48 protein-coding genes, 3 tRNA genes and 1 pseudogene (2 of these 52 running past the window's edge) are annotated in these 56,783 nt (G+C 70.1%); 24 read left to right on the top strand and 28 right to left on the bottom strand.

Going from position 1 to position 56,783, the window contains the following annotated elements; genetic code table 11:
• Positions 1-88, top strand: the 3' portion of a protein-coding gene (locus F6A08_RS15935) for a WXG100 family type VII secretion target (RefSeq protein WP_017204355.1). Its footprint begins 209 nt before the window's first position; 88 of the gene's 297 nt are visible here — the last part of the coding sequence; its start codon lies off the left edge, out of view; the stop codon is at positions 86-88.
• Positions 89-148: 60 nt separating this feature from the next.
• On the opposite strand, the gene F6A08_RS15930 is transcribed toward F6A08_RS15935, so the two are convergent.
• The 5 genes from F6A08_RS15930 to F6A08_RS15910 all read right to left on the bottom strand — a co-directional run bounded on the left by F6A08_RS15930 (position 149) and on the right by F6A08_RS15910 (position 5,098).
• Positions 149-625, bottom strand: coding sequence for a recombinase family protein (locus F6A08_RS15930; RefSeq protein ID WP_151459992.1), 477 nt, complete (start codon positions 623-625; stop codon positions 149-151).
• A gap of 224 nt (positions 626-849) precedes the next feature.
• On the bottom strand, positions 850-1,131 hold the full coding sequence (locus F6A08_RS15925) for a hypothetical protein (protein WP_017204357.1): 282 nt from the start codon (positions 1,129-1,131) through the stop codon (positions 850-852).
• Positions 1,128-1,721, bottom strand: a complete 594-nt coding sequence (locus F6A08_RS15920; protein ID WP_151459991.1) for a hypothetical protein — start codon at positions 1,719-1,721, stop codon at positions 1,128-1,130. The genes F6A08_RS15925 and F6A08_RS15920 overlap by 4 nt, the downstream gene beginning before the upstream one ends.
• Positions 1,718-4,009 carry a hypothetical protein gene (locus F6A08_RS15915; protein ID WP_151459990.1) on the bottom strand — a complete coding sequence of 764 codons (2,292 nt, stop codon included), beginning with the start codon at positions 4,007-4,009 and terminating at the stop codon, positions 1,718-1,720. The genes F6A08_RS15920 and F6A08_RS15915 overlap by 4 nt, the downstream gene beginning before the upstream one ends.
• Positions 4,010-4,108: 99 nt before the next feature.
• The gene (locus F6A08_RS15910; RefSeq protein ID WP_151459989.1) at positions 4,109-5,098 is read right to left on the bottom strand and encodes a malate dehydrogenase; all 990 of its coding nucleotides are present in this window, start codon (positions 5,096-5,098) and stop codon (positions 4,109-4,111) included.
• A gap of 43 nt (positions 5,099-5,141) precedes the next feature.
• Between F6A08_RS15910 and ypfJ the strand changes: the two genes are divergently transcribed.
• Together ypfJ and pip are read left to right on the top strand one after the other, a co-directional pair.
• Complete coding sequence (gene ypfJ / locus F6A08_RS15905) at positions 5,142-6,020, top strand: KPN_02809 family neutral zinc metallopeptidase (protein WP_124894785.1); 879 nt, start codon at positions 5,142-5,144, stop codon at positions 6,018-6,020.
• 66 nt (positions 6,021-6,086) lie between these two features.
• A complete protein-coding gene (gene pip / locus F6A08_RS15900) occupies positions 6,087-7,061 on the top strand; it encodes a prolyl aminopeptidase (RefSeq protein ID WP_017204362.1) in 975 nt (324 codons plus the stop codon).
• A 6-nt stretch (positions 7,062-7,067) separates the two neighbouring features.
• Here the strand turns inward: pip and F6A08_RS15895 are convergent, their stop codons facing one another.
• The 6 genes from F6A08_RS15895 to F6A08_RS15870 form a co-directional block, all read right to left on the bottom strand.
• The gene (locus tag F6A08_RS15895; protein ID WP_151459988.1) at positions 7,068-8,861 is read right to left on the bottom strand and encodes an aldehyde dehydrogenase family protein; all 1,794 of its coding nucleotides are present in this window, start codon (positions 8,859-8,861) and stop codon (positions 7,068-7,070) included.
• 28 nt (positions 8,862-8,889) lie between these two features.
• Entirely contained in the window at positions 8,890-10,284 is a 1,395-nt protein-coding gene (locus F6A08_RS15890) for an MFS transporter (RefSeq protein WP_151459987.1), read from the bottom strand.
• Positions 10,285-10,313: 29 nt separating this feature from the next.
• Complete coding sequence (locus F6A08_RS15885) at positions 10,314-10,577, bottom strand: glutaredoxin family protein (RefSeq protein WP_124894789.1); 264 nt, start codon at positions 10,575-10,577, stop codon at positions 10,314-10,316.
• Positions 10,578-10,638: 61 nt separating this feature from the next.
• A complete protein-coding gene (locus F6A08_RS15880) occupies positions 10,639-11,520 on the bottom strand; it encodes an alpha/beta fold hydrolase (protein ID WP_151459986.1) in 882 nt (293 codons plus the stop codon).
• A complete protein-coding gene (locus F6A08_RS15875) occupies positions 11,517-12,494 on the bottom strand; it encodes a cation efflux transmembrane domain-containing protein (protein WP_124894791.1) in 978 nt (325 codons plus the stop codon). The genes F6A08_RS15880 and F6A08_RS15875 overlap by 4 nt, the downstream gene beginning before the upstream one ends.
• Positions 12,491-12,991, bottom strand: a complete 501-nt coding sequence (locus F6A08_RS15870; protein ID WP_225855868.1) for a transporter substrate-binding domain-containing protein — start codon at positions 12,989-12,991, stop codon at positions 12,491-12,493. Before F6A08_RS15870 ends, F6A08_RS15875 begins: the two co-directional genes overlap by 4 nt.
• Positions 12,992-13,105: 114 nt before the next feature.
• Between F6A08_RS15870 and F6A08_RS15865 the strand changes: the two genes are divergently transcribed.
• Positions 13,106-13,498, top strand: a complete 393-nt coding sequence (locus tag F6A08_RS15865) for an SIP domain-containing protein (protein ID WP_151459985.1) — start codon at positions 13,106-13,108, stop codon at positions 13,496-13,498.
• A gap of 7 nt (positions 13,499-13,505) precedes the next feature.
• Here the strand turns inward: F6A08_RS15865 and F6A08_RS15860 are convergent, their stop codons facing one another.
• Complete coding sequence (locus F6A08_RS15860) at positions 13,506-13,958, bottom strand: FAD synthase family protein (RefSeq protein ID WP_151459984.1); 453 nt, start codon at positions 13,956-13,958, stop codon at positions 13,506-13,508.
• 119 nt (positions 13,959-14,077) lie between these two features.
• Here F6A08_RS15860 and F6A08_RS15855 point away from each other — a divergent pair, with 119 nt between their 5' ends.
• Positions 14,078-15,298, top strand: a complete 1,221-nt coding sequence (locus F6A08_RS15855) for a glycosyltransferase (protein ID WP_151459983.1) — start codon at positions 14,078-14,080, stop codon at positions 15,296-15,298.
• A gap of 21 nt (positions 15,299-15,319) precedes the next feature.
• Here F6A08_RS15855 and F6A08_RS15850 read toward each other — a convergent pair whose 3' ends face one another.
• The 3 genes from F6A08_RS15850 to F6A08_RS15840 are packed head-to-tail and all read right to left on the bottom strand — an operon-like array spanning position 15,320 to position 18,236.
• A complete protein-coding gene (locus tag F6A08_RS15850) occupies positions 15,320-16,582 on the bottom strand; it encodes a hypothetical protein (protein ID WP_151459982.1) in 1,263 nt (420 codons plus the stop codon).
• A 13-nt stretch (positions 16,583-16,595) separates the two neighbouring features.
• On the bottom strand, positions 16,596-17,252 hold the full coding sequence (locus tag F6A08_RS15845) for a hypothetical protein (RefSeq protein ID WP_151459981.1): 657 nt from the start codon (positions 17,250-17,252) through the stop codon (positions 16,596-16,598).
• Between the two features lie 54 nt (positions 17,253-17,306).
• Positions 17,307-18,236 carry a glycosyltransferase family 2 protein gene (locus F6A08_RS15840; RefSeq protein ID WP_151459980.1) on the bottom strand — a complete coding sequence of 310 codons (930 nt, stop codon included), beginning with the start codon at positions 18,234-18,236 and terminating at the stop codon, positions 17,307-17,309.
• Between the two features lie 114 nt (positions 18,237-18,350).
• Here F6A08_RS15840 and F6A08_RS15835 point away from each other — a divergent pair, with 114 nt between their 5' ends.
• The 5 genes from F6A08_RS15835 (at position 18,351) to F6A08_RS15815 (ending at position 25,402) form a co-directional block, all read left to right on the top strand.
• Positions 18,351-19,073, top strand: a complete 723-nt coding sequence (locus tag F6A08_RS15835) for a CDP-alcohol phosphatidyltransferase family protein (protein ID WP_051000939.1) — start codon at positions 18,351-18,353, stop codon at positions 19,071-19,073.
• Positions 19,066-20,121 (top strand): glycosyltransferase family protein, encoded by a 1,056-nt coding sequence (locus tag F6A08_RS15830; protein ID WP_151459979.1) that lies wholly within the window; start codon positions 19,066-19,068, stop codon positions 20,119-20,121. Before F6A08_RS15835 ends, F6A08_RS15830 begins: the two co-directional genes overlap by 8 nt.
• Positions 20,121-21,464, top strand: a complete 1,344-nt coding sequence (locus tag F6A08_RS15825; protein WP_151459978.1) for a phenylacetate--CoA ligase family protein — start codon at positions 20,121-20,123, stop codon at positions 21,462-21,464. The genes F6A08_RS15830 and F6A08_RS15825 overlap by 1 nt, the downstream gene beginning before the upstream one ends.
• Before the next feature lie 164 nt (positions 21,465-21,628).
• Positions 21,629-24,175: a right-handed parallel beta-helix repeat-containing protein gene (locus F6A08_RS15820; protein ID WP_151459977.1), complete on the top strand. Its 2,547-nt coding sequence runs from the start codon at positions 21,629-21,631 to the stop codon at positions 24,173-24,175.
• Positions 24,176-24,253: 78 nt separating this feature from the next.
• A complete protein-coding gene (locus tag F6A08_RS15815) occupies positions 24,254-25,402 on the top strand; it encodes a glycosyltransferase (RefSeq protein WP_151459976.1) in 1,149 nt (382 codons plus the stop codon).
• A gap of 12 nt (positions 25,403-25,414) precedes the next feature.
• Here F6A08_RS15815 and F6A08_RS15810 read toward each other — a convergent pair whose 3' ends face one another.
• The gene (locus F6A08_RS15810) at positions 25,415-26,062 is read right to left on the bottom strand and encodes an arsenate reductase/protein-tyrosine-phosphatase family protein (protein WP_192576797.1); all 648 of its coding nucleotides are present in this window, start codon (positions 26,060-26,062) and stop codon (positions 25,415-25,417) included.
• 117 nt (positions 26,063-26,179) lie between these two features.
• Here F6A08_RS15810 and F6A08_RS15805 point away from each other — a divergent pair, with 117 nt between their 5' ends.
• Both F6A08_RS15805 and F6A08_RS15800 read left to right on the top strand, forming a co-directional pair.
• Positions 26,180-27,565, top strand: a complete 1,386-nt coding sequence (locus F6A08_RS15805; RefSeq protein WP_017204647.1) for a tyrosine-protein kinase domain-containing protein — start codon at positions 26,180-26,182, stop codon at positions 27,563-27,565.
• A gap of 5 nt (positions 27,566-27,570) precedes the next feature.
• The gene (locus tag F6A08_RS15800) at positions 27,571-28,905 is read left to right on the top strand and encodes a lipopolysaccharide biosynthesis protein (protein WP_151459974.1); all 1,335 of its coding nucleotides are present in this window, start codon (positions 27,571-27,573) and stop codon (positions 28,903-28,905) included.
• Here F6A08_RS15800 and F6A08_RS15795 read toward each other — a convergent pair.
• Positions 28,902-30,088 (bottom strand): annotated as a pseudogene (locus F6A08_RS15795) (DUF1972 domain-containing protein). The gene F6A08_RS15800 and the pseudogene F6A08_RS15795 sit on opposite strands and share 4 nt — an antisense overlap.
• Before the next feature lie 52 nt (positions 30,089-30,140).
• Here F6A08_RS15795 and F6A08_RS15790 point away from each other — a divergent pair.
• Together F6A08_RS15790 and F6A08_RS17890 are read left to right on the top strand one after the other, a co-directional pair.
• Complete coding sequence (locus tag F6A08_RS15790) at positions 30,141-31,160, top strand: glycosyltransferase family 4 protein (RefSeq protein ID WP_151459973.1); 1,020 nt, start codon at positions 30,141-30,143, stop codon at positions 31,158-31,160.
• Positions 31,161-31,371: 211 nt separating this feature from the next.
• Positions 31,372-36,750, top strand: a complete 5,379-nt coding sequence (locus F6A08_RS17890; RefSeq protein WP_192576796.1) for a PKD domain-containing protein — start codon at positions 31,372-31,374, stop codon at positions 36,748-36,750.
• Between the two features lie 67 nt (positions 36,751-36,817).
• On the opposite strand, the gene F6A08_RS15780 is transcribed toward F6A08_RS17890, so the two are convergent.
• On the bottom strand, positions 36,818-37,753 hold the full coding sequence (locus F6A08_RS15780) for a glycosyltransferase family 2 protein (protein WP_151459971.1): 936 nt from the start codon (positions 37,751-37,753) through the stop codon (positions 36,818-36,820).
• Between the two features lie 4 nt (positions 37,754-37,757).
• The gene (locus F6A08_RS15775) at positions 37,758-39,284 is read right to left on the bottom strand and encodes a sugar transferase (RefSeq protein ID WP_151459970.1); all 1,527 of its coding nucleotides are present in this window, start codon (positions 39,282-39,284) and stop codon (positions 37,758-37,760) included.
• A 354-nt stretch (positions 39,285-39,638) separates the two neighbouring features.
• Between F6A08_RS15775 and F6A08_RS15770 the strand changes: the two genes are divergently transcribed.
• From F6A08_RS15770 to F6A08_RS15755, 4 genes are all read left to right on the top strand, one after another.
• On the top strand, positions 39,639-40,781 hold the full coding sequence (locus F6A08_RS15770; protein ID WP_151460140.1) for a low temperature requirement protein A: 1,143 nt from the start codon (positions 39,639-39,641) through the stop codon (positions 40,779-40,781).
• A 77-nt stretch (positions 40,782-40,858) separates the two neighbouring features.
• A complete protein-coding gene (locus F6A08_RS15765; RefSeq protein ID WP_151459969.1) occupies positions 40,859-41,818 on the top strand; it encodes an intradiol ring-cleavage dioxygenase in 960 nt (319 codons plus the stop codon).
• Between the two features lie 201 nt (positions 41,819-42,019).
• Positions 42,020-42,304 carry a hypothetical protein gene (locus F6A08_RS15760; protein ID WP_124894806.1) on the top strand — a complete coding sequence of 95 codons (285 nt, stop codon included), beginning with the start codon at positions 42,020-42,022 and terminating at the stop codon, positions 42,302-42,304.
• A gap of 168 nt (positions 42,305-42,472) precedes the next feature.
• Entirely contained in the window at positions 42,473-43,591 is a 1,119-nt protein-coding gene (locus F6A08_RS15755) for a fatty acid desaturase family protein (RefSeq protein ID WP_225855882.1), read from the top strand.
• A gap of 77 nt (positions 43,592-43,668) precedes the next feature.
• Here F6A08_RS15755 and F6A08_RS15750 read toward each other — a convergent pair whose 3' ends face one another.
• From F6A08_RS15750 to F6A08_RS15740, 3 genes are all read right to left on the bottom strand, one after another.
• The gene (locus F6A08_RS15750; protein ID WP_151459968.1) at positions 43,669-45,066 is read right to left on the bottom strand and encodes a cell division initiation protein; all 1,398 of its coding nucleotides are present in this window, start codon (positions 45,064-45,066) and stop codon (positions 43,669-43,671) included.
• 195 nt (positions 45,067-45,261) lie between these two features.
• Positions 45,262-45,822, bottom strand: coding sequence for a hypothetical protein (locus tag F6A08_RS15745; protein ID WP_151459967.1), 561 nt, complete (start codon positions 45,820-45,822; stop codon positions 45,262-45,264).
• Positions 45,823-45,861: 39 nt separating this feature from the next.
• A complete protein-coding gene (locus F6A08_RS15740) occupies positions 45,862-46,167 on the bottom strand; it encodes a DUF7882 family protein (protein WP_026050019.1) in 306 nt (101 codons plus the stop codon).
• A 124-nt stretch (positions 46,168-46,291) separates the two neighbouring features.
• Between F6A08_RS15740 and F6A08_RS15735 the strand changes: the two genes are divergently transcribed.
• The 3 genes from F6A08_RS15735 to F6A08_RS15725 all read left to right on the top strand — a co-directional run bounded on the left by F6A08_RS15735 (position 46,292) and on the right by F6A08_RS15725 (position 48,912).
• On the top strand, positions 46,292-46,567 hold the full coding sequence (locus F6A08_RS15735; RefSeq protein ID WP_017204659.1) for a hypothetical protein: 276 nt from the start codon (positions 46,292-46,294) through the stop codon (positions 46,565-46,567).
• 129 nt (positions 46,568-46,696) lie between these two features.
• A complete protein-coding gene (locus F6A08_RS15730; protein WP_124894812.1) occupies positions 46,697-48,031 on the top strand; it encodes a VCBS repeat domain-containing M23 family metallopeptidase in 1,335 nt (444 codons plus the stop codon).
• Between the two features lie 38 nt (positions 48,032-48,069).
• Positions 48,070-48,912, top strand: a complete 843-nt coding sequence (locus tag F6A08_RS15725) for a transposase (RefSeq protein WP_151459966.1) — start codon at positions 48,070-48,072, stop codon at positions 48,910-48,912.
• A 37-nt stretch (positions 48,913-48,949) separates the two neighbouring features.
• Here the strand turns inward: F6A08_RS15725 and F6A08_RS15720 are convergent, their stop codons facing one another.
• Complete coding sequence (locus tag F6A08_RS15720) at positions 48,950-51,337, bottom strand: glycoside hydrolase family 65 protein (RefSeq protein WP_151459965.1); 2,388 nt, start codon at positions 51,335-51,337, stop codon at positions 48,950-48,952.
• Positions 51,338-51,561: 224 nt separating this feature from the next.
• On the opposite strand from F6A08_RS15720, the gene F6A08_RS15715 reads away from it, so the two are divergent.
• Positions 51,562-52,779, top strand: a complete 1,218-nt coding sequence (locus F6A08_RS15715; protein WP_225855865.1) for a Fic family protein — start codon at positions 51,562-51,564, stop codon at positions 52,777-52,779.
• Positions 52,780-52,944: 165 nt separating this feature from the next.
• On the opposite strand, the gene F6A08_RS15710 is transcribed toward F6A08_RS15715, so the two are convergent.
• The 3 genes from F6A08_RS15710 to F6A08_RS15700 form a co-directional block, all read right to left on the bottom strand.
• Positions 52,945-53,017 (bottom strand) — tRNA-Phe (locus F6A08_RS15710).
• A 69-nt stretch (positions 53,018-53,086) separates the two neighbouring features.
• Positions 53,087-53,160, bottom strand: a tRNA-Asp gene (locus F6A08_RS15705).
• Positions 53,161-53,189: 29 nt separating this feature from the next.
• Positions 53,190-53,262: transfer RNA gene (locus F6A08_RS15700), tRNA-Glu, on the bottom strand.
• Between the two features lie 209 nt (positions 53,263-53,471).
• Between F6A08_RS15700 and F6A08_RS15695 the strand changes: the two genes are divergently transcribed.
• On the top strand, positions 53,472-54,836 hold the full coding sequence (locus F6A08_RS15695; RefSeq protein WP_017204664.1) for a M23 family metallopeptidase: 1,365 nt from the start codon (positions 53,472-53,474) through the stop codon (positions 54,834-54,836).
• A gap of 176 nt (positions 54,837-55,012) precedes the next feature.
• Here F6A08_RS15695 and F6A08_RS15690 read toward each other — a convergent pair whose 3' ends face one another.
• Together F6A08_RS15690 and F6A08_RS15685 are read right to left on the bottom strand one after the other, a co-directional pair.
• Positions 55,013-55,504, bottom strand: a complete 492-nt coding sequence (locus F6A08_RS15690) for an inorganic diphosphatase (protein ID WP_017204665.1) — start codon at positions 55,502-55,504, stop codon at positions 55,013-55,015.
• A 38-nt stretch (positions 55,505-55,542) separates the two neighbouring features.
• Entirely contained in the window at positions 55,543-56,205 is a 663-nt protein-coding gene (locus F6A08_RS15685; protein WP_151459964.1) for a TMEM175 family protein, read from the bottom strand.
• Positions 56,206-56,279: 74 nt separating this feature from the next.
• On the opposite strand from F6A08_RS15685, the gene tilS reads away from it, so the two are divergent.
• On the top strand, positions 56,280-56,783 hold the 5' portion of the coding sequence (gene tilS, locus F6A08_RS15680) for a tRNA lysidine(34) synthetase TilS (protein WP_151459963.1). It continues 489 nt past the right edge of the window; 504 of the gene's 993 nt are visible here — the first part of the coding sequence; the start codon lies at positions 56,280-56,282; its stop codon lies off the right edge, out of view.

Below are 56,783 nucleotides of genomic sequence, written 5' to 3'. Positions count from 1 at the left end.
TATCGAGGGCATGGCCCGCTTCCTCGACGTCGCAGCCCAGTCGCTGCAGTCGACGGACGAGCAGCTCGCGGCGCAGATCCGCCAGTAACGCTTCAGCGAGAAGAGGGGATGCCGATCCGGCATCCCCTCTTCTGCGTCCTGGTGCCGATCAGTGAACGGCGGCGGCGGCGTCGGCCAGGTGGCGCGCGTTGTGGTTCAGGACCTTCACGATGATCCCGTGACGGCGGAGCTCGGCGACCGTGCGGGCGCCCTCCTCGCTGTTCCGCCCGAGCGCGGCGATCGTCGCGACCACGAGCACGTCGCCGGGGTTCAGCGTGTTGATGAGGCGGGAGAGGCGGTCGCTCCAGCTCTCCAGGATGTCGGGCGCCGGGTGACGGAATCCCTCGATGGGGACCCCGAAGCGCGTGAGGTCGGCGCGCTGCTCCACGATCGAGGGCATGTCGTCGCGGGAGACGACCAGGCCGACCAGGCGGGAGCCGTCGGGGCGGGCGAGCCAGAAGTTGCGGTTCTCCTGCAACTCGGTGAAGCACTTGGGGCACTCCGCGGCGGCGTGCGGAAGGTGCAGCGGGCTCGTCAGGGTCTCATCCCCGGCATTCCTCGCTACAGGCTCGATCGTCTCGCTCATCGGCGCACCTCCACCTCACTCCACCTCCATTGTGCCCTGTCCGCCCCCGCCGTGCAGGCCACCCGCATCGTCACGGTCTCGCGGCAACCTTCCGCCGAGTGCACGGGCTCCCGCCGAGTGCACGGCTTGCGCACGCGGTCAAGCCGTGCGCTCGACGCGATGCCGTGCACTCGGCCATCGGCACTCTGTCATCACGGCGACTTCACGTCGTCGGTGCGCATTCCTCAGGGCGTGCCGCTGTTGGCGGCGCTGGTGATCTCGGCTTCCTGCGTCTCGAAGGCGGTCGCCGCATCGCGGGCGACGACGCCGGCGCCGGCGGTCATGCTCTGCAGCTGCAGCAGTGTGCCCTTGGCCCACATGGCCCAGGTGTCGGCGGCGGCGGAGACGGCCGAGCTCCCGCAGGCGCCGAGGGCGAGGTCCACGTCCAGGCTCAAGCCCCATGCGGTGCTCTGCAGGGTGCTGCCGGTCGCGCCGACGGCTTCGGAGTCGAACTGGAGGTCGGTCATGACGGCTCCTTCACATCGTCCGGAGAGTAGGTCTCGCTGGGGTCCGGCTGCGGGTCGAAGAGACCGATGCTGACACCGTCGAGGTCGCACTCCTCGAGCTTGAGGGCGGCGCCTTCCGAACGACGCTCGCCGCCATCGCGCATGACCACCCGGAATTCGGCCACCTGTCCCTGAAGCTCGGTGGGCGCGGTGGGCTTGTCGGCGGTGAGTACCCAGTCCTGGGCCTGGCACATCCGCACGATGGCCTCGCCGTCGGTCTCCTCGACATCGAGGGGGATCATCGGAGTGGGGCCGGGTGAGGTGAAGTGGCGGTTTCCCTTCGCGGCGCTCGTCTGGGCGGACGAGAAAGCCTTGATCGCCGAAGAGGAGGTGGTCGAACGGAGCTCTTCGCTCGTGTAATCACGGGTGACGAGCGCGGTGTTCAGTGCGAGATCGGAGGCACGCACCGCTTCGACCCACGGGTCGCTCTCCCATTCCCCGGAGGGAGGGCCGCTCTGCCACGTGACCTCGGGCGCCTCAGCAGCAGGAGTGCACCCGACGAGGGCGATCCCCATGACGGCAAGACCGATTGCTGCGTGTGCGCGCTTCATTCTGCGTGTCCTTCTGCCCATGACGTGAAGGCCTCCGTACCGATGTCGTAGACCCAGAAGTGCTGCCGGGCGAGCTCTTCCGCCTCCGTGGCGGACAGGCCCTCGGTCATTCCGAGATCGTCCAGCAGCTGCCGGACGCTCTCCATCATCGCGGCCTCGCGACCGGCAGCATTGTTCTCCTGCTCCTGCAACAGTACTTCGTGCGCATTGCCCCACGCAGACGTCGCCTGGCCCTCCGCGAATTCGGTCACCTGGCCGACCACGACATCCTGACCGATGTCGATCAGCGTGCTTCCCCCCTGCACCAGCACGTCGCCGAGGCCGGGGATCGGGATGAGCCCGACAACCGTGCTCACCCCGTCGATGGCCGCCTGCACCGCGGCATCGTGGCGCGTCGCCTCGGCGAGATCAGTGCCGGCTGGTGCGCCATCCAACCAACTCTGCAGGGCGACGACACGTGTGATCGCTTCCTGTGTGAAGTCCGCGTCACCGCGGAGGTCGGCGAGCGTGATCAACGCGTCCTGATACTGCTGCACGGAGGCGGTGATCGCCTGCGCTCCGGCCGAGGACGTCTCGCCGTCGGACCAGGAGGCCGTGCCGAGCAGCTGGGCGAGCTGATCCGGGGATACATCCGGGATGGTTCGCTCAAGGTCGGTGCCGATGAGAATGGTCTGGATCGAGTCGCGCGTTCCCGAGAGGTCGTCGGATTCGGTGGCCGCCTCGGCGAAGTACGGCATCGAGAGCGAGATGCCCTCCGCGAGACGCACCTGGCCGATGCTGGTGAGATTCTCCGGCAGGAACGACTCGTTCTCGATGAGGGAACGCACCACGTCAGATGTGAGGGCAGCCACGCGCTCCCACGTCTCCGGGTTGTACGTGTGCGTGGCATCCGCGGGGCCGCCGGCCGCCTGCTGGGCACCTGCCCACAGGGCGCTCGGGCCTTCGAAGCCGTCTCCGGTGGTGTTCGCGCTCCAGTCGCGCTCACCGAACCAGTAGTCCACACGTCCCGTGCCGAGGTCGCCGTCACCGAACGGGTCGTCGTCGGTCGAGGTGAGCCAGTCGAGCGCGGCGTCGGGGTAGGTGCCGAGGGTGGAGAAGATGCGGCCGGCCAGGTCGTCGACGCGGTTGCCGTCGAGGCCGGTCTGCTCGCCCTCCAGGAACGCGAGGGTGCGACCGCCGGCGTTCGGGGAGAAGTCCGTCCAGTTGCCGTACTGCATGCTCGACGGGTCGCGTTCGATGCGGTCGATCTCGTCGGCCATCGCGACGGTGAGGTTCACGCCGAGCGGGTGGTTCTTCTCGTCGGAGAACAGGAAGCCGATCGCGGCGACGGCGCCGCCCACGCCCGACGACGCACCGGTGAGCATGCTCTCGGCGAAGTCGCTCGACGTGGAGGGCATCCAGATCTGCGAGCCGGTGGAGAGGCCGCCCCGGATCGAGGTCGCCAGCGCGAGGGCGGTCGCTCCGGCGAGGCCGTCGACCATGACCGCGTCGCCGAGGTTGTCGATCATCGAGACGGTGTTCTCTCCGCCGACCTCGAGGAAGAACTGCGACATGACGAACGTGTCGTCGCCCCACACGTCGAAGAAGTCCTGCATCGCCTGCACGTTCTCGTCGGTGAGGTCGCCCTCGGCGATCTCGTCCGCGACGTTCGCGAAGGCGTCGCCGAGGTTGTCGTACGTCAGATCGTCGATGTCATCGATGCCCGCGAAGTTCAATGCCGACTGCATCGCATCCCAGCGCGAGGACGCGGGCGGGGCGAGGGCGGCGACGAGAGCATCGTCGGCCGCCTGGCGCTGCGTGGCGAGCGTCTTGAGCTGGTTCGCCGCAGCGCGCATCTCGGACAGCCCTGGCTTGGTGCCGCTCGGGACGAAGAGGCCGGGCTGCAGGGTGGGGTTCGGAGCGTTGAACGTGTAGGTCGACAGGGGGAAGAGGCTCTCCTCCTGCTCCGCGGCCTTCCAGGTGGCGTATCCGGTCGCGTACGCCTGGTGCGCGGCCGTCGTCGCGACCCGGATCCGATCGACCTCGGTCGCGTAGGCGGTCAGCGCGGTCTGCACCGCGGAGAACTCGGTCTTCAACTCGTCGCACAGGGTCTGCGGCTTGGTCAGGGATGTGCGGAACGCGGCGCCCGCGTCGCCGGCCCAGATCGCCTCCGTGGTGGCCGTGGTCGCGTTCGCCAGCGCCGTACGCACCGTCTCGGTGCCGGTACTCCGGTTGCTCACCCGCGTCGCCGCATCGTTCGCGGCGCCCGTGCTCCCGCGTCCCGGATGCAGTTCGTCCCACTGTGCCATGTCGTCGCCCCTCCTCGACGGCTCTCCCGTCCGCTGCAAATCTACCGGGGCCGGGGAAAAGTCTGCGATGGGCAGAACTCCCCATGCCCGGGAGAGGTGTCAGAGCAGACCGAGGGATCGCACCGCCTCGCGCTCCTCGACGAGTTCCGCCACGGAGGCGTCGATCCGGGCCCGCGCCCAGTCGTCCACGTCCAGGCCCTCCACCACGCGCCACTCCCCATCGACCGCCTCGACCGGGAACGAGCACACGAGTCCTTCCGGCACGCCGTACTCGCCGCGCGAGACGACGCCCGCCGACGTCCAGTCCTCGGTTCCGCGCACCCAGTCGCGCACGTGATCGATCGTCGCGCTCGCCGCGGACGCGACCGACGACGATCCGCGGACATCGATGATCTCGGCCCCGCGCTTCGCGACGCGCGGGATGAACGTCTGCTCGAGCCAGGCGGGAACGTCGCCGACGATCTGCTCCAGTGCCTCCCGCGCCGGCTTGCCCCCGACGGTCGCGTGCGACACGTCGGGGAACTGCGTCGCCGAGTGGTTGCCCCAGATCGGGACGCGGCGCACGGTGTGCACCGGCGTGCCGAGCGTCAGCGCGAGCTGCGCGCGGGCGCGGTTCTCATCGAGCCGGGTCAGCGCCGTGAACCGGTCCGCCGGCACCCCGTCGGCGGACGCCGAGGCGATCAGCGCGTTGGTGTTGGCGGGATTGCCGACCACGGTCACGCGCACGCCGGACGCGGCGTTGGCGGCGATGGCCGCCCCCTGCGGACCGAAGATGCCTCCGTTGGCGGCCAGCAGGTCGCCGCGCTCCATGCCGGGGCCGCGCGGGCGAGCACCCACCAGCAGCGCGAGGTCGCAGCCGTCGAAGCCCACCGCCGCGTCATCGGTCACCTCGACATGTTCCAGCAGCCCGAACGCGCCGTCCTGCAGCTCGAGAGCCGCACCCTCGGCCGCCCCCAGGCCCTGGGGGATCTCCAGCAGCCGCAGCCGCACCTTCTCGTCGGGGCCGAGCAGGTCGCCCGCCGCGATGCGGAAGAGGAGGGCGTAGCCGATCTGCCCGCCCGCGCCGGTGATGGTGATCGTGGTGGTCATGTCCCGAGCCTACGACCGATCGCGCCCGGAGTACCCTCGACGCATGACTTTCAATCCCGACGCCGATCTCTCGGGCAACACCACCCGTCGACGCGGACGCACCGCTGCCATCGCCGGCGGCACCGGTGTCGGTGTGCTCGGCATCATCGCGCTCATCGCGGGCCCGCTGCTGGGCATCGACCTCACCGGGCTCCTCGGCGGCGGAGCTCCCAGCGGCGGCGGCGGGCCGGTCGGCGGCTCCGCGATCGAGAACTGCGACACCGGCGCCGACGCGAACGCCGACGTGGACTGCCGGATGGCGGGTGCTCAGCTCGCGCTCGACGCGTTCTGGGCCGACAACGTCGAGAACTACCGCGCCCCGCAGCTGATCGTGGTCGATGGCTCGACGTCGACCGCGTGCGGGACCGCATCGAACGCGGTCGGTCCGTTCTTCTGCCCCGGCGACGAGACCGTGTACATCGACCCGACCTTCTTCCAGCTCATGCAGCAGCAGTTCGGCGCCTCGGCGGGCAACCTCGCGCAGCTGTACATCGTCGGCCACGAGTGGGGTCACCACATCCAGTACATCACCGGGGCCATGGACGACCACCCGAACAACGGGACCGGGCCCGGCAGCAACGGGGTGCGCACCGAGCTGCAGGCCGACTGCTACGCCGGCGCCTGGATCGGGCGGATGTCGGAGCAGACCGACGCCGACGGAGACCGCTACCTCGAGCCGTCGACCGAGGAGCAGCGCATCGACGCGCTGAACGCCGCGTTCGCCGTCGGCGACGACCACATCCAGGAGCAGTCCGGGTTCGTGAATCCGGAGAGCTGGACGCACGGCTCGAGCGAGCAGCGGCAGCGCTGGTTCGCGGAGGGTTACGCCAACGGCCTCGACGTCTGCGGGCAGCTCTTCACGCTCGACGAAGGCGAGCTGTAGGCCGGAGGTCCGCTCGGTATCAGATAGCGTGGATCCGGCAGGACCGCACGACAGGCTGGGGGGTCTATGGACGAGAAGACGGCGGGGCTCTATCCGGAGATCGAGCCGTACGAGACGGGGGAGCTGCTCGTCGGCGACGGGCACCGGGTGTACTGGGAGGTCAGCGGCAACCCGGAAGGGAAGCCCGTGGTGTTCCTGCACGGCGGTCCCGGCAGTGGGACAGCGCCCTGGCAGCGGCGCTTCTTCGACCCCGCGGCCTATCGCATCGTGCTCCTCGACCAGCGCGGCTGCGGACGCAGCACGCCGCACGCGAGCGCGCCGGACGCGGACCTGCGCCACGTCACGACCGCGCACCTGATCGCCGACCTCGAACTGCTGCGCAAGAACCTCGGCATCGAGCGGTGGCAGGTGTTCGGCGGATCGTGGGGCAGCGCCCTGGCGCTCGCCTACGCCCAGGCGCACCCGGCCGCGGTCAGCGAACTGATCCTGCGGGGCGTCTTCACCCTGCGCCGCGTGGAGCTGGAGTGGTTCTACGAGGGTGGGGCGGCGGCGCTGTTCCCCGATCGCTGGGAGGAGTTCATCGCCCCGATCCCGGTGCTGGAACGCTCGCGCATGATCGAGGCGTATCACCGACGACTGTTCGACCTCGACCCCGCCGTGCATGAGCCGGCCGCTCTGGCCTGGGCCGCGTGGGAGGCTGCGACGGTGACGCTTCGGCCCGATCCGCAGCAGATGGAGGACATGGCGGACCCGCGCAGGGCCGTCGCTTTCGCGCGCATCGAGAATCACTTCTTCGTGCACGGCGGCTGGTGGGAGGAGGGGCAGCTCCTCGCCGGGGTCGACGTCATCCGGCACATCCCCACGGTGATCGTCCAGGGCCGTCACGACGTCGTGACGCCGATGATGACCGCGTGGGAGCTGCACCGCGCGTGGCCGGAGGCCGACTTCCAGATCATCGACGACGCCGGTCACTCCGCGAGCGAGCCGGGCATCAGCGCGGCCCTGCGTGCCGCGACCGACCGGTTCCGTCCGGAGGCGTGACCCGCTCTACGCCCGCAGCGCCTTGGTCAGCGTCTTCAGCAGTCCGCCGACGCCCCCGGTGGCACGGTGCCGCGTCAGGCCCTCGCTCACGGCGGCGCCGGTGCGCGCGGAGACGAACCACGGCGGCTTGGGGAGGATGGTCAGGCGCCCCCCGCCGTTGACGAACGGCAGCGACCGCGGGAAGGGCCGGAACGGGCCGCGCAGCACCGACCTCTCGACCCGGTCGAGCAGCAGGGCGTTGTGCACCACGCTGAGGCCGCTGCCCACGTCCTGGATCGTGCCGCCGGGGAATGCTCCCCAGGTCAGGGTCGGCGTGATGAAGCCGAACGCGGTCCAGCCGTTGATGGCGATCGAGCCGTAGTGCAGGGCGGTGATCGCGCGTTCGAAGCCGCTGCCGAGCGCCTTCTCCGTTGCCGGGTCGATCAGCAGGTTCGCGCCCAGCGTGCCCTGCAGTCTCTCGTTCGCGTGGGCGACGGCGGCGTCCAGGAACTCCTGCCCAGTGCCGGGGAGCGCCACCACGCCGAGCACCGGCGCGAAGTACTCGGTGTTCTCGAGGGCGGTCGGGTCGTCGGTGTCGTCGATCTCCACCAGCAGTCGATCCCCGAGCACCAGGGCGTCGGGGTAGTCGTCCGTGGCCGTCTGCATGCGGGCCGGAGACCCGGGGTACCAGATCGGGCGCTCCGGCGCGTTGGCGTACGCCCGGCGCAGGGCGGCACGGAAGGCGTCGGCCTGGTCCCAGTCCGATGACATGATGACGACCTGTCCGGCGATGCAGTTGTGCCCGCAGTTCTGCAGCCGCATGGTCGCGATGTGCTCGGCCTGGTAGGCGAGGTCGGCGGCGGTCCACGCCCCGGGGACCACGATGATGGGGGACACGCCGCCGAGCTCCGCCGTGATGGGCTTCTTCAGCAGCGGACGGTTCTCCCGTCGCCGACGCTTCGTCGTCGCGGCTCCGTCGCCCTTCGACGGCCCCCACACGATGGTGTCGAACGTGGCCGCCGAACCCGTGATGTGGACGTGCGCGATGTCGGGGTGCTGGGTCAGGTGGGCGCCGGCGGCCGGCCCCCCGCGGACGATGCGGAGGAACCCGGGTTCGATGAGGGCGGCGAGGGCGCGCTTGTACACCGGGACGAGCGGGTCCTGTGTGGGGTTCACCTTGAGCAGCGCGGTGCGGTTGTGGGCGAGCAGCTCGTAGAGCACGTCGAGCACGGGGATGGAGGTGACGTTGCCGGCGCCGAGCACCAGACCGACCCCGCCGGAGTCGCCGGGGGTGCGCTGTGCCAGGCCTGCCGCGGCACGGGCCGTGCTGGGCGTGACGCCGGGCTCCAGCCAGACCTCTCCCGTGAAGCCCGACAGCAGGAAGCGATCGATGCCGGTCAGGGGGAACGCGTGCACGCGGGTCCGCCCGCCGGGGGCGCGATCGACCCGGATCCCGTCGAGGGGATTGGTGCCCTCGGCGAGCCGCGTCAGGGTCTCGATGTAGCCATCGAGCGCGCCGAGGACGCTGTACGGGCCGCTGAGCCACTCCTCTCCCCGGAGGGGGTGCCCGGCATCGAGTCCCTTGGACGCGGCAGCGGTGTTCGCCCAGTCCTCGGCCGTCGCGGCGACTCCGCCGCGCACGGCCCGCAGCAGCGTCACCCGCTGAGCGAGCGTCAACGCCGACCAGGTGAGTGCTCCGGTCGCGAGGTCGCGGATCGCCGCGTCGAGACGGTCGCGTTCCGCCTCGCTGAGAGCCGGCGTCTCGGGCTTCGAGGCGGTCGTCGCGGGGGCCGTGTCGGTGGGCGTGGTCGCAGAAGTCATCGGCGTCTCCTTCGGACGGGATCCCAGCTTAGGCGTCGGAGGTCATCGGCGCCTCGATGTCGTCCCGCCGCAGACGGTACCCCCGCAGCGTCAGCAGACTGGCGATCATGAGCAGCGCGGGGAGGACGCTGAAGCTCAGGACGATGCCGGCGATGGCCGCGTCCGGCTGATCCACGGTCTCCCCGGCGACGGTGGAGACGTACCCGGTGGCGGCGAGCGTCAGCGAGACCGCGGTGGCGCCCAGAGCGAAGCCGATGGTCTCGCCGGCGGTCCAAATCCCCGTGAACGTGCCGGCCTGTCCGCGGCCGCTGGTGCGTTCGTCGTGCGTGATGACATCGGGCAGCATCGCCATGGGCAGCGACTGGAGGCCCGCGTAGGCGATGCCGGCGACCGCGACCGAGGCGTAGATCCAGGGGCCGGGCGCCCACAGCGCGAGGACGAGCGAGGCTGCGGCGATCGTGAACAGCACGCTGGCGCCGGCGAACGCCCGCTCCTTTCCGAGCCGACGGGCGATGAGCGTCCAGCCCGGGGTGGCCAGCAGTGCCGGGCCGACGAGGGCGACGAACACGAAGGTCACCGCGTCCTCGGATCGGAGCACCCAGGTCGCGACGTACTGGGCTCCGGCGAGCATCGTGCCGGTCGCGAGCGCCTGCAGCACGAAGGTGCCCAGCAGGGCGCGGAACGGCTGGCTGCGCCCGAGCGCGCGGAAGCCCGACATGTACTGATCGCGCCACGTGGAGGGGATCGTCTCGACCTCGCGTCCGGACGACATCCGTCGAGCCGCAGCCGCAGCCGTGCGGGACGCGATCAGCATCCCGACGCCGATCACGATCCCGGAGGCGATGCCCATCAGCAGGTACCCGGTCACCGGGTCGTCGCCGGCGTTGCGCAGAGCAGGGCCTCCGGCGCCGAAGAGGAGGATCGCTGCGGTGAGCACCACCACCCGCCAGCCGAGGAGCCGGGTGCGCTCGTCGTAGCTGCCGGTGAGTTCGGCGGGCAGGGCCACGTAGGGCACCTGGAACAGGCTGAACGCCGTCGCCGTGGCGAGGAAGGCGAGCAGCACGCAGATCGCGCCGGCCACCGGACCCCAGGACGGCGGCACGGCGAAGGTCAGCGCGAAGAACGCCGGGAGCGCGAGCCCGCCCGTGACCATGAAGCCGCGGCGGGAGCCGGTGCGGGCGAGCTGCCGATCGGATGCGGCTCCGATCAGGGGGTCGATCAGCACGTCCCAGACCTTCGCCGCGGTCACGATGAGTCCGGCGGCCAGCGCGGCGACACCGAGGTTGTCGGTGAGGAAGTACGTCAGCACCAGACCCGGCAGAGTGGCGTATCCGCCGGTGCCGAGCGAGCCGATCGCGTACAGGGCGACGGTGCGTGCGGAGAGGCGGACGGACGCCCGTTCGGGTCGAGCTTCGGTGCTCATCGCGCCAGTGTAGCGGCGCGCCGAGACGATCAGATCAGCGAGAGCTCGCGCAGCTTCGACTCGACGTCCGCGTTCGACGGCTCGACGTGGTGCGAGGCGTCGGGGTACACCACGACGGGGATGTTCGTGCGTCCCGAGATCTCCTTCGCGACGTCCGCGGCGGCCGGCTCGGCGACCAGGTCGACGTACGTGTAGGCGACGCCGAGCTCGTCGAGCTGCTTCTTCGTGCGGATGCAGTCGCGGCACCAGTCGGCGCCGAACATCGTGATGGTGTCGGAAGCGGGAGCAGTCATACGACCAGCCTACGGCCGCCCGGCGGGGGTGGCGCTGGGAGCGGCCTGTGACGGGAGCGGCTCAGGAGAAGAACCGTCCGAGCGAGGCGGCGACGTCGGGTGCGGCCTCCTCGGCCATGTGGTGGCGGCTGTCGACGCGGTGGCCCCTGACGTCCGTGGCCCAGCTCCGCCAGATCTCGAGCGGGTCGCCGTGCAGCGACTCGAGGTCGTCGTGGGCGGACCAGAGGATGAGCGTCGGCGCGTCGATCCGGCGCCCGGCGCTCCGGTCGGCCTCCTCGTGCTCGCGGTCGACGGTGAGGCCGGCGCGGTAGTCCTCCAGCATCGCCCGCACGACCTCCGGGTCGTGAACCGCCGCCCGCAGCTCCGCATGGTTGGCGGCACCCATGGTCTCGGCGTCGGCCTTCGCGGCGTACCAGGCGTCGGGGTCGGCGTTGATGACGCGTTCGGGGATGACGGGCTGCGCGAAGAAGAACCAATGCCACCAGCTCGTGGCGAATCGCGCGTCCGCCCGTCGCAGGTGCTCGGTGATCGGGATGCAGTCCATGAGCGCGAGCCGGTCGACGCGGTCCGGATGGTCGAGGGCGAGTCGGAGCGCGACGTAGCTTCCGCGGTCGTGGCCGGCGAGGTGGAACCGCTCCTGTCCGAGCCGCCGGGCGACCTCGACCATGTCGGCCGCGACCGCGCGCTTCGAGTGCGCCGAGTGATCCGCGACCGGTCGCGGCCCGCGAGAGCGCCCGTAGCCGCGCAGATCGGGGCAGATCACGGTGAAGCCCTGTTCCACGAGCAGGGGCGCCACGCGATGCCAGGTCGCCGAGGTCCGCGGATGCCCGTGCAGGAGCATCACGGCCGGACCGGATCCCCCGTACCGTACGAAGATCTCGGCGTCGCCGGTCGGGATCCGCGCTTCGGCGAACCCGGGGAAGAGCGGCTCCTCGACCGTCATCTGCCCGTGTCCGCCTCGTCGGGCAGGTCGCCCACCGGCATCACGACCACGTCCTGCATCTTCCAGTCGATGTCGGCGATCCCGGCCGCCGCGGCGTCGATGTCCTCCACCGAGACCTTGCTCCGATGCGGCACGACGAACGCCTCGACGTGGAAGACCTGGCCCTGATCGCGCATCCGCACGCCGGCGTCGGCCACCCAGGGTCGGCTGCGCAGGTACGACACGATGTCACGGGCGAGCGGGTGCGGGTTCTTGCTGTCATACGTGCGGGCGCGCTGATCCATGAGATCGACGATCGCCGTCCTGGTGTTGCGGAAGCCGTCCCAGATGATGCCGAGCGAGATGAACAGGGCCGCCGCGCCGTCCAGCCACCACACCCCGACGCCCACGCCGAGCACGCCGACGATCGATGCCACCGTGGTCTGCCAGTCGGCCTTGGCCATGTCGGCGTCGGCGTAGAGGAGCTTGTTGTGCAGGACCGGGGCGAGCTTCGACTTCGCGGGGCCGTACAGGAACACCGGGCCGACGATGACGACGGCCATCACGGCGACCATCAGCCAGCCCAGCCAGATCGTCTGGCCGAACAGCTGCACGGTGCCGATCGTGGGGTGCTCGCCGGCGATGAGTCCTGTGACCGCCTCGATGGCGAGATTGAGGCCCACCGCGAGGAGGGCCACACCGGCGACGAGGTGTCCGACGCCCATCGCGCGGTGCAGGCCGTACGGGTGCTTCTTCGTCGGGCGCCGCCGGACGAAGAGCAGTGCGGTCAGGAACGCGATCTGCGGGATGAGGGACAGCATGTCCTCGATCCACGCGGTGCGCATCGCCTGGGACTCGCCCACGACGAGGGCGATCACCGCGATCGTGATCGAGGTGTAGACGATCGTGAAGACCTCCCAGCGGACGGCCTTCTTGATCGCCTGCTCCTGCTCGGAGGGGAGAGTCGTCCGTCCGAACTGCTTCGTCTCGGTCATGAGCCGACCTCCGCGTCGAGGAAGGACTCCAGCTTCGACAGGAAGGCGTTCTCGCCGAGGGGCACCAGCATCACGAGCTCTCGCCCGTCCGCTCCCTCGATGCCCGGGTAGCCCCTGGTCACTCCTGCCTTGTCGATCCACGGAGTGTCTGGCGTGATCCCGCCGGCCACGAGGTCGAGGTCGCCCGCCTCCAGCATCCGCACGAGCGTCTCCTCCGACGCGACCGTCCACGTCGGCTCGGCGTCGATGCTGTCGGCGAAGGCATCCACGAGGTCGACAACGGTCCCCGTCGGATCGCCGCGGGTCACCTCGACCAGGTCGCCGTCCGGCGAGGTGCCGACGCGCAGCTCGCCGCCGGAGACGGAGGAGAGTGTGCCGTCCGGGTCGGCGGGGATCGTGAGTCCGCAGCCGGAGAGAGCGCCGGCCAGGATGAGGCCGATGGCCGCCGTCGCCCACCTCCGCTGGCGGTGCCGGCGGGAAGTCCAGGATCTGTCCACGGAGCCAGCATGGCCCGCGGTCCTGGTCGCCGCAAAGCGGTTGACGACGGCGCCGCGATCAGGCTAGCCCGGTCGACCCTTGCGGGTAAGGGTAGCCTTACCTAGACTCGGGGCATGAGCAACGCGTGCGAGCACCTGGAGGAGCCCGACTGGGAGAACATCGACGGCACGGTGCTCATCGCGGGGGATGCGGCCGATGCCGTCCTCATCGCGCGGATCGCCTCGCGCCTGCCATGGGACGTGCAGGGTGTCATCCTGCTCGAGGCGGCCGCGCGCATCCAGTTCCGCCACATCGACGTGCCCGACGGGGTCTCCGTGCGGTGGCTCGTCCGCGGCGACGGACCCCGGGTGCACGCCCGCGGCGAACGGCTCGCGAACGCCGTGCACGCCTGGTGCGTGGAGTGGACGTGCTCCGAGCCGCCCGCGCAGTGGACGGTGTGGCTCGGGCCGCACACCCCGCCGCATGTGGCGCGGATGGCGCGGAGCCTTCTCGGCGTCGCGAACTGACGGCGGCTCAGCGCAGGGCGGCGGCGGGTGCCGCAGCTCCCGCGGTGATCGCGTCGAGAGCGCGCCGCAGGGTCGAGCTCGACGTGTGCGCCGTGTACGGGAAGTACACCACCTCGACGCCCACCGCCGCGAACTCCGACTCCAGCCGCAGGCCCTTCTCGGTGCCGCGCCAGTCGTCGCCCTTGAAGAAGTGCGTGAACTGCACGTCGCGCCACGAGTCCATCTTCGACGGCGTCGTCTCGACGTAGACGCCGTCGACGAACGAGATGTGCTTGACGATCTCCGCACGCTCCGCCGTCGGGATGACGGGCTCGATGCCCTTCACCTGACGCAGCATCTCGTCGCTGACGACGCCCGCGATCAGAACGTCGCAGTGCTGCTTGGCGTGACGAAGAAGGTTGAGATGCCCGACGTGAAACAGGTCGAAAGCACCAACGGCATAGCCGATACGCGTCCCCATGATCTCCCCAGATCAGTGATTCCCCAGTGAGCGGATCCCCATCCGCTTCGCGACTCCCACAGCCGCGAATCGAGAGTCTAGCAGGCCCGGTTTCCTTCTGCACAGGAACCCGTGGAACGATGGAGGCCGGGCGCGAGGCGCACGCGGAACAGGGGGCGGACGTGGGGACACCGGTGACGATCATCGTGCCGACGTTCAATGAGCGCGACAGCGTCGCCGAGCTGGTCGCCCGCACGGCGGCCGCGCTCGCCGGGTGGGACGCCGAGATCCTCTTCGTCGACGACAGCGCGGACGACACGGCGGCCGAGATCGCGCGGGTCGCGGCGGACGCCCCGCTCCCGGTGCGGGTCATCCATCGCACGCAGAACACGGGAGGGCTGGGCGGCGCCGTCGTCGTCGGCCTCCAGGCCGCCTCCTCCGACGTGTGCATCGTGATGGACGGCGACCTGCAGCATCCGCCGGAGCTTCTCCCCACCCTGCTCGCCCGGCACGCGGACGGCGGCGCCGACGTGGTCGCCGCGTCCCGCTACATCGGCGGCGGCGACACCAGCGGCCTGGGCACGGCGGTGCGCTTCGGCGTCTCCCGGGTGGCAACGTGGCTGACGCGGGCGATGTTCCCTCGTCGCCTCGCCCGCAGCACCGACCCCATGACGGGCTTCTTCCTCGTCGACCGCACCCGCCTGGATCTGTCGGCGCTCAAGCCCCAGGGGTTCAAGATCCTCCTCGAGATCCTTGCGCGCAACGACCTGCGCATCGCCGAGGTGCCGATGGAGTTCGCCGAGCGGCGGCACGGCACGTCCAAGGCGAGCCTGCGTCAGGGCGGCACGTTCATCGCCCATCTCGCGCGGCTGCGCTTCGGGAAGATGTCGCTCTTCGCCCTCATCGGCGTGATCGGGGCGGTCGCGAACCTCGGCATCATGTGGGGACTGACCGCCGCCGGCGTGCCCTACGTCTGGGCGGCGATCGTCGGTGCCGAGGTCACGATCATCGGCAACTTCCTGCTGCAGGAGCGCTTCGTGTTCGCCGACATGAAGACGGATGCCCGCGGGGTCGGGATCCGCTTCGCGAGCTCGTTCGCGTTCAACAACGTCGAGGCGGCGCTGCGCATCCCCGTGATGGCTCTGATGGTCGAGACCTGGCACATCTCCAGCGTGCTCGCGACGGCGCTCTCCCTCATCGTGGCGTTCTTCGCCCGGTTCCTGTTCCACTCGCTCGTGGTCTACGCCCCCACCCGTCGGCGCAAGGGCGACCAGGCGTCGTCCGAGCCCCCGACCGACACGGCCGCGCAGCGGGTGATCCGCGCGATCGACGTCGAGGTCATGAAGCCGGGCGAGCTCTGAGCGATACGCCCGTCGGCGGTGTCACTCCGCTCCGACGGGCCCGCCCTGTGAGGCCAGCCGATCCGACCGCCGCGGGCGGTCCGGCCGGCGTCGCACGAGTTCCGCGACCGGGATGGCCGTGAGGGCGAAGAGCAGCGCCAGCGTCCGCGAGGAGGTCAGCAGCGGGCTGAAGAACGTGTCCCACGCGCCCAGCAGGGTCAGCCACACGACGAGGCCGGATGCCGCCTTGAGGGAGACCGCACGGGCCACGGCGTAGATCGCCCCGACGAGGAGGGCGACGGCGAAGGCGGCCCCGAGCGGACCGAAGCGCAGCCACAGGTCGCCGAGCACGGAGTGGACCTCGAACTGGCCGCCGAACATGTAGCCCTCGACGTAGCCGTTGTCCGGGTCGTAGTTCAGCTCGCTCATGCCCGTCTTCGCGATCCAGACATCCACGGAGGTGGGCAGCACGCCGCTGCCGAATCCCTGCGGGCGGGCGCTGATCAGTGCGGTGGCGGCACCGAGCTCGGGGCGTCCTCCCGCGATCAGGGAGCCGGAGGTGTCGATCTGCGCCTGTGTCCGCTGCTGGGCGGCGTCTCCCAGCACGCCCTCGAGGATCAGGGCCTGCAGCAGGCTGAAGGCTGCCAGGCTCAGAGCGCCGAGGAGCACGAGGGTCTGCGCCGGACGGGGGCGCCGGGTCCCCGGAGGGAGGAACATCTGCCAGAGCACGATGACGCCGGCCAGGAGCAGGAAGGACGTCATCGACCGGGAGTCCGAGAACAGGCACACGGCCGCGAGCGCCGCGAGCGCGAGCAGGTCGAGGGAGCGGCGTCGGGTCGTCGACGTGAAGCCGAGCACGATGATGATGACGGGCACCGCGAGCGAGTACTTCCACAGGTTCGCCGGGTTCCCGCCGGTGAGCGCGACGTTCGCGAGCGCGCCGACGCCGAACGCGACGGCGGTGCCGCCGAAACCCAGCTCCGTGCGCGCCCACAGCAGGACGCCGATGCCGCCGGCGAGCGACAGCAGCGTGAGCGACTGCTCGATCAGGAGGCTCGTGGATGTCGGCCGCATCGTCTCGAACGCCGTGAGCAGGGCCCCGGAGACGGCGGCGAGAGCCGCGAGGACGATCAGCGGTCTCGCGAAGCGGTACTGCCGCAGCACCGGCCACCACACCGGAAGCAGCACGACGGCGATGACGACCGAGATGCTGATGCCGGGGCCGAAGGTGTAGCGGACTGCCGACGCCGCCGCCGCGACCGCCGCGATGATCGAGGTGGTCGTGTACTTGTCGGCGCCGGTCATCGCTGCCCCCGCCTCAGCGGAGGTCGCCGCGGAACACGGCGACCTGCGCACCGAGGAGGTAGTCGACGGTCACCGTCACGTCCTTGCGATCCGACTCCGGCACGGTGAACAGGTACACGCCCTCCGCGGAGTCGCCGGGCGCGAGCGATCCTTCGAACGGCGCCCCTCCCGGCTGCGTGAGCGTGCCGGCGGGGGTGCGGTCCTTCCCGGAGTACGCATTCACCGTCACGTACTCCAGGTCGAGGGGGTCGGAGCCCTCGTTGACGAGGCGCACCGTGACTCTGATCGCCGGTCCTGAGGTCTCTCCGGCGAGGGCGGCCTCGCCCTGGACGGCTTCGATGCGCGACAGCGAGATGTCGATCCGGTCCGCCGTGACGACCGTGGCGTCGGGCGCGACGGGCGTGAGCTCGGCGAACGGCGAATCGCTGGCAGAGGGAGCAGGAGACGGGGTCGCACTGGGGCGCGGCGCGTCGGTTCCGACGATGTCGCGGGGCGGTACCGTCGGGGTCGCGCTGGGCGACCCGCTCGGAGTCGGCTGCCCGGACGGCGCCAGGAGCGGCGGCACGATGAAGGCGGCGGCCACCGCGAGGGCGATCACCGCGATGAGGACCGACAGGACGATCCAGGTGCGGCTGCGAGCCGGCTTCTTCTCGTCGTGCGCTTCGACCATGTGACCCCACCTCGCCCCTGCGTCCTCGCGGTCGCGAGAGACGGTGATCCGAGTTTAGACCTCAGCACCCCGGCGCGACCGAGCGCCTGCCATCAGCCGCCTTCCGTCGCGCACTCCGCGCCATGCGGCACGCAGGGGCGCGAGCGGGCGGAGGAACTGTCGTCTTCCGCCGCGGAGCAGGACCTGCCGCGCGTTCGGCCAGGCCGTCCGGTTCCAGGCCTCGGCGTCGGCGGCGTCGAGGTGGCGCGAAGCGAACAGCAGCCGGTTGCGGATGTTGTAGTAGTAGTACAGCTCGGACTTCGCCTCCGGGCGCTGACGCTGCCCCCGATGCGTCCCGCCCTCGTCGTGGACGGCGATCGCGTCCTCCACCACGAGGAGCCTGGCACCTCGCTCCGCCGCTCGCACCGAGATGTCGACGTCCTCCCAGTAGAGGAAGTACTCCTCGTCGAAGCCCCCCGAGAGGTCCCAGACGGCGCGCGGGATCAGCATGCAGGCCCCGCTGATCCAGGGCAGCCGACGGGCGGACGGCTGCTCCCGCCGCCGCCGCGGGCCGCCCATCGAGCCGTCGGCGAGGTACACGTCCATGCCGGCGAACCAGGTCCTGCCCTCCGCGTCCTCCACGCGAGGCGACGCGAGCGTCATGCCGTCGGAGGTGGCATCGAGCAGGGCGGCGGTCGATGACGCATCGATGCGCGCATCGGGGTTGAGCAGGAGCAGATCCGAGGCCCCGGCGACCTCGAACGCGTGGGCCGCTCCGGCGTTCACGCCGCCGCCGAATCCCGCGTTCGCGTCCATCGCCACCAGGTCCCAGCCGTGGAGGGCGCACAGCTCCTCCACCCGTCGGCGCTCCTCGGCGGTCGACCGGTTGTCGACGACGACGATCCGCGCCTCAGGAAGGGCCGCAGCGGTCGCGACGAGGTTGGTGGAGAGCAGGGCGGCCGAGCCGTAATTGACGACGATGACCGCGAGTGCGCGTTCGCTCACTCCTGCTCCTCTCCGGCCGCACACCTCGCGGGGGCGCGCTCGAACCTGTAGATATAGTGAAGGCTACATTCGACGCCGCCTGGGGGAGTTGTCGTGTCAGAGATCCGTGCGGCGATGAGTCGCTTGAAAGAGGCGCAGAAGTCGTCCAAGGGCGCCGCCGCGTATTCGCGCTACATCAACCGGCCGCTCGGTCGTCCGATGGCGGCCACCGCGTACGCCCTGCGGATGACGCCAACGCAGGTCACGATCGTGAGCGCGGTGTTCACGCTCACGGGTGTCGCTCTCATCGCGCTCCTTCCGCCGACGGTCTGGTCGTCGATCCTCATCGCCGTCCTGCTCGTGCTCGGCTACGCTCTCGACTCCGCCGACGGCCAGCTGGCTCGCCTCACCGGAACCGGCTCGCTCGCGGGGGAGTGGCTCGATCACTTCTTCGACTCGATCAAGCTCGCGACCATCCACCTCGCCGTGCTCGTCTGCTGGTTCCGCTTCTTCGACCTGCCCGACGGCTGGCTGCTCGTGCCGCTCGTGTTCGCGGCATCGGCCAACGTGTTCTTCTTCGGCATCATCGCCGCCGACTTCCTGCGCCGGGTGCATCGGCTGGAGCACCCGCACGGCCCTGCGGAGGCGCCAAGGGAGGCGTGGCGATCCGGGGGTCTCTACTCGCTCGCGGTCATCCCGACCGACTACGGGTTCCTCTGCCTCGTCTTCGCGCTGCTGTGGTGGCAGCCCGTGTTCGTCGGGATCTACACCGCGCTCGCGGTGATCAACGTGCTGATGCTCCTGCTCGCGGCGCTGCGCTGGTACCGCTCGATCCGAGGACTGGCCGCCGATGTCTGATCCGCGGCGGCCGCTGCGCGTGATGCAGTCCTTCGGGGCGCCCCGGGTGACCACGAATCCGTACATCACGATGCTGGATGAGGCGCTCGCCGCGACCGACGGCATCGAGCACGTCCGCTTCTCCTGGCGTGAGGCCCTGCTCGGCCGATACGACGTGTTCCACTGGCACTGGCCCGAGGTGAAGCTGCACGGGTCGAGCGCGGTGTCCTCCGTCGGCAAGTACGCCCTCACCGGGCTGCTGGCCCTGCGGCACGGGCTCTCACGCCGCATCGCCGTGGTGCGCACCGTGCACAACCTCGACCTGCCGGATGACAACGCCGCTCGGCTGTGGCTGCTGCGACGCATCGACCGGCAGGCCGATCACCGCATCGTGCTGAACGAGACGACCCCGCTTCCCGCCGGAACGGCGCAGACGGTCATCCTGCACGGGCACTACCGCGATTGGTACGGTGTGCAGCCCCGCGCGGAGCGTCTGCGCGGACGCCTCGGCACGTTCGGCGGCGTGCGCCGCTACAAGGGCGTCTCCGGGTTCGTGGACGCCTACGCCGATGCAGTGGCGAGGGACCCCGAGATCAGCATGATCGTCGGCGGCAAGGCGTCGAGCGCCGAGCTCGCCGAGGATCTGCGCACCCGTGTCGCGGACCTGCCGAACGTGGTCCTGGAGCTGGAGTTCCTCAGTGATGCGGAGCTCGTGCAGCTCGTGACCGGTTCCGAGCTGATCGTGCTCGCCTACCGCTTCATGCACAACTCGGGCAGCGTGCTGGCCGCTCTCTCTCTCGATCGCCCGGTGCTCGTCCCGCGCAACGCGCCGAACGAGGCGCTCGCCGCCGAGGTGGGACCGGAGTGGGTGCAGATGTACGACGGGGAGGTGGATGCGGACGCCCTCCTGGAGGCCCTCCGCGCCGTGCGGGCGATCACCGGTGATCGCCCCGACCTGTCGCGTCGGGAGTGGGACGACGCGGGTGCCGCGCACGCGGCGGCCTATCGTGAGGCGCTGCGGGCGCGGCTGGCGCGGGTGCGCCCCCGCGGGCGGGCGGTGGAGGCATGATGCGCGAAGCGGCATTCCGGCTCAAGACCGCGGTCGGCGGTCGCAGCAGCACCGAGGCGTATCGCGAGTTCCTCGCGATGGATGCCCTCTCACCGGAGCGGATCGCCCAGGTGAGCGCCGAACGGTCCATCGCGCACGCCCGGTTCGCCTTCGGGCACAGCGCGTTCTACCGCGACCTCTACTCCGCCCACGGGATCACGGACGACGACCTGCGGGATCCCGCGGCGTTCGCGTCGCTGCCGATCGTGGACAAGGCGATGCTGCGCGAGAACTTCGAGCGCATCCGCACCGACGAGGCCGACTCGCGGACGAGCGTCGTGTCCCGGACCGGTGGCAGCACCGGTCTGCCGCTGCACCTGCTGCGTGATCTGCGGTTCCCCGCTCGCGCGCTGGAATGGCGCCTCTTCGACTGGTGGGGCGTGAAGCCCTGGGATGACCGTGGGATCGTGACGCGGCATGTGCTGACCGGCGCCGCCCGGATCCGCCACGATCTCGGCTGGCTTCCGTCTCGACGCGTGCAGCTGGACGCCTTCCAGATCACCGACGCCTCCGTCCGGGAGTTCGTCGAGCGGTGGAACAGGGTGCGCCCGCGCTTCCTGATCGGCTACGGCGGGGGAGTGCTCGACACCGTTCGTCGCATGAAGCGGATGGGGCTCACCGTCACGCCGCCCGTGGCCGTGGCCGTGACGGCGGCGCCGCTGTCTCCCGGCACCAGGGCGGAGATCGAGGAGGCGTTCGGTGCGCCGTGCTTCGACCACTATCGCTCGGCCGAGATCCCGTGGATGGCGGGCGAATGCGCCGCGCAGAACGGGCTGCACGTCTTCGCGGACGTCCGACGCATCGAGATCGTCGACGATGAGGACCACGTGGTGCCGGAGGACGTCGAGGGCGAGGTCATCGTGTCCGACCTCACGAACCGCGTCTTCCCCATCGTCAGATACCGCCTCGGCGACATCAGCAGCTACCGCTCCGGCGCCTGCACGTGCGGTCGCGGCCTGCCCCGCCTCGGGGCCATCTCCGGCCGATCCTCCGACGCGGTCCGCCTGCCGGACGGCACGACCATCGCGGGAGCCCTCGGGCACATCTTCGATGACGCGCCGCTGTCGATCCGGCAGTTCGAGATCGTCCAGGACGCCGACTACTCGGTCACTCTGCGGTGCATCCCGAGTGACGCCCCCGACGCGCAGGCGGGGATCCACGCGGCGACCGAGAAGCTCCGCCACGCGACGAAGGGTCTCGTCCCCGTGACCGTCGAGCGGGTCGAGAGCATCCCGCAGGTGGGCGGGAAGATGCGGTTCATCCGCAGCATGGTGGTCGTGCCGGACCCTGCGGATCCGTCCTGAATATCTCGGTTCCACAACGATCCGCGCCGGTTCGTGTATAGACTGTGCCCTGGCCGTCGCCCTTCCGGGTAGGCGGTGCGTACCGATACTGCACACCATCTCGCCCGGAGGGGGCTGGTTGGAGGGGCGCGGTGTACGCGGGCTGAAACCCCTAGGAGACCCTGTTGCGTTCGCGACGTCACCCGATCCATTCCCACCCCTCCCATCCTCGAACCGCTGCCCTCGTCACGGCGGCAGCCACGACGGCGGCGCTGCTGCTCGGCGCTCTCGGAGCCGCGCCCGCTGTCGCGGACGACACCGCTTCCCCCGGCGTGCTGCTGTCCGATGACTTCGACCGCACCGCCCCGGCCGGATGGGGCACCTCCGACAACGGCATCGACTACTCGTCGTGGTCGTCGCGGGCCGCGGTCGCGAGCGTCGCCGACGGCGCAGCGGCGATCACGCTGAACCCCGGCGAATCGGCCTACCTCACCCCGCGCTCCGTCCAGGTCCAGGACGTGCGCATCTCCGCCGACCTCCGCCTCGACCGCAGCGGCGGCCGCGGGTACTACGCGTACACGACCCGGGTGCAGAGCGACGGCTCCGCCTACCGGATCCGACTGCTGACCGATGCGGACGGGCGTGCCCAGCTCTCGGTGATCCGCACCGGAGGCGGCTCGGAGGCCGAGCTGAAGTCCGTGTCCCTGCCGGTGAGCATCCTCGGAGACGGGTGGTACACGTTCGACGCCACCGTCACCGGCACCGACGATGTGACCTTCGAGGCTCGCCTGACCCCGGCAGGGACCGCGCCGGGTGCCCCGCAGCTCGCCGTCACGGATTCCTCACGGGAGCGCCTGTCCGGACCCGGCGGCTTCGCGGTGTGGGGGTACGCCTCCACCAGTGCGACGGCGCCCACCGATCTGCAGATCGACTCGATCGAGGCCGCCACCGCGCAGGGGCCGCTGAGCTCGGAGACTCCGGCCCCGCAGCCGGAGCCGCAGCCGGAACCGCAGCCGGAGCCGCAGCCCGAGCCGCAGCCCGAGCCGCAGCCGGAACCCCAGCCGGAGCCGCAGCCGGAGCCGCAGCCCCAGCCGCAGCCCGGGACGGGCTCACCCGCCCGCGGGGCAGCCGCTGTCGGCACCGCCCAGTACGCGGTACCGGCCGGAGCCGTCTTCGTCGACGTCAAGAGCACGACCGGGGCCGCGAACGGATCCGCCGCCGCGCCCTTCCGCTCGGTGCAGGCCGCCGTCGACGCCTCCCCGGCCGGCTCCACCATCGTGGTCCGCGCCGGCGAGTATCACGAGTCCGTCGAGGTGCCCTTCAGCAAGACCCTGAAGATCCAGGCCTACCCCGGTGAGGCCGTGTGGTTCGACGGCTCCTCGCGGGTGAGCAACTGGTCGAAGTCCGGCGCCACCTGGGTGAGCTCGGGATGGAAGGCGGAGTTCGACGACGACATGCTCAACGGCAACGCCAGCTGGTTCGTCGACCCGAACTACCCCATGGCGAACCACCCCGATCAGCTCTACGTCGACGGGGTGCCGCTGCGACAGGTGGCGACGGCGGCGCAGGTCGTCCCCGGCACGTTCGCGGTCGACGATGCGGCAGACCGGCTCATCCTCGGCACCGACCCGACCGGCCGCAACGTGCGGGCGAGCGACCTCGGACAGGCGCTCAACGTGCGTTCGGCGAACTCCGTCCTCCAGGGCTTCGGCGTGCGTCGCTACGCGACATCGTACGACGTGCTCGGCACGGTCCGGATGCACAACGTCGGGGTGACGCTGCGAGACCTCGTGATCGAGGACAACGCCACGATCGGACTGTTCGTCGGAAACGACCGCGCGACCGTGGACAACCTCACCGTGCGCCGGAACGGGCTGCTCGGCATGTCGATCACGACGGCATACGGCACCACCTTCTCGGACTCGCTGGTCACCGACAACAACACCGAGCACTTCAACGGATCGCCCGTGGCGGGCGGCGTGAAGGTGACGCGTACGCGCGGCATCGTCATGAGCAATGTCGACACGAGCCGCAACATCGGCAGCGGCACGTGGTTCGACGAGTCCTGCTACGACGTGAAGATCCTCGATGTGACCTCGAACGACAACACGGAGATCGGGATCCATGCCGAGCTGTCCTCGAAGGTGACGATCGCCCGCAGCCAGGCGTTCGACAACCGGGAGGGCATCCGCATCTTCGACACGGAGAACGTGCTGATCTCGAACAACGATCTCGGCAACAACTCCCGGCACGACCTGAACCTGATGCAGGACGAACGGCGCCAGGCCACGCACAAGGTGGGGCGCGATCCCCGGGTGCCCGGCGTGGACCCCACCGTCACGTGGATCACGCGGAACATCACGATCCGCAACAACGTGTTCGGCGCTGGGGGGCCGCGGGCGATCTTCGCACACGACACGGCCACCGGTCGCGCCGTCGACACGTGGAACGTGACGATCGACGGGAACCTGTTCAGCAGCGCCGCCGGCGGCCCGTCGATGGTCACCTGGGGTGGGTCCGGCGACGTGTACGAGACGTTCCGCACCCCGGCCCAGCTGGCCGCGGCGAAGAACCCGGGATGGCGCAACGCCCAGACCGCGACGGCCGAACCGTTCGCGGCGATGGCCGACGACATCGCGGCGAACGCCGCGATCGCGCGGCCGCTGTCCGCCGCGCTCGCGGCGCTGCTCGGCCTCGCCGACGGCACCGTCCTGCTCGGGAGCGGTCGCTGACGGCGATCCCGGCTCGGCCGCAGCACCGCGGCCGAGCCGGGACGCACGGCGCACGACGCATCCGGGCACAATGGGATCGTGACTGACGACGACCGCGCCCCGTACCTGCTCGTGCACCCGGGCTGGGAGCTCTTCGGCTCCGACCGCATGCTCCTGGAGAGCGCGCGCGCTCTGCGGGAGAGGGACGAGCGGGTCGTCGTCGCGGTTCCGCAGCGCGGGCCTCTCGTCGGGGAGTTGCAGGCGATCGGGGTGGAGGTCCTGATCCCGCCGATGTTCGTGCTCCGGAAGTCCTCTCTGCACCCGCGCAACTGGCTCCGCTCCGCCAGGGATGCGGTCCGCGGCATCGCCGCATCCGTCGCGATCGTGCGTCGTCTGCGTCCTCGGGCCCTCTACGTCAGCACGATCGTCCTGCCGTCCTGGCCGCTGATCGGGCGGCTGAGTCGGGTGCCGACGGTCACGCACGTGCACGAGGCCGAGGCCTCGGCCTCCCGGCTGGTGAACCTCGCCCTGTACGCTCCGCATCTCGCTTCGCACCGCATCATCGCGAACAGCCGCTTCACGCTGCAGACCGTGGGGGCCGTGCTCCCCGTGCTCGGCCGTCGAGCCACGGTCATCCTCAACGGGGTCGCCTCCCCGGATGACGTCGAGCCGCCGCGTGCGCGCATCGACCGGCTCCGCATCGGATACGTGGGCCGTCTCTCGCACCGCAAGGGCCCGGACGCGGCGGTGGAGGCGCTCGCCGCGCTGCGTCGCGAGGGGATCGACGCCGAGCTCCGGCTCGTCGGCGCGGTCTTCGCCGGCAACGAGGGGTTCGACCGCGAGCTGAGGGAGAGGGCCGCCGCGCTCGGCGTCGAGGATCGCGTGGCGTACCTCGGCTTCCGATCCGACATCTGGCCGCTGCTCGCCGAGATCGATGTCCTCGTGGTGCCGTCCCGACAGGACGAGTCGTTCGGAAACACGGCCGTCGAGGGGATCCTGGCCGCCCGCCCGGTCGTCGCGAGCGACATCCCCGGACTTCGAGAAGCGGTCGGGCCCTACGGCAGTGCGACCTTCGTGACACCGGGCGATGCCGACGAGCTGGCTCGGGCCCTGCGCGCGGTGAACGAGGGCTGGGACCTGCGCCGGGCCGCGGCCATCGGCGATCGGGACGCCGCCCGCGAGCGCTTCGCCCCTGACGCCTACCGGCGCGCCGTCGCGACGTTCCTGGGATCCCTTCCGCAGGCCTGAGACCTGCGGTCCTCAGCGCGCGGCGCGGCCGGTGGCGGGCGGAACGAGGAAGGCGTCCAGCTGACGCTCCAGCTCGGCGATGTCGAGCGCTGTCCGCTCCAGCATCGCGCGATGCTCCCTGGCGCTCCCGTGGTGCGCGTCGGGGATGTCGAAGGGATGCGGGCGCCGCTTCCCGAAGAGGGTCCGTCCGCTGCTCGGCGGCTGCACGAAGCCGCGGCGATGGTGGAGGGCGGATGCGTAGGCCGCGAGGTCGTCCGCGGCCGAGGCGGCGCTGAACGCGGCCACCACCGCGAGCTCGTCGGGGTCGAGCGGATCCGCGCCGAGATGCACGGCCTCTCGCAGGGTGAAGGTCCTCGACCTGGCCTCCGGAACGAGCTGTGCGACGACCGAGCGCTCCGCCCTGCTGGCGGTGAGCACCAGGTCCGCGGCCTGCAGGTCACCGACGTCGATCGCGGTGGACCGGTGGGCTGCGGTGTCGGCGCCGGATGCCGCAGCGATCTCGGCCGAGACCTCGCACATCGGCAGGTCTCCCGGACCGACGCGCGTGCCCGCGCTGCTGATCTCCCAGGACTCCGCGTCGACGCGCGCGCGGAGAGCCTGCTCCATCAGCGGCGACCGGCAGATGTTCGCCTCGCAGACGAAGATGAGCCTGTGCGTCACGTGTTCCCCTCGATGCGGAACCGGCATCACCGGCCCTCGATTCCAACATAGGCGATAATGGGGTGCTGTGAGGCACCGCGGACCATCGCGCAGTCGTGCCGAGGGGGACGGGGACACATGACACTGCAGGACTACTTCCAGTCGCTCAGGAGCCACTGGGTCGTGATCATCGTTCTCATGCTTCTCGGGGGCGGGGCCGCCTACGGCTACTCCCAGCTCGTCGACCCGGAGTACCGCGCCGAGGCGCAGGTCATGGTCATCCCGACGCGCGGCGAGAGCACGAGCGAGCTGCTGCAGGGGTCGAACTACGTGCAGAGCCTCGTGCAGACCTACACGCTCCTTGTCGTCTCGCCGACCGTTCTCGACCCGGTGATCGAAGAGGTGGGTCTGGACGAGACGCCGAACCGGCTCGCCCGCCGGGTCGACGTGAACGTGCCGCTCAACACCGTCGTGATCGAGATCGGCGTCACCGACACGAGCGGGGAGAGTGCGCAGGAGACCGCCAACGCGATCGCGAGCGAACTCGCCGTCGCGGTCGGCAACGTCTCTCCGCTCGGTGCCGACGAGAAGCCGGCCGTGCGCATCGAGACGATCTCGCCCGCGCGGACGCCCACCGTCCCGATCTCCCCGAACACGCGCAACAACGTGGCGCTCGGCGTCGCCGCCGGACTCGTCGCCGGCGTCGTCTTCGCGATCCTGCGTCGGCGTTTCGCGACGAGGGTCGCCACAGCCGGTGCGCTCGAGGAGATCACCGAGGTCCCCCTGCTCGGAGAGATCCCCGAGGCGGCGGACAACCAGACCCTGGCCCGCATCATCCGTGCACAGCCGGACGGCCGCGTCGCCGAGGCGATGCGCCAGGTGTCGGCCAGCCTGAAGTTCGTCGACGTCGACAAGAACCGTCGGGTGATCCTGGTCACCTCGTGCTCGGCGCAGGAGGGCAAGTCGTCGGTCGGACTCGGACTCGCCCTGACGCTGGCCGAGGGCGGACGCTCCGTCCTGTTCATCGAGGCGGATCTGCGTCGCCCCAGCACCGCGCGATACACCCAGCTCGAAGGATCGGTCGGTCTGACGACGGTGCTGATCGGCGACATCGAGCTCGATGAGGCGGTGCAGCAGTGGGGACGCCCCGGGCTCGACATCCTCACCGCCGGCGCCCAGCCGCCGAACCCGGGTCAGCTCCTCTCCAGCGGGGAACTGCACCGAGTGGTGGACGAGGCCAGGGAGAAGTACGACTACGTCATCCTGGACACGGCGCCCGTGCTGTCGGTGAGCGACGCACTGTGGCTGTCGACCATGGCCGACGGCACGCTCTTCGTCGTCCGGGCGAATCGCACGAAGGGGACCGACCTCGCTCGTGCGCTGTCGTCCCTCGAATCGACCAGGACGCCCGTCGTCGGGATCGTGCTCAACGGAGTGCGCGGCGCCGCGAAGAACCCGTACTACACCGACGAGCGCGGCAAGGGCCTGCGCCCGCGTCTCGGACGACGGAACGCCCGCGGTTAGCCGCCATGAACTCGTTGCTGGCTCTCGGCGCGCGCGCCGTGACGATGGTCATCTCCCTCGTGTGCGGCGTCATCACGACGCGGATGATCCTGGGTGAGACCGACGTCGATCACTACGCGCTCTACACGCTGCTGATCACCATCCCCTCGCTGCTGACCTTCACCGACCTCGGCAGCGGAGCGGTGCTCGTCAACGCGGTCGCGACGAGCGATGACGTGCGCACGGACCGGAAGCTCCGGCTGCAGGTGACCTCGGTCGGACGCATCCTCCTGATGTTCGCCTCGGCACTCATGGTCATCAACACCGTTCTGCTGGTGACGGGCGGATGGCGTGCGCTGTTCGGCGACGCGGGAGCGATCCCCGGCGCCCCGCTCGCGGCCTTCCTGTGCATCACGCTGTTCAGCCTCACCGTGACGCTCGGCGTGTGGTTCCGCATCCTCCTCGGGCAGCGCCGCAATCATCTCGTGATCCTCGTGCAGGGCCTCATCTCGCCGGTCACCCTGGCCGGGGTGTGGCTCATGCTCACCTTCGGCGGACGCGCCTTCGACTCGTTCCTGGCCGTCGCCTCGTACGCGGCCTCCCTGCTGACGGCGATCATCGGCTTCCTGCTCGTGACGCGGTCGACGGCGCCGCTCATCCCGGACGCCCTCCGGGTGCTGCTGCGCTGGCGTCGCGTGCCCGGGGTCCGGGTCATGGACGTCGGCTGGCCGATGCTCGCCCAGATGGTCACGTACCCGATCGCGGTGGGCTCGCAGCGCTACGTGCTCGCGCAGTACGCGACGCCGACCGACGTCGCCGAGTACGGAGTGGCGGGGCAGGTCTTCTTCGCGCTCAACGGGCTGGTCATGGCGGCCGGCGTCGCGCTGTGGCCGCAGTTCGCCCGGCGACGCCACCGCGGCGAGCTCCGGCGGGGACCCGCCCTGCTCTCGCTGCTGTTCGGCGGAGCGGTCGCCGGGGCGACCGCGTTCGTGTGGCTCATCGGCCCGTGGCTCTTCGAGTTCATCACGCGCGGCGAGCTCGAGGTCCGCACCTCCACGATCCTCGCGTTCGGCTGCATGATCATGCTCACCGCGGCGGTGTATCCCCTGGGAATGTTCATCATGGACAAGCCGGGCATCCGCTTCCAGGTGATCCCGACGCTCGCGATGGCCGCGGTCAGCATCGTCCTGTCGCTCGTCCTGACGCCCGTGCTGGGCATCGTGGGCCCCCTGCTGGGTGTCGCGTTCGCCCTGGTCGTGTGCCAGGTGATCCCGTACGCGATCTACATCCACCGGCATCGGGAGCGCCTGCTGGCGCCCGAGCGCTCGGAGGACCCTGCTCCGGTGGTCGAGCAGGGCTAGCCGGGCCACTCCTGCTCGCGCCGTCGAGCGCGGCGGGCGGTGGGATGGATGGACTCCCCGCGCGCGAGGCGCAGGGCCAGCTGCTCGTACGCGTCGGCGACCGCGTCCCAGGAGAAGTCCTCCGCGGCTCGGGCTCGCAGGCTGCGTGCACCCGAGTCCACGGCAGCGGGATCGGCTTCGGCGGCCTCCAGCGCCGTCGCCACCGCGGTCGGGTCGCCGAAGTACCAGCCCTGGCCGTCGAGCACCTCCCGGTTGAAGACGACGTCGTACGCGATGACCGCGGTGCCCGCGCCCATCGCTCGCAGGAGCGAGGGGTTCGTCCCGCCGACGGAGTGGCCGTGCAGTAGGTGAAGGCGTGGTGGTACAGCGCGTCGAGAAGGTCCTGGTCGTACACCGCGCCGAGGAGGCGGATGCGCTCGTCCGCCGCGGCGAGTGCATCGATCGCGGCGGTGTAGTCGGCCGCGTAGGGGGCGGATCCGACGACCACGAGGGGCTTGGCCGCGGTCGATGCGGCGTACCCCTCGACGATCTCGCGGACGTGGTTCTCGGGCTCGAAGCGCGCGACGACGAGGTGGTATCCGCCCGGTTCGAGACCGAGGGCGCGGATACCGTCGGTCGCGGCGTCGTCCAGAAGCGGTGCCCCGTAGCGGATCAGCTCGCTGGACACGTCGAACTGATGCCGGTAGTAGTCGGCGATCCCGGGGGCGTCCGCGATGATCGCATCGGCCGTGCGGACTCCGAAGCCTTCGGCCCAGCGGTAGTACGCCTTCCCCCGACCGCCCCATTTCGAGCGGCGCCACTCGAGTCCGTCCATGTGCAGGGCGACCGGGATGCCCCGCGCCCGCAGCACGGGCAGGAACGGCGAGTTGGCCGCATTGAACACGAAGGCGGCGTCGGGGCGGGCCTTCGTGACGGCGTGCGCGGTCGACAGGGCGGTGTGGCTCAGCGTCTCGAGAGCCTTCTGCCGCACCGCCGGCAGCGTCACCCGGCGCATGCCCAGGTGCACGTCGCCGCTGGTGCCGGCGTCGCGCCCGTACACGAGCACGCGATGACCGCGTTCCACGAGCCGGCGCCCGACCTCCTCCACGGCGGTCTCGAACCCGCCGTAGGCGGCGGGGATGCCGCGGGTGCCGATCAGCGCGATGCGGAGCGAGGGCGACGAGGGCGACGGTTGGGAGCGCATCGCAACAGTATGCCCGAGCGGCCCGGCGCGGTCGTGGCGCTAGTCTGGGGCGGTGTCGTCAGCGCCCCGTTCCGAAGCCGCCCTCGCCTGGGGTTTCCCCGCCGAGCAGTCGGTGAGCGCGTGGGAGCTGCGCCATTCGGTCGGCGATGTCCCGAGCGCGTGGCAGTACGGTCTCGACGGCCTCCGCCGGTTCGCCAGGGTGGAGGTGATCGACCTCCCCGCTCCCGGCCGGCTGTCCCGCCTGCGCGCCCGGACCGGCCTGGGGCCTCGTCCCGTCGACGGCATGGCCTTCACCTGGGATGAGAACGCCGCCTTCCGGATGCAGGTGACGCGCCCACGGCGCCGGTTCGCCTCCGGAGTGATCTGGCTGACCGACATGGTGCAGCGGGGACACGTCCCCACGCGGCTGATCGACGTGCTGCGGGGGGCGGAGGACCTGTGGGTGCTCAGCCGCGGCCAGGTCGATCCGCTGCGCGACCTGGTGGGCGGGAACGGCCCTCGGGTCACGGCGGTGCCCTTCGGGATCGACGCCGACTTCTTCGCGGCGCGGCCCTTCCCCGACCGGCCGCGCATCCTGAGCATCGGCAACGACCGCGATCGCGACCCGCAGACGCTGTTCCGTGCGTTCGAGCTCGTGCACGCGCAGCGCCCCGAGGTCGAGCTGATCGTGCAGACCTCCGCGAGCGGCGCTCCCGACGGCGTGCGCGTGGTGGATCGGATGAGTCACCGTGAGCTGCGCGAGCTGTACGCCACGGCGAGCGTGGTGGCGACGGCGACGAGGCCGAACCTGCACGTGTCGGGAATGACCGTGACGCTCGAGGCGCTGGCGACGGGTCGCCCGGTGGTCAACACCGACACCCCGGGGATGACCCAGTACGTCGCCGAGGGGGAGACGGGGCATCTGGTCCCCGTGGGCGATGCCGAGGCGCTGGCGGATCGCCTGGTGGAACTCGTCGACGACCGCGATCGCGCCGAGCGGATGGGCGTCGCGGGCCGGGCGGCGGTGGAGGCGACCTTCACGACGGCGCACATGTGCGCGCACCTGGCGGCGATCCTCCTGCCGGAGCACTGACCCGCTTTATCGCGAATTCGAGAAATCGAATAGCGCCACGCGGGCACCGTGCGCTAGTCTGAGCGCGGATGCGTCTTTGGGGGACGCGAGGGAATCCATCATTCGCCGATATTTCGGCATGTGCCTATGGGGAGGCGCCATGCGAGTCCAGCGACTCGATGCAATCGAACGCGATGAAGAATCGCGCGCACGACCGTTCCGCCGCGTCGCGATGGGAGTCGTCGCCGTTCTGGTGACCGCGCTCCTCGGCGCCGCCATCACCGCACCGGCCGCTCAGGCGGACACGGTGCCCACCGATCCGGCCCTGCCGGCGACCGTGAGCGCCGACCCGCTCCCGACGACGCAGATCAACGGCATCGTCTGGGCGCAGGCCGTCGGCGGCAACAAGGTGTACGCGGGTGGCCAGTTCACGAGCGCGCGCCCTGCCGGCGCCGCTGCCGGAACGAACGAGACGCCGCGATCCAACCTGCTGGCCTACGACCTCGCCACCGGTGTGCTCGACGCCTCGTTCAACCCGCAGGTGAACGGCCGCGTCCTCGCGGCCGCGGTCTCGCCCGACGGCTCGCGGCTCTACATCGGCGGCGGATTCACCGCTGTCGACGGTCAGAACCGCTACCGGCTCGCGGCGTTCAACACGGCCACCGGACAGCTCATCGCCAACTGGACCCCCGGGACCAACACGATCGTTCAGGGCATCGTCGCCACCGACACGACCGTGTACGTCACCGGCGAGTTCTCGAACGTCAACAACACCGCCCGCACCGGAGTGGCCGCGCTGAGCGCCTCCACCGGCGCGGTGCTCGACTTCAACCCCGTGCTCGCCGGAGGCTACGGCGTTCGCTCGGTGGTCGTCTCGCCCGACAAGTCCAAGGTCGTCATCGCCGGGTCGTTCACCTCGACCAACGGCTCGACGAACCCCGGGCGCGGCATGGCCGCCCTCGACGCCACCACCGGCGCGAGCCTCCCGTGGGCGATCAACAGCGTGATCCGCAACGGCGGCACCGGCGCGTCCATCTACTCGCTCGCCTCCGACGGCGACAGCGTCTACGGCAGCGGCTATGACTTCGGCGGCTCGAAGACCGAGGACGACTTCGAGGGCTCGTTCCGCGCCAACTGGAGCGACGGCTCGATGGTGTGGATGGAGGACTGCCACGGCGACACCTACTCGGTGTACCCGACCGGCGGCGTGCTGTACACCGCCGCCCACTCGCACTACTGCGGCAACATCGGGGAGTTCCCGCAGCTCGACCCGTGGAACTTCAACTTCTCGCTCGCGTTCGACAAGAACCCGTCGGACCGCACGCTCACTCCGGACCCCTACGGCTACCGCAGCTTCACCGGCAACCCCGCCGCGCGCCTGCTGCACTGGTACCCGACGTGGCAGCCGGGAACGGTGTCCGGCATGAGCCAGGCCGCGTGGTCGGTCACCGGCGGCGGCGACTACCTCGTCTACGGCGGGGAGTTCACCGCGGTCAGCGGCGCTGCCCAGCAGGGCCTCGTCCGCTTCGCGAAGCCGAACGCCGCGCCGAACAAGGTCGGCCCGACCATCAAGGGCGGCGCCTACCCGATCAGCACGCAGTCCTTCCGCGCCGGGCAGGCGCGCGTGGCATGGTCGGCGAACTACGACGCCGACAACGCGCGGCTGACGTACGAGGTCTTCCGCCGCGACGTGGCGCAGCCCGTGTACACGACGACCGCGGACTCCACCTACTGGGTCCGCCCGCGCCTCACCTACTCGGACACCGCCGTGACCGCGGGGCAGACCTACGAGTACCGCGTGAAGGTCACCGACCCGAACGGCAACTCGACCACGTCGGACTGGACGTCGGTCAAGATCGCCGACGCGGGCACGTCGAACGCCTACAACGAGGCCATCCTGGCCTCGCAGCCGAAGTACTACTGGCCGCTGAACGAGGCGTCCGGCACGTCGGCGATCGACTGGGTGGCCGGCAACGACCTCGCGCTCGCCGGCGGCACCACCCGCGGCCAGGCGGGTCAGGCCGTCGGTCAGACCTCGTCGTCCACGGCCTTCAACGGCAGCAACGGAACGTCGTCCAGCTCGGTCGCCGAGGTCGGACCCAACGAGTTCTCGGTCGAGGCCTGGTTCCAGACCACGAGCACCAGCGGCGGCAAGATCGTCGGCTTCGGCAACAACGCCACGGGACTCTCCGGCAGCTACGACCGCCACATCTACCTGAGCAACACCGGTCAGGTCACGTTCGGCGTGTACCCGGGTTCCGCCAGGACCATCACCAGCAACGCCGGGTTCAACGACGGCAACTGGCACCAGGTGGTCGCCACGATGAACGGGTCGGGGATGGTGCTGTACGTCGACGGCGTGCGCATCGGCACCCGCAACGACACCACGACCGGCCAGAGCTACTCCGGCTACTGGAGGGTCGGCGGCGACTCGCAGGGCGGCTGGCCGTCGGCGGGGTCGTCGAACTACCTCAACGGTCGCATCGCGGACGTCGCGGTCTACGACTCCGCGCTCACCCGTGACGCGGTGGACGCGCACTGGGTCGCCTCCGGGCGCACGTCGTCGCTGCCTGCGGCTCCGGCCGACGCCTACGGCAAGTCCGTCTACGACCTCGACCCGACGCTCTACTGGCGCCTGGGAGAGACGAGCGGAACGGTCGCGAAGGACTCCGGACGCGACGGGAGCAACGGCACCTACCAGACCAGCGGGTCCGCCAGCATCCAGCGCAATCAGGCCGGAGCTCTGTCCGGGGTGAGCAACCCGGCGATCCGCTTCACGTCGTCGAAGTTCCTCTCCAGCTGGAACAACCGCCAGACGGTGGTCAGCGCACAGCAGTACGCGTCGCCGAACACCTACTCGATCGAGACCTGGTTCAAGACCACCTCGACCGGGGGCGGAAAGCTGATCGGCTTCGGCAACAGCAACTCCAACAACGCCAACCCGAGCAGCAACTACGACCGGCACATCTACATGGATTCGTCCGGCCAGCTCAAGTTCGGCGTCTACAGCGGCGGCACGTACGTGCTCACCGCGCCGGGCACCTACCGTGACGGCCAGTGGCACCACGTCGTGGGTCAGCAGTCGGCGAGCGGCATGCAGCTCTTCGTGGACGGCGCTCAGGTCGCTTCCAACACGCTGGCGACCGCCGACAACTACGCCGGGTACTGGCGTGTGGGCGGCGACACGACCTGGGAGGGCGACCCGTTCTGGGTCGGGACGATCGATGAGGCGGCCGTGTACTCGCAGCCGCTGACCTCGAGCCAGGTGCTGCAGCACTTCCAGCTGGGCAAGACGGGGCAGCTGAACCAGCTCCCGACGGCGCAGTTCACGTCGGCTCCGACCGACCTCTCCGTCGCGTTCGACGCGTCGACGTCGAGTGACCCCGAAGGTCCGATCGCCCAGTACTCCTGGGAGTTCGGCGACGGGCACACCGGCACCGGCGCGACTCCGACCCACGTCTACGACGCGGCGGGCACCTACACCGTGACCCTCACGGTGAAGGACGCCGGCGGACTCACCTCCACCGTCAGCCACGACGTCATCGCCCGCGACCCGAACGCGCTGCCGACGGCCGCCTTCACGGAGACCGTGCAGTTCCTCTCCGTGGCGTTCGACGGGTCGACCAGCTCCGACAGCGACGGCACGATCGCCGCCTACTCGTGGAACTTCGGCGACGGCGCCACCGCGACCGGGGCCACGGCCACCCACGCGTACGCCGCGTCGGGCACCTACGAGGTGTCGCTGACGGTGACCGACGACCGCGGAGGTTCCTCGACCACGACGAAGTCGATCGCGGTGGAGGCGCAGAACGCGCCGCCCAAGGCCGTCGCCAACGTCGTCCGCGGCGCCGACGGCATGTCGATCGCGGTCGACGGCAGCGGATCCACGGACGCCGACGGCACCGTGGTCGCCTACGCCTGGGACTTCGGCGACGGAGCGACGGCGACCGGTGCCACGGCGAACCACACCTACGCGACCCCGGGTACCTACACGGTCACGCTGAAGGTCACGGATGACGACGGTGCGACGCATCAGACGACGGCCTCGGTCGCCGTCACCCCGGCGGCCACCGAAGACGTGATCGCCAGGGACGCGTTCGAACGGACCGCATCCTCCGCCTGGGGCTCCGCCGAGGTCGGCGGCGCATGGACGACGTCCGGGGGCGCCGCGGCCTTCTCGGTCGCCGACGGCGTCGGAAAGATCTCGCTCGCTCCGGCGGCCACGCGGGAGGCGCGCCTGTCGGGCGTGTCGAGCACCAAGACGATCACCTCCGTGACGATCGCCTCGAGCAGCGCCACCAACGGCGGTGCCTTCAACCTGACGGTCAACGGCCGCCAGGTCGGCAGCGACGTGTACTCCGGACGCGTCAAGATCGAAGCGAACGGCGCCATCCGCCTCTACCTGCTCCGCAACGAGACGGCGATCGGCAACAGCGTCGTGATCCCCGGCACATACGCCGCCGGCGAGAAGCTCTCGGTCCTGCTGGGCGTCCAGGGCACCTCGCCGACCACGCTCTCGCTGAAGGTCTGGCGGACGGGAACCACGGAGCCGGCGAGCCCGCAGCTGCAGGCGACGGACACCACCGCCGTCCTGCAGGCAGCGGGGTCGGTGGGCATCAAGGCCGCGATCAGCTCGGTCTCGACCGTCTCGTCGGTCATCTCGGTGGACGACTACAAGGTCGTCACCGGGGCCGTGGTGGCACCGCCGAACCAGGCGCCGACCGCTGCGTTCGTCTCCACGACGAACGGACTCACGGCGAACGTCGACGGCAGCGGCTCGAGCGACTCGGACGGGACGATCACGGGCTACGCCTGGACGTTCGGCGACGGCGCGACGGCATCGGGGGCGACCGCATCGCACGCCTACGCGGCCGCGGGGACGTACAACGTCACGCTGACCGTGACCGACGACGACGGGGCGACCCACTCGGTGACGAACCCTGTGACCGTGACCGCACCCGTGGTCACGCCGCCGGACCCCGCGGGGCCGACGCCCCTCGCCACCGATGAGTTCGACCGCACGACCACCGGTGGGTGGGGTGCTGCCGACCTCGGTGGAGCCTGGGCGCTGTCCGGCGGCAACGCCGCATTCAGCACGGCCGGCGGGAAGGGCGTCGTGACGCTCGCACCGTCGCAGACGCGAGAGGCACGCCTGGGGGTCTCGGGGACGAGCACCGTGCTCGACGCGACGTTCTCCTCTGACGTCGCCTCCGTCGGCGGGACAGCGAGCATCACGCTCCACGGGCGCACGGTCGGCACGTCGACGTACTCCGCGCGGGTGCGCCTCGAGCCGGCCGGGGTGATCCGCCTCTACATCCTGCGAGACGAGACGGCGATCGGCAACAGCTACGTCCTGCCCACGACCTACACGCCGGGTCAGGTGCTCCACGCGCGCCTGTCCGTCGCCGGGACCAACCCCACGACCCTCGCCGCCAAGGTGTGGGTGGAGGGGCAGACGGAGCCCGCCGGCTGGCAGCTCCAGGGCACCGACACCACCGCCGCCATGCAGGCCGCAGGAGGCGTGGGCATCAAGACGTCGATCAGCTCGGCATCGACCAACGCCGCCACCAAGCTCTCGTTCGAGCGCTTCGCGGTGGTGGTCCCCCAGTAGGGGACCGACGAGAAGGGGGCGGGGCCGTCACGGCCCCGCCCCCTTCTGCGTCACCGCGCCGAGGAGGTCACGTCCGCGCGTACTCCGGGGTGATGCGTCCGACGGCTCCGAGGATGCGGCCCTGGGCGAACCAGGTACGGCGGCGCAACACGGCCTCTTCCTCGGTCCTGCCGCGCCAGCGCGCCACGAGACCCCGGCAGGAGAAGACGACCAGACGCACGATGCCGCCCACCAGATGCATGGCGCGCAGGGCGAGCTGCCGGACGAGCGAGCCGTCACGCGTCAGCAGGCGCGTGCGCATCTGCCCCTGGGAGATCGTCCGCCGTCGGACGAACTCGCGCGTGGTCCGCTCCACAGGGACCTCGTCGCGCACCACGGAGTCGGCGGACGCGACGATCGACGCGCCGGCCGCGAGGACCGAACGACCGAAGAGCATGTCCTCTCCGCCGGCCAGACCGAGACTCGTGTCGAAGCGGATCCCGAGGCGCGCGACCTGCGACGCGTCGATGAGCACATTGCCGGTCGCCAGCGCATCGAGCCGCTGTCCGGTGCGGCGGCGTCGCCGCCTCATGAAGCCTCCGGCGACGACCCAGGGGTCCGTGCCTTCCGGCCACACGTACTCGACGTAGCCCATCACCACCGCGGGATGACCCGTGTCTTCCCACACGTCCACCAGGGCGTCCAGCCAGCCGGGCTGGGGGAGGACGTCGTCGTCGACCATCGCCACGAGTTCGCCGTCGGAGGCCGCGTCGAGCGCGGCCTGGCGTGCGGCGGCGATGCCCGGTGTGCTCTCGGCGACGTAGTCGACGCCCAGTTCGGCGGCGGACGTCTCGGCCGAGCGCTCGGGGTCGTTGTCGACCAGTGCGATGCGCATGTGCTGTCCGCTCTCACCGGCGCCCGCGCGGATGGCGGCGACCAGGGCCGGCAGGAGCTCGGTGCGGCGGAAGGTCGTGACGGCGACGAGGATGGACCGATCCTCGCCCCGAGGCGACGCATTGCTCATGGAATCAGTATGCCCCGCTGGGCTGCACCATGACCTTGGCCGTGCGCCACATGATCTGCAGGTCGTTCATGACGGACCAGTTCTCGACGTAGCGCAGGTCGAGGCGCACACTCTCGTCCCACGAGAGGTCGCTGCGTCCGGAGACCTGCCACAGGCCGGTGATCCCGGGCTTGATGTACAGGCGGCGGAACACGGTGCCGTCATACGCGGTGACTTCGCTGGGCAGCGGCGGCCGCGGCCCGACCACGCTCATGTCGCCCACGAGCACGTTCCAGAACTGCGGCAGCTCGTCGAGGGAGAGTTTGCGCAGCACCCGGCCGACACGGGTCACCCGCGGGTCGTCCTTCATCTTGAAGAGGAGCCCGGCGCCTTGGTTCTGCGCCTTCAGGGTCGCCAGCTGCTGCTCGGCATCCGTCTTCATCGAGCGGAACTTGACCATCTTGAAGCGGCGACCGTCGCGGCCGACGCGCTCCTGGAAGAAGAAGACCGGACCGGGCGAGTCCAGCTTGATGAGCAGCGCCAGCACGGGCGCCACGAGGCCGATCGGGATCAGCGCCACCGTGGCGACGGCGATGTCGAGCGCGCGCTTGAGGAGGTGTCGCCCGCCCTCGTAGGTCGGGATCTGCACCTGGATGAGGGGCAGGCCCTCGACCGGCGCGAAGGAGATGCGCGGCCCGGCGACATCCGTCAGTCGGCTCGACAGCACGAGCTCGGCAGCCGTCCCCTCGAGCTGCCAGCTCAGCTGCTTCACGAATTCCGGCTCGCCCTCGGGACGGCTCGCCACGATGATCGTGTCGGCGCCGACCTCGGCCGCGATCGACGACACGGAGTTCACGTTCCCCAGAACCGGGAACCTCGTGTCGTCGATCACGATGTCGCGGGCATTGCCGTCGAGGAGCGTCGCGCCGACCACCTGGTAGCCGGAAGCGCCGATCGGGTGCAGCGTCCGGACCACGTACTCCACGTCGTCCCTGTTGCCGACGACGAGAGTACGGGAGGCGAACCTCCCCTGGGAGCGCTGCGTCTGCAGCCAATGCCGCCACATCCACCGGGTCACCAGAAGTGTCAGCACACCGAGAGGCAGCCCCAGCAGCAGCATCAGTTGCATCGACTTCCATGCGAGCAGCACCGCCACGATGGCGATGATCCCGAAGGCGAGTCCGCTGGCGTGCACGACGCCGCGGTACTCGGTGGCGCTCGCGCGGAACAACGCGGCGTCCCGCGTGTGCAGCGCGCTGAGCATGAGGTACCACAGCGCGGCGAGGGGGATGCCGTCGCGGAGGACCTCGAACCCGCTGACGCCGGTGGCCAGCTGGACCGCCGCCGTCAGACCGACGGCGAACAGGATGACAGCCGCATCCGTGGTCCGCAGCCGCATCCGATAGCGGCGCTCCCACTGACGGCGCCGTTCCAAGGTCGCCGAAGCGCGCGGTGTGACCACCGTGCGCGTCACCGACTTGGTGGCTCGCGGAGCGGCGACCGGCACGAACGCCGTACGAGTGATGCTCAGGGCATCCTCGACGGAAGTCATGCCGAGGCCCCTTGAGCCGTGAATGTACGCAGATATCCCCAGTGCGACATTTTTGTGATTCCCCAGATTCCCCAGACCATGAACCCCACGTTCACGGCGTCGTCTGCGTCCCGACCCCTCGGGTCCTGCTGAAACCCTTCGTGATTCCCACATCACGGAGTGCGATCACACCGTCCCACACGGTGTTCGCTGACAGCAGGCACTGCAGACCTTCATCACTGTAGCGGAAGATGTGCCCGACGGGAAGATAAATCTCATGAATGGAGGAATCCGATTCTCCCCGGGTCGTTCCGCGGGCGTTATCCTTTCGCGGTGACCGCGAACGCCTCCTCCTCCCGCTTCCAGCTCCGCACCATGCTGCCGCGCGATCCCGCCCAGCCGCACCGCACCGCGAGCCCGCTCGAGCTGTTCTTCGACCTCGTCTTCGTGGTCGCCGTGAGCATCGCCTCCGCGCAGCTGCACCACGCCCTCAGTCACGGTGACTTCCTGCACGGGGTGACGTCCTACGCGATGGTGTTCTTCGCCATCTGGTGGGCGTGGATGAACTTCACCTGGTTCGCGACCTCGTTCGACACGGACGACTGGCTGTACCGCGTCACGACGATCGTGCAGATGGGCGGCGTCCTGGTGTTCGCCGCGGGCATCCCCCGCGCGTTCGAACACGGTGACTTCCGACTCCCGGTCCTCGGCTACGTGGTGATGCGCATCGCGATGGTGGCGCAGTGGCTGCGGGCCTCTCGCGCCGGGGGAGAGCTGCGATCGCCCGCTCGGCGCTATGCGTTCGGCATCGCCGCGGTGCAGGTGCTGTGGATCCTCTTCCTCCTGATCCCGGTCGGCCCGCTCCAGATCGTCGCCTTCGTGCTGTTCGCGCTGATCGAGATCGGCGTCCCGATCTTCGCCGAGTACCGCAAGCGGACGCCCTGGCATCCCCACCACATCACCGAGCGCTACGGGCTCTTCACCCTGATCGTGCTCGGCGAGAGCCTGCTCGCCTCGGCCAACGCGATCGTCGACGCCCTGGAGAAGGTGGAGAGCCTCGGCCCGCTGATCGCGATCTCGGTCCTCACCCTCGTGGTCACCGCCGCGCTGTGGTGGATCTACTTCTGGCCGCCGCACCACCGGGCGATCACGAGCTTCCGGCGTTCGCTGCGCTACGGCTACACGCACTACTTCGTGTTCGCCGCCGCCGCGGCCTTCTCGGCGGGCATCGAGGTGGAACTCGATGTCCTGACCGGCGAGAGCCACCTCTCCAACGTCGCCGCGTCCTTCACGGTCACGATCCCGATCGCGATCTTCCTCCTCGGCATCTGGTGGATCGCCATCCGCGACAACGCCGACCGGGTCGTGAACGCCGTCGTGCCGCTCGGTGCGCTGCTCGTGCTGCTCGACCCCGTCCTGCCGGTCCCGGTCACGCTGACGGCCCTGATCCTCGCCGTCATCGTCGTCGTCCTCGTCCTTCGACCCCCGGTGCCGCGGGAGGACATAGTCGAGTCATAGGAGAGGCAGAAGGTCCTGATCGGATCGTCCGCGACGCTGGTGGTCACCCACCCCAGGCGAACGAGGAGGAGCCGCTCATGAGCATCCCAGAACCGATCCAGACCCCCGACGGCCCCGCGTACGAGGGGCGCCTGCTCGACCGGGCGGATGAGGAGGTCGTCGACCAGGGGGCGGCCTTCGACATCCGCACCCTGATGAGCCGCCGCGGTCTGCTCGGACTGGCCGGTCTCGGCCTCGGCGCCGTCGTCCTCGCGGCATGCGCGCCCGCCGCGTCCGGAGGGTCGGCGAGCCCGACCGCGGCGTCGACCGGAGACGCTTCCGAGGGTGCATCGGGTACGACCGCCGAGATCCCGGATGAGACGGCGGGGCCGTATCCCGGAGACGGATCGAACGGCCCCGACGTCCTGGAGGATTCCGGGATCGTGCGGCAGGACATCCGCTCGTCCATCGACGGCGGCGCCACGGCGGAGGGCGTGCCGCTCACGTTCGAGCTGCGGATCGTGGACCTCGCCGCCGGCGGCGTTCCGTTCGGAGGGGTCGCGGTCTACGCCTGGCACTGCACGGCGCAGGGGGAGTACTCGATGTACTCCTCCGGACTGGAGGACGTCACCTACCTGCGCGGCGTGCAGGTCGCGGACGACGACGGAAGGGTGTCGTTCACGTCGATCTTCCCCGGCTGCTACTCCGGACGCTGGCCGCACATCCACTTCGAGGTCTATCCGGACGTGTCGTCGATCACGGACTCCACGTCGGCGATCGCGACCTCCCAGCTGGCTCTGCCGGAACAGGCATGCTCGGCCGTGTACGCGGAGAGCGCCTACGACGGATCCGCGCGGAACCTGTCGCAGATCACGCTCGCGAGCGACAACGTGTTCGGCGACGACGCCGGCGCCCTCCAGGTCGCCACGGTCACCGGGAACGTTTCCGACGGCTATCGGGCCGTCCTCGTCGTGGGTGTCGACACGACCACGGAGCCGGCCGCGGGCTCGGCGCCGAGTGGTGGTCAGGGCGGTCCCGGCGGACAGCGGTCGCGCTGAACACGCGGGCCGTCCGGGTGGCGGCCGAGGCGATCTGCTATGCTGATCATGCAACGTGTGTGCATCGCCCCCTCTCGGCCGCCACGTCGCCACTGATCAGGGCCATCACGGACCGCGCACATCGATGCGTGCGGAATCCGCCCTCGGTCTCACATCTTGCGGAGCGCCTCGCGTGTCCGCCACACAGCAATGAGCATCACCATGAGCACCACCACCGTTCCCCCGTCCGATCCGTTGACCTGGAAGCAGGCCGACACCGATGTGCACGTCGCGACCCGCGGCGGCGAATTCGCCGGTTTCGTCGAGTTCGACGGCGCCGCACACCTCGTGCGCGACAACCGCGGCACCGAACTCGGCGCCTTCGACTCCCTCGACGATGCGTTCCGCGCGCTCGAAGAGGTGCACGAGCCGGCTCGGCGCGAGTCCGTCTTCACGCCGATCCTGCCGCGAGCCTGGCGCCGCCGGCCGCGCCGCGCCCGCGCCTGAGCGACCGTTCCGGCACGCGACGGGCGGCCTCTCCTGCACAGGAAATGCCGCCCGTCAAGGGTCCCCGATGTATTCCCTGACGCGTATGCGGCGCGGGCTACTGTGAGGTAAGCGTTGGGCGATCGCCTTGGGCTTCCACAGCTCAAGGGCTCCGATCGTCAGGAGAAGATCATCTCCCTCACACAGATCGACACGAACGCGTCGACGCTCGGTCCGGTTCGCCAGACCTACTCCGGCAACGCGGAGTTCCCCCCGATGGCACAGGCGTACAAGCAGGTGTCTCAGGTGGTCAAGGAGATGGGACTGCTGCGACGTGCGCAGTGGTTCTACGCCTCCGTCGCCGCGGGGATCGTGCTCGCGCTGGGCGGACTCGTCACCGGGTTCATCCTGCTCGGCGACAGCTGGTTCCAGCTGCTCATCGCCGCTGGCCTGGGCATCGTCTTCACGCAGATCGCCTTCCTCGCCCATGAGGCGGCGCATCGGCAGATCCTCAGTTCCGGCCCGTCGAACTTCCGCCTGGCCCGCATCCTCGCCGGCAGCATCGGCATGAGCTACTCGTGGTGGGACTCGAAGCACACCAAGCACCACGGCAACCCCAACCAGGTGGGCAAGGATCCGGACATCGAGGTCGACACGATCTCGTTCCTCGAGACGGATGCGGCGCAGTCGAAGGGTCTGGTCCGGCTCATCACCCGCAAGCAGGGCTGGCTCTTCTTCCCCCTGCTCACCCTCGAGGGACTCAACCTCCACTACATCGGCCTCAAGCACCTGCTGACGAAGCCGAACGTCAAGGGCCGCTGGACCGAGCTCGGCATCATCGCGCTGCGCTTCGCGATCCTCCTGGTCCCCGTCTTCCTCATGCTCCCGCTCGGAATGGCCTTCGCCTTCCTCGGCGTGCAGCTCGCCGTGTTCGGTGTCTACATGGGGGCGTCCTTCGCCCCGAACCACAAGGGCATGCCCATCATCGACCCGAGCGCCCGCCTCGACTTCTTCACCAAGCAGGTGCGCACCTCCCGCAACATCCGCGGTGGCTGGTGGGCCACCTGGCTGATGGGCGGACTGAACTATCAGGTCGAGCACCACCTCTTCCCGAGCATGCCGCGGCTGCACCTGTCGAAGGCACGCGAGATCGTGCGCGACTACTGCGCCGCGAACAACGTGCCGTACACCGAGACCAGCCTCGGACGGTCGTACCTGATCGTCATCGAGTACCTGAACCGGGTCGGTCTCTCCGCCGGCGCCGATCCGTTCGACTGCCCCGCATCGGCGCAGTTCGGTCGGGCGTAACCCAGGCTCCACCCGGACCCGATCCGGGAACGACAGAGGCGCGAGCAGGTAAGCCTGCTCGCGCCTCTGTCGTGCGACTACTTGGAGGACTTCTTCTTGGTCTCCACCACGTCGATCGTGATCTTCTCCAGCGGGCCGTCGTCGAGCTCGTCCTCGAGGACCTCGTCGCCGAGGAAGCTCTCCTCGGAAGCGGCGGGGGCCTCGTCCGAGGAGACGGCGGGCGCCGACGCGCTGTCCGCGTCGTCGGCTGCGGTGATCTCGGCCGGCACGGTGTCGTCGGAGAAGATGCCGTCGGGGCGGATGAGCTCGCGCACCTCGGCCATGAAGCTCGTCAGCTGCTGCTGCTGCCAGCGCAGCTGCCGCGTGCGGTCCTCGGCGTCGCGCAGCACGGCCGTCGTGTGGCCCGTGACCGAGTCGACGATCTTCTGCGCCTTCGCGCGGGCGCGCTCCAGGGTCTCGCGGGCGCGCACCTGGGCGTCGGCCTCGATCGCCTGAGCCTGCGAGCGGGTGAGCCGCTCGTAGTCCTCGGCCCTGGCCGAGATGCGCTGCGCATGCTCGAGAGAAGCGGCGACCTGCTCGTTGGCGTCGTTGGTGATGCGCTCGGCGTGCGCCACGGCCTGGTTGTGCAGCACGAGGAACTCCTGCTGCGCATCGTCCTGACGCCGGGTGAGGGTCTCCTCGAACTCCAGCACGCGGGCGTTCATCTCGCGCACCTCGCGCTCCGCGTCCGCACGCAGCTGCGTCGTCTCGCGGGTCACGAGAGAACGCAGAGCGGCGGCGCCCTTCTCGGCCTCGGTCCGGATCGCGGTGGCCTCCTGCGCGGCCTGGTTCACCTTCTCGGCGGCGTGCGCGGCTTCCCGCTCGATGCGGGCCTCGTGCGCGGTGTACTCGGTGTCCATCTTCAGGCGCACCTGATCGGCGTCACGCTCGGCCTGGGCTGTGATCCGCTCGGCGTCGGCCTGAGCCTCGGCACGCTGGGCCGTGACCTCCTCGCGGGCGGAGGTCATCAGCCGGTCGGCCTGCACAGCGGCGTTCTGGATGAGGACGTTCGCCTGCTCCTCCGCGACGCGCAGGATCGCCTCGAACTGCTGACGCGACGGCGCCTCCTCGCCATCGGCCTGCGGGGCGTCGACGAGCTCGGAGGTGAGGGTCGCGACCTGCTGCTCGGCATCCGAGGCCTTCGCGTTGGCCGCGGCGAGCTCGGCCTCGAGCGCCTCTCTGGCTGCACGCTCCTCTGCCCGGACGGCTTCCACGGCGTCCTCTTCGCGAGCCTGCGCCTCGGCCACGTCGGCCGCCGCCTGCTTGAGCTGGTTGCGCAGCGCGGAGAGCGCGGCATCCACCTCGCCCTTGTCGTAGCCGCGGAAGCCGACGGTGAACGCGCCCTGCTGGTCGCGCGGGGTGGTCTCGATCAGCTGGTCGAAGAAGTCCGGCGAGCGCTCGCCGTCGCGGTCGGCGGTTCCGGAGGATTCGCTCATGGGGTTCATGCCTTTCTGGCGTGGCCACACCGGAGCAGGACTCCGTCCCGGCGCGGCGGGATCATGATGTGGACCGGAGGAGGTCGTGAGGGCGCACGCCACCGCCATGACCCGGCGGAGGCCCGGCGGGCGGGGCGCGCCTCCCAGCCTAGTTGCGTCCGCCGGATGATGTGAGTGCGGTTTCGGGCGAGGAGGTCACCACCCGGGCCCCGGCCCGGATGAGGTTCCGTTCTCCCGCGCCCAGCGCGCGTCGCGCCCGTCGATCAGACCCTCTTGTCGGAAGCCGCCCTGCTCGCCTGTGGAGACAGGGATCCTGCGAGCCGCTGCCGCGGAGGTCACGCGGGAGCGCAGGTCTTCCCAGAGCGGTACGGTCCGCGGGCCGTCGAGGTACTCGCGGAACGTCTCGACCTGCATGCGGGTGCCGTCCGGAACCCGCGCGAGTCGCACGATCGTGTCGTCGGGCTCCACGAATCGGATGCCGTAACCGCCGTCGCTGCGGACGGTGAAGTGCTGCTCCTGCTTCGCGACGGCCGCGGCGATGATCTCTCGTGCCACGGGCTCGGGAGCATGCACGACCAGAGTCGAGCCCAGCGCGGCGAGCGCCTCGGCGCGCTTCGCATCGAGGAACCGCCGTCCCCGGCTGCGACCCGCCATGCCCGCGCCGCGGTCCGACCGGCGCTTGATGATCGGCCAGCCGATGAGCAGCGCGAGGATCAGGATTCCGAGGAGGAGGAACGGGAGAAGGTCGGCTGCCACGGCGGGTGGAGCTCCGGGTCGGTGACCGGGTGCCGGTCGTCAGCGAGGGTCGATCAGATGATCGAGGACGAGCTCGCCCGAGGCGTTGAGCGCATGCATCATGTCGGCGACCAGACGCGCGTCGACAGGGGGCGGATCGGCGCTCTCGAAGCCGAACTGCAGGGGGATGGCTGGGTGGATCCACACCGAAGCGCGCTTGTCGACGCCGCCGCTGACGGGGCGCCACGTCATCATGAAGCTCTCCTGCCGACGCAGCTTCGTGGCGACCACGATCTTCAGATGCGCGAGCGTCGTGTCCTCGATCAGGATCGGATCCGAGGTCCCGTCGTAGCGGAGTCTTCCCATGCTTGCACGGTACACCCAGAACGCGCTCTGCCTCTTCTCGGGCCATCGCGCAATCCCCTTCTGCGCGGGCGACCCGATCGGTACCGTCGCCCGAACGACATCCCGGGTATGAGGAGGAGGCCAGATGCAGACGATGGAGCGGACCCGGATCGCGTTCAACGGGGCGGAGTTCTTCCTGGCGCAAGGCCAGGATGTCCCGGACCTGCGGCGTCGGATCGAAGAGGCGATGCGCGCCGGGGGCGGCTTCGTCGAATTCGTGGTGGTCGGCAATCGTGCGGTGAGTCTGCTCATCTCCGCGGCGACGCAGGTCGCGATCTCCGTCGAGACCGTCGAGTTCGACGGCCGTGACACCGGCGACGACACCGCGCCGTACGACAGCGGCGACTTCGACCTGCTCTGAGAGGCTTCTGCCCTGGACCGGATCACCGGCTTCCCCGGCGGCGCGCACGGCGGGGGCTCGTCCGCCCTGGTACGGTGACGGCGGAGGGCATCACGTCCCTGGGGCCGCCGGACAAGAGAGAACGCCGAGATGAAGCGACCGTCCCGCCTGCGTTTCGCCCGCATCGGGATGATCGCCGTGCTCGCGGTCGTGATCGGCTCGCTCGTGCCGTCGATGTCGGCGAGCACCCCTGCTTCCGCGGCCACCGACGGCCGGATGGTCTATCCCGCCTCCGGGAACATCCAGTCCAAGGTCGGGGACGGCTGCCGCGGCAACTACCGCGCGCACGACGGCATCGACATCTCCGGTGCGGGGGGAACACCGATCGTCGCCGCATACGACGGCGTCATCAAGTCGCGCACCGTCAACAGCGGGTACGGCAACTACACCGACATCGAGCACCCCGGCGGCTACGTCACGCGCTACGCGCACATGGCCTCTCCGGGGATCTACGCTCCCGGCACCCGCGTCGGCCGCGGCCAGCAGATCGGCGTCGTCGGCAACACCGGCAACTCTCCCGCCTACCACCTGCACTTCGAGCTGCGGCTGAACGGTGCGGTCTACACCGCGGTTAACAACGGCTTCACATGCCTCGCAAACGTCTCGCGCGGCGGAACCATCCCGCTGACCGTCCCCGGACTCGCCACGGGTCCCGGCCCGAAGTCCCCGACCGCCGCCGCCGACTACACGGGCGACAAGAAGGCCGACCTTCTGATCGTCGCCGGGAACGGCGACCTGCGGCTGCGCGGCGGAAACGGGGCGGGCGGCTTCCAGCCGGCCACGACGCTGCTGGGCGCCAACTGGGGTGGGACGCGACGTCACGTCACGCACACCGACTTCAACAACGACGGCAAGGCCGATGTGCTCGCCGCCCGGTCCGACGGCATCCTCGAGTTCTACCCCGGCAAGGGCGGAGGCGCGCTGGGCTCACCGGTGGCCATCGGCGACGGCTGGTGGGACATGATGCACGTGGCCTCCGGGGCCGACTACACCGGGGACGGCAAGCAGGACATCCTCGGGGTCTCGCGCAACGGGGTGCTGATCATCTACGCCGGAAACGGGGCGGGGAAGTTCGGAAGTCCGCACACGACGGTCGGCAGCGGCTGGCAGGCGTTCCACTTCGTGATCGGCGGCGACTTCGACAACGACGGCTGGGGCGACATCATCGGTCTCCACTTCGACGGCACCCTGTACTTCTACGCCGGCGTACCCAACGGCTTCGCCGCGCGGCGCGCGGTCGGATCGGGCTGGCAGGAGTTCACGGCAGCGACGGGAGGCGTCGACTACGACGGAGACGGCCGCGCTGATCTCCTCGTCCGCACGCCTTCGGCGCAGCTCTTCCTCTATCCGGGACTCGGCGACGGCACGTTCGGCACCAGGAAGCTGGTCAGCGCCGACTGGGCTGACCACCTCACGATCGAGTAGCTCCGCGTCCGAGCCGCGCGGCGGCGTATCGTTGGCGCATGGCCGATCCCACGTTCGAGGAGATCGCGGCCGCGCTCTACTCCGGTCAGCCGGACGCCTTCGTCGCGTCCCGCAAAGCCCGGGCAGAGGAAGCCGGCGCCCTCGCGCCCCGCATCCGCGCGCTGAAGAAGCCCTCCATCGCGGCCTGGGTCGTGAACGTGTTCGCGCAGGAACGGTCCGGGCAGCTGGGGGAGGCGCTGCAGCTGGCCAGGGAGCTCCGCGAGGCGCAGGACGACCTCGACGCGCCGGCGCTGGCCAAGCTCGGCCGGGACCGGCGCGCCCTCACCCGACGGCTGGCGGCGACGGCGGCCGAGCTCGCCGCGTCCCGAGGTGAGCGCATCACGCCGGCGACTCTCGAGTCGGTCGAGCAGAGCATCTCGGCGGCGTTCTTCGACCCCACGGCAGCGAGCGCCGTGGCCTCGGGGCGGTTGGTGCGCGCGCTGACTCCGTCATCGAGCGAGGAGGAGATCCGCGACGCGGTGGCGGGAGAGCTGGATGAGGGAGATGCCGCACCGCCGCCGCAGCCACCGGACGAACTGCAGGCCCGGAGGAAGCGGCGGGAGGCGGAGCGCCGGGTGGCCGCTGCGGAGAAGGAGCAGGCCGTCGCAGAGCGAGAGCTCGGCAGGAAGGACTCCGCGCTGCAGAAGCTGCGGTCGACGGCGGACGAGCTGTCGGAGCGGGTGGCGGACCTCGAGGCGCAGCTCGAGCGCGCCCGCGCGGAGGTCCGCCGCGTCGAGCAGGAGCTTCCCGAGCTGGAGGCGGCTCAGGCGGAGGCGGCGAAGCGCGTCGAGGAGACCGGGGACGCGGTCGAGCGCGCCCGGACGGACCTGGCGTCGCTGTAGCCGCCCGGGACGCCGCGCGCTTCGTCGACGCGGACCGTCACAGAGCGAACGCGACCGAGGCGTCGCGCGGCGCCCGGCCGCGGGGTTGCGACGGCCGTGCTCCGCGATCTCGCGCGCGGGGGATCTCCCGGGTGACGGGATGCCCCGCGTGGAGCTCGACCTCGGCGTCGAAGTGACGGACGGTCAGGGACGGTCCCTCCTTCAGAACGTAGGTCACGGTCGCGGGCAGGACCTCAACGCGGAGCACCTGCCCGTGGATCCGCACGCCGAAGTTCAACCCGCGAACGCGGTCCGGCAGACGGGGCGAGAACCGCAGTCCGTCGTCGGTGTCCCTCATCCCTCCGAGGCCGGCCGTGATCGCCGTCCACACTCCGGCGAGGGCGGCGATGTGCAGACCGTCGCTCGTGTTCTCGTGCAGGTCGTCGAGGTCGAGCGTGGCCGCTTCCGCCAGGTAGTCGTAGGCGAGGTCGAGCTGCCCCACCTCGGCGGCGATGATCGCCTGGACCGCGGCGGAGAGCGAGGAGTCCCGGACCGTGAGCTCCTCGTAGTACCCGAAGGCGCGCTCCTTCTCCTCGGGTGTGAACGCCTCGTGCGCGAAGAACAGGGCGAGGACCAGGTCCGCCTGCTTCACGACCTGTTTCCGGTACAGGTCGAAGTAGGGGAAGTGCTCCTGCAGGGGGTACTCCTCGGAGCTCGTGCTCTCGAAGTCCCAGCGTTCCTGCTCCGTGAATCCGGCCGACTGGGGGTGCACGCCGCGCGCCTCGTCGAACGGAACGCACATCGCGTCCGCCGTCCGGCACCACTCGTCGAGCTCCGCCTCGTCCACGCCGAGCGCACCGGCCACCTCCGGATGCCGCCGCGCCGAGGCGACCGCTCCGCGCAGGTTTCGCTGTGCCATGAGGTTCGTGTACACGTTGTCGTCGACGATGGCGGAGTACTCGTCGGGTCCGGTCACACCGTGGATGTGGAAAACGCCCGCGGAGTCCGCGTGGCCGAGGGAGACCCAGAGCCGGGCCGTCTCGACGAGCATCTCGAGTCCCGCTTCGCGCTCGAAGGCCTGGTCGCCGGTCGCCCGCACGTAGTGCAGCACCGCGCCGGCGATGTCGGCGTTGACGTGGAAGGCCGCCGTGCTCGCGGGCCAGTATCCGGAGCTCTCCCGCCCGTCGATCGTGCGCCAGGGGAACGCGGCACCGCGCAGGTGCAGGTGCTGCGCGCGTTCGCGGGCGTGTCCGAGCGTCGAGTGCCGCCAGCGGAGCGCCGGCTCCGCGGCATGCGGTGCGGTGGAGGTGAGGACGGGGAGCACGAACCCCTCGAAGTCCCAGAAGGTGTGACCCTCGTAGCCGGAGCCGGTGAGCCCCTTGCCCGGAACCGAGCGGAGCTCCGCGCGGACGGACGCCTGGAACACCTGGAAGAGCGCGTAGCGCACGGCCTGCTGCAGCCGCGGCTCGCCCTCGACCTCGACGTCCGCGCAGGCCCAGTAGTCGTCCAGGCGCGCGCGCTGCTCGCGCACGAGCTCGTCCCAGCCCGCGTGTCCGGCATCCGTGACGGCGGCTTCGGCGCGGTCCCGCAGGCCGGAGGGGGACAGCGTCGCCGACCACTCATGGCCGACGACCTTGATCAGTTCGACGTGCTCCCCGGGCGCGAGGACCACTCGGACGGTGGTGCGCGCGAGTTCCGGAGACGCGACCGTCGTCACGGCCGGCTCGGCGGATCCGGAGGTCGTGACGGCGTGGTCCATGCTCACGGCCACGGACAGTCCGCTCTCCCGTGTTCGGTGCACGAGGGTCGCCGTGGTGCCGATCACATCCGAGTCGAGGCCGACCAGCGGCGTCGTGAGGAGCTCCTGCACGCGCGGATCGGAATGGGTGATCGGGAGCGGCTCGTTCGGCAGGGCCTCGGACTGGATCGTGATCGCGACCTCGTGAGACACGGCGTGCACGCGATAGCGCACGGCCGCGACGGCGCGCCGGGAGAACGACACCAGGCGCGCCGACTCGATGCGGACCCGCCGGTGCGTCGGCGAGATCCAGTCGGCTTCACGATGCAGGACACCGTCCTGGAAACCGAGGCTCCGTCGGTGATGCACGAGCTCGCCGGTCCGCACGTCGAACGGTTCGTCATCCACCAGGAGGCGGATGAGCTGGCCGTTCTGCACGTTGATGACGGTCTGGCCGGAATCCGGATAGCCGTAGCCCTCTTCGGCGTACGGCATCGGATGCTCTTCGAACACGCCGTTCAAGTAGCTGCCGGCGACGCCGCGGGGCTCCCCCTCGTCGAGGTTGCCGCGCCATCCGACGTGGCCGTTCGACAAGCCGAAGACGGATTCGTCGTGCGCGAGGCGCGAGGCGTCCAGCCCGTCCAGGGCGATGCTCCAGGGCGCGACCTCGAAGCGCGGGCCGGCGGGGGAGGTGCCCGGTGCCGTCACAGGGTGCTCCGCAGATCGAGGGCGTGCACGTCGAGCGATCTCCGCTCGTGGGGTGATGCGATGACAGTCATGTGAGCCCTCCGCCGGCGACCATTCGCTTCCGACAGTACCGGCGCCATCCCTGAGGCGTCTGAGCCGGTGCGCGCCCGCTCCATGCGGCTTCCGGTGCGCTTAATCAGGTTTATGCGGTCTAAACCTGATTAGTTCATGCAATACTCGGGGCTATGGACATCGTCACGAGGGAGATGGGGCACGGCGTCTGGCCGGCGCACACCGTCGAGACGCGCCCATGGCGTCAACAGGCCCGCGGTGGCACTCGTGCTGATCGCATGCTGACGTCCGTGGACGCCGCGGTCCCGTCGAAGATCTCGTCCCTCGACTACGTCCCGCCTATCGCGACGATCGTGGTCTCGGAGTCGGCTCTGCTTGCGGTAGCGCAGGCGGACACCGACGCGGAGGGACATTCGGCTGCGATGAGCCGGTTCATGATGCGGACCGAGTCCGTTGCCTCGTCGAAGATCGAACGCATCACCGCCACTGCTGTGGACTACGCGAAGGCCCTCGCGGGAAACCGTTCGAACATTTCGGCGACGAGCATGGTGGCCGCGAGCACCGCGCTGCACGATCTGGTGTCGGAAGTCGCCACCCGGGGAAGGTTCTCGCTGGACAGTCTTCTCGCCGCACACCGGGCGCTCATGAAGGGCGACCGCGACGAGGCCGACTACGCGGGGCGGCTCAGAGACATGCAGAACTGGATCGGTGGAAGCGACTACTCGCCTCGTGATGCCCTGTACGTGCCGCCGGCGCCGGAACGCGTGCCGTCGCTCATGGAGGATCTCGTCGAGTACCTCAACCGCGACGATGTTCCGGTGATGGTGCAGGCGGCGATCGGTCACGCGCAATTCGAGTCGATCCACGCATTCACTGATGGCAATGGCCGTATCGGGCGTGCGCTCGTCTCGGCGGTGCTTCGGCGCCGCGGAGTCACCCGAAATGCCGTGGTGCCCCTTGCCAGCGGGCTTCTCGCCAAGCGCGATGACTATTTCGCCGCGCTCGGGACGTACCGACAGGGTGACCCGGCCCCGCTGATCGACCTGTTCTCGCGTTCGGCCCGCGTGGCTGCCGTGTGCTCGCGCGAGTCCATTGCCCGCATCAAGACCCTGCCTGATGAGTGGGCCGCCGAGCTCAGGCCGCGGGCGGACTCCGCTGTCGCAGCCCTGATTCCCGCCTTCTACGATCACCCGGTCATGGCTGCCGCGGAGATCGAGAAGCGCTCAGGCGCGTCGGAGCAGCAGACCTACCGAGCGATCGCGCAACTCGCGGATACCGGCTTCATCCAGGAGATCACGGGCCGCAAGCGAGATCGTGTCTGGGTCGCCGCCGAGCTTCTGGCAGAACTCGACGATCTCGACCGGCGGATCCAGGTTGAGATGGTGGGTTGAGGCCACTCCCTCCCACCAACAGCGCGCCGCTCCGGTGCCGAAGGCGGACGAGGTGTGACCGTCCGGTCCCGGCCAGAAACCGAATCCTCACCAGGGGCAAAGCAAAACCCCCGCCATGTAGAAGCTAGGCGAGGGTTTCTGGGCTGATTGTAATGATCAGCCTTGTGGCTCCGACCGGCATCGATCCGGTGACCTTTCGATTTTCAGTCGAACGCTCTACCAACTGAGCTACAGAGCCGCGCGACCGGCGAACCTGTCGCGTCCTAGACGAAGAGCCCTCTCCGAAGAAAGAGCTCGTCGCACGGAGCGACCCTGACGGGACTTGAACCCGCGACCTCCGCCGTGACAGGGCGGCACGCTAACCAACTGCGCTACAGGGCCATACTTGTTTTCAATTGTATCGGAAGGTGTGACCCCAACGGGATTCGAACCCGTGCTACCGCCGTGAAAGGGCGGCGTCCTAGGCCGCTAAACGATGGGGCCGAGTCAGTCCCGGGGGACTTCCTTGCCGACGCTCAAGCATAAGGGATGTTCTGCGCAAATCGCGAATCGAGGGCGCGCCGCCGCCTCCCGGGCGTGTTCCGGGGGGACGATGAGGGGTCGGCGCTGCCCGGATCGCCGACGATCCACCCTGGTGCGGATGTGAAAGTTGTTGTTAGTGTGGCAACTGTGAAACCGGCGGAAGGGGCCGTGTGAACGACAAGATCACGCTGGATGCTGCTGTCGCGGCGGCATCCGAGGATTGCGGCTGCGCGCCCAGTCCGACCGAACGTCGTGCGTTCGACAAGGCCGGTGTCAGCCGTCGCGGAGCTCTCGGCATCGGAGTGCTCAGCGTCGTCGCCCTCAGTGCGTTCGGCATCTCCAACGGCGTCTCCGCCGCTTACGCCGCCTCGTACCCGAGCTGGGACGATGTGCAGCGCGCCAAGAACAGCGAGGCGGCGAAGGCCGCCGAGGTCAGCCGTATCGAGGGCCTGATCCAGTCGCTGACCCGCAAGGTCGCCGAGACGCAGGCCGCCGCGAAGGTCGCCTCCGACGAGTTCTACGAAGCGCAGCAGAGCTACTTCGCCGCCGCCACCGAGGCGGACACTCTTCAGGCGAAGGCCGACGAGCAGGCGGCGAAGGCCGACGAGTCCGCCCGCAAGGCCGGTCAGGTCGCCGCCCAGCTGTACCGCAACGGCGGTGACGACACCTCGCTGGAACTCTTCTTCGCCGGTTCCCCGGACAACGCCGACGAGCTGCTCGCCCGCCTCGGCACGATGGACAAGCTCCTCGAGTACAACCAGTCGGTCTACGACGACGCCGTCGCGGCCCGCAACTCCGCGCAGTCGCTCAGCGACCAGGCCATCGTCGCCCGCGACGAGCGCGACCGGCTGCAGAAGATCGCCGAAGAGAAGATGGTCGTCGCCCAGCAGGCCGCGGATGCCGCGCAGGCCGCGCTCGACGAGCAGTCCGCGAACCTCGCCACCATGCAGGCGCAGCTCGCAGCCCTCAAGGACAACACCGCGAAGACCGTCGCCGGATACCAGGCCGGCGTCGAAGCCGCGGAGAAGGCACGTCGGGAGCGCGAGGCCCGCGAAGCGGCAGCAGCCGCCGCAGGCAACGGCGGCGGTGGAGGCGGCGGAGGCGGCAGCCAGGGCAGCGGCGGCTGGTGCCGTCCCCACGGCGGTGGAAAGAGCTCCGGCTACGGCCCCCGTTCTCAGCAGTGCGGGCCGCAGGGATGCTCGTCGAGCTTCCACTACGGCACCGACTTCGCCAACGGCTGCGGCGCCGCGATCTACGCCGCGCAGTCCGGAACCGTCGACTACGCCGGCGGCAACGGCGGCTACGGCAACTACATCCGCATCCAGCACGGCGGCGGCATCGGCACCGGCTACGCGCACATCCGCGATGGCGGTATCCTCGTCCGCTCCGGCCAGTGGGTGCAGTCAGGACAGGTCATCGCCTACGCCGGCAACACCGGCCGCTCGTTCGGCTGCCACCTCCACTTCGAGGTCTACGTGAACGGCGGCGCCGTCAACCCGGTGCAGTTCCTCGCGCAGCGCGGCGTCTCCGCCTGAGCGACCTCGAACCCCAGACGCGGAAGACCCCCGGTTCCCTTGTGGGACCGGGGGTCTTCGCTTCGACAAGCTCAGCGACCCAGCATGGGTGGGTCAGCGACCCAGCGTGGGTGGGTCAGCGACCCAGCGTGGGTGGGTCAGCGACCCAGCATGGCTGGCTCAGCGACCCGGTGGAGTCAGTGACCCTGCTCGCCGAAGCGGACGATGGCCTCGTCGAGGATGCGCTGCGCCTCGGCGGCGTTCCCCCACTCGTCGACCTTGACCCACTTGTTGGGCTCGAGGTCCTTGTAGTGCTCGAAGAAGTGCGCGATCTCCTTCTTCGTGTACTCGGCGATGTCGTCGATGTCCTGGATGTGGGCCCACCGCGGGTCCTTCGACAGCACGGCGACGAGCTTGTCGTCTCCGCCGGCCTCGTCGCTCATCTTCAGCACCGCGACGGGGCGGACCTCGACGACGACGCCCGGGTAGATGGCGTGGTCGAGCAGCACGAGCACGTCGAGCGGGTCGCCGTCCTCGCCGAGCGTGTTGTCGAAGTAGCCGTAGTCGGCCGGGTAGCCGAAGGTCGTGTAGAGCACGCGGTCGAGGTGCACTCGTCCGGTCTCGTGGTCGACCTCGTACTTCACGCGGCTGCCGCGCGGGATCTCGATGACGGCGTCGTGTGCGCCCATGCGTGTGCTCCTCAGAAGGTTCGGTTGGATGCCGCGGACTAGCCTACCGGCGGCGCCTCGGCGTCCGATCCGCCCTCGCGGCGGAGCATGACGCGGTTCAGCAGCCGCGAGAGCGGACCGTTCAACAGCAGGATGAATAGGGCGAGGTACCCGTTCGGCGCGGTGAACACCGCGATCACGAGCGCGATCGCGAAGAGGATGATGGCGGCGAGGTCGCCGACGACGCCGGCGCGCAGGACCGCCGGCGGCGCCGTCGTGAGCTCGGGGTGCCGTCGCAGGTAGAGCCAGCCCGCGAGCGTCGTGACCTGCGTCATGATGAGCGTCCCGATGTAGACCACGGCCTGGAGCGCATCGGAGTCCAGCTGGCCGAGCATCGCGGTCGGCACGGGCAGCCAGACGATCGTCGCCATCCACGCGACGTTGATCCACAGCAGCGGCACCGTGATCCACTCGACGTCGCGGTACTGGCTGTGGTGCCCCATCCAGAACATGGCGATGAGGAGGAAGCTCAGCCCGAAGCTGACCAGCTGCCCCGAGTGCTCGCGGAAGAACTCCGCGGTCGTGAGATCTCCGGAGGCGGCATCGGAGACGGCCTCCAGCAGCGGCAGGATGAGCAGGGTCATCGCGATGGCCACGACGGCGTCGACGAAGGCCTTGAACCGCTCGGTGCGGAAGGGTCGCGTACGCGCGTTGTCGGTCACGGCGTCAGGATAGTCCGGCCGATGCGGCGCTGCATCCGCTCGGCCCCGCGACGGCCGTGCCCTACCGTGGAAGCGTGCCGTCTCTCCCTCCTGTCATCGCTGAGATCCGCCTGGCCGTGCGCACCGCGCTCGCCGACCTTCCCGAGGGGTCGACCGTGATCGTCGGTCTCTCCGGAGGGGCCGATTCCCTGGCGCTCGCCGCGGCCGTGGCCTTCGAGGCGCCGCGATGCGGGCTCCGCGCGGCGACCCTCACGGTCGATCACGGGCTGCAGGATGACTCGGCCGCCGTTGCGGAGGCGGCAGCGGGCGCCGCGCGCGACCTCGGCCTCGATGCCCTCGTGGTGCGGGTGGCCGTCGACGGGGCGGGCGGTCCGGAGGCCGCCGCCCGCGACGCCCGGTACCGGGTTCTGCGCGACGCCGCCCTGGACGTGTCGGCGGCGGCCGTGCTCCTCGGTCACACCCTGGACGATCAGGCCGAGACGGTGCTCCTGGGTCTCGCGCGAGGCTCCGGAGCCGCGAGCCTGCAGGGCATGGCCCCGGTCCGCGAGGATGACGACGGCCTGCGGTGGATCCGACCG

This window comes from Microbacterium algeriense, from assembly GCF_008868005.1.
Lineage (GTDB): Bacteria > Actinomycetota > Actinomycetes > Actinomycetales > Microbacteriaceae > Microbacterium > Microbacterium algeriense.
Note: the sequence above shows the minus strand (reverse complement) of the source record. Positions and strands in the feature narration are given on the sequence as shown.

Bases quoted from the DNA above. Each gene is read 5' to 3' on its own strand.
- F6A08_RS15930 (WP_151459992.1), bottom strand. From the start codon at position 625: ATGAGCGAGACGATCGAGCCTGTAGCGAGGAATGCCGGGGATGAGACC.
- F6A08_RS15925 (WP_017204357.1), bottom strand. From the start codon at position 1,131: ATGACCGACCTCCAGTTCGACTCCGAAGCCGTCGGCGCGACCGGCAGC.
- F6A08_RS15920 (WP_151459991.1), bottom strand. From the start codon at position 1,721: ATGAAGCGCGCACACGCAGCAATCGGTCTTGCCGTCATGGGGATCGCC.
- F6A08_RS15915 (WP_151459990.1), bottom strand. From the start codon at position 4,009: ATGGCACAGTGGGACGAACTGCATCCGGGACGCGGGAGCACGGGCGCC.
- F6A08_RS15910 (WP_151459989.1), bottom strand. From the start codon at position 5,098: ATGACCACCACGATCACCATCACCGGCGCGGGCGGGCAGATCGGCTAC.
- ypfJ (WP_124894785.1), top strand. From the start codon at position 5,142: ATGACTTTCAATCCCGACGCCGATCTCTCGGGCAACACCACCCGTCGA.
- pip (WP_017204362.1), top strand. From the start codon at position 6,087: ATGGACGAGAAGACGGCGGGGCTCTATCCGGAGATCGAGCCGTACGAG.
- F6A08_RS15895 (WP_151459988.1), bottom strand. From the start codon at position 8,861: ATGACTTCTGCGACCACGCCCACCGACACGGCCCCCGCGACGACCGCC.
- F6A08_RS15890 (WP_151459987.1), bottom strand. From the start codon at position 10,284: ATGAGCACCGAAGCTCGACCCGAACGGGCGTCCGTCCGCCTCTCCGCA.
- F6A08_RS15885 (WP_124894789.1), bottom strand. From the start codon at position 10,577: ATGACTGCTCCCGCTTCCGACACCATCACGATGTTCGGCGCCGACTGG.
- F6A08_RS15880 (WP_151459986.1), bottom strand. From the start codon at position 11,520: ATGACGGTCGAGGAGCCGCTCTTCCCCGGGTTCGCCGAAGCGCGGATC.
- F6A08_RS15875 (WP_124894791.1), bottom strand. From the start codon at position 12,494: ATGACCGAGACGAAGCAGTTCGGACGGACGACTCTCCCCTCCGAGCAG.
- F6A08_RS15865 (WP_151459985.1), top strand. From the start codon at position 13,106: ATGAGCAACGCGTGCGAGCACCTGGAGGAGCCCGACTGGGAGAACATC.
- F6A08_RS15860 (WP_151459984.1), bottom strand. From the start codon at position 13,958: ATGGGGACGCGTATCGGCTATGCCGTTGGTGCTTTCGACCTGTTTCAC.
- F6A08_RS15855 (WP_151459983.1), top strand. From the start codon at position 14,078: ATGGAGGCCGGGCGCGAGGCGCACGCGGAACAGGGGGCGGACGTGGGG.
- F6A08_RS15850 (WP_151459982.1), bottom strand. From the start codon at position 16,582: ATGACCGGCGCCGACAAGTACACGACCACCTCGATCATCGCGGCGGTC.
- F6A08_RS15845 (WP_151459981.1), bottom strand. From the start codon at position 17,252: ATGGTCGAAGCGCACGACGAGAAGAAGCCGGCTCGCAGCCGCACCTGG.
- F6A08_RS15835 (WP_051000939.1), top strand. From the start codon at position 18,351: ATGAGTCGCTTGAAAGAGGCGCAGAAGTCGTCCAAGGGCGCCGCCGCG.
- F6A08_RS15830 (WP_151459979.1), top strand. From the start codon at position 19,066: ATGTCTGATCCGCGGCGGCCGCTGCGCGTGATGCAGTCCTTCGGGGCG.
- F6A08_RS15825 (WP_151459978.1), top strand. From the start codon at position 20,121: ATGCGCGAAGCGGCATTCCGGCTCAAGACCGCGGTCGGCGGTCGCAGC.
- F6A08_RS15805 (WP_017204647.1), top strand. From the start codon at position 26,180: ATGACACTGCAGGACTACTTCCAGTCGCTCAGGAGCCACTGGGTCGTG.
- F6A08_RS15800 (WP_151459974.1), top strand. From the start codon at position 27,571: ATGAACTCGTTGCTGGCTCTCGGCGCGCGCGCCGTGACGATGGTCATC.
- F6A08_RS17890 (WP_192576796.1), top strand. From the start codon at position 31,372: ATGGGAGTCGTCGCCGTTCTGGTGACCGCGCTCCTCGGCGCCGCCATC.
- F6A08_RS15780 (WP_151459971.1), bottom strand. From the start codon at position 37,753: ATGAGCAATGCGTCGCCTCGGGGCGAGGATCGGTCCATCCTCGTCGCC.
- F6A08_RS15775 (WP_151459970.1), bottom strand. From the start codon at position 39,284: ATGACTTCCGTCGAGGATGCCCTGAGCATCACTCGTACGGCGTTCGTG.
- F6A08_RS15770 (WP_151460140.1), top strand. From the start codon at position 39,639: ATGCTGCCGCGCGATCCCGCCCAGCCGCACCGCACCGCGAGCCCGCTC.
- F6A08_RS15765 (WP_151459969.1), top strand. From the start codon at position 40,859: ATGAGCATCCCAGAACCGATCCAGACCCCCGACGGCCCCGCGTACGAG.
- F6A08_RS15760 (WP_124894806.1), top strand. From the start codon at position 42,020: ATGAGCACCACCACCGTTCCCCCGTCCGATCCGTTGACCTGGAAGCAG.
- F6A08_RS15750 (WP_151459968.1), bottom strand. From the start codon at position 45,066: ATGAGCGAATCCTCCGGAACCGCCGACCGCGACGGCGAGCGCTCGCCG.
- F6A08_RS15740 (WP_026050019.1), bottom strand. From the start codon at position 46,167: ATGGGAAGACTCCGCTACGACGGGACCTCGGATCCGATCCTGATCGAG.
- F6A08_RS15735 (WP_017204659.1), top strand. From the start codon at position 46,292: ATGCAGACGATGGAGCGGACCCGGATCGCGTTCAACGGGGCGGAGTTC.
- F6A08_RS15730 (WP_124894812.1), top strand. From the start codon at position 46,697: ATGAAGCGACCGTCCCGCCTGCGTTTCGCCCGCATCGGGATGATCGCC.
- F6A08_RS15725 (WP_151459966.1), top strand. From the start codon at position 48,070: ATGGCCGATCCCACGTTCGAGGAGATCGCGGCCGCGCTCTACTCCGGT.
- F6A08_RS15715 (WP_225855865.1), top strand. From the start codon at position 51,562: ATGGACATCGTCACGAGGGAGATGGGGCACGGCGTCTGGCCGGCGCAC.
- F6A08_RS15690 (WP_017204665.1), bottom strand. From the start codon at position 55,504: ATGGGCGCACACGACGCCGTCATCGAGATCCCGCGCGGCAGCCGCGTG.